This window comes from Cupriavidus sp. 05L411, assembly GCF_056398045.1.
The window spans coordinates 1-57671 of record NZ_JBFTOQ010000001.1; the positions used below are offsets into that span (position 1 = coordinate 1).

Genomic DNA, 57671 nt, shown 5'->3' on the forward strand with positions numbered 1-57671 from the left:
TGGAACACGCCAACACCCCGGAGCTGCAGCAGCGCTGCCTCAAGATCTGCGAGATCGGTGCCCAGATGCGCCTGCTCTACACCACCGCCCTCTATCACGACTATGTCGCGCAGGAAATCCCCCTGCCTGAACTGGACATGGCTGCCTGAGCCTGCCCTTGGGCGGAATCGCGGCATTGCATTGGTATTGACGGCCCCGCCAGGGGCCTGACCGGATGAAAGGCTTGGACATCATGGCAGTGGCAAAGACTGACGAATTCAACAACTACATCAACGGCGAATGGTCGAAGAGCACCAGCGGGCGCACCTTCGACAACGTCAACCCGGCCGATACCGGCGATATCGTCGGCCGTTTCCAGGCCTCGACCGCGGATGACGCGCAGGCCGCCGTGGCCGCTGCCGCAGCCGCGTTCGACGCCTGGAAGAAAACCCCCATCTCGAAGCGCGCCAAGATCCTCAACGGCGCCGCCGATTACCTGGAAGCCAACGCCGAACAGATCGCCGAGGAACTGACCCGCGAAGAAGGCAAGGCGCTCAACCTGAGCAAGGATGAAGTGCTGCGCTCGGCGCAGACCATCCGCTTCTATGCCGTGGAAGGGCAGTCCTTCTCCGGCGAGACCTATCCCCAGGACGATCCCGACATGATCGTCTACAGCCAGCGCGAGCCACTGGGCGTGGTGACCGTGATCTCGCCGTGGAATTTTCCGGTGTCGATCCCGGCGCGCAAGATTGCTCCGGCGCTGATCGCGGGCAACACCGTGGTGTTCAAGCCTTCGTCGGACGCGCCGCTGAGCGGCTACCGGCTGGCGCAGGCGTTTGTCGAAGCCGGCATCCCCAAGGGCGTGCTCAACTTCATCACCGGCCGTGCCGGCGACGTGGGCGCGGCCATTACCGAAGCACCGGCGGTGCGTGCGATTTCCTTTACCGGCTCCACGGCGGCCGGCCAGCATATCCATCGCTCGGTGTCGCTGAGCACGCGCACGCAGATGGAACTCGGCGGCAAGAACCCGCTGATCGTGATGGAAGACGCCGACCTGGACCGCGCGGTGGACCTCACCATCAAGGGTGGCTTGTCGCTCAGCGGCCAAGCCTGCACCGGCACCAGCCGCGTGCTGGTGATGGCTTCGGTCAAGGCCGCCTATACGGAGAAATTGCTGGCCAAGGTCAAGACCCTGAAGATCGGCAGCGGCATGACGCCCGGCATGGACGTGGGCCCGCTCGCCACCCGCAAGCAGCTCGAAACGGTGCTCGGCTATGTGGAAGCGGGCAAGGCCGAAGCCACACACCTGTGCGGTGGCGACCGCCTGGGCGGCGAGCCATATGACAAGGGCTTCTATGTCTCGCCGGCCGTCTTCACCGGCGTTACCCAGCAGATGCGCATTGCCCGCGAGGAGATCTTCGGGCCGGTGATCGCCATCATCGAGGTCAGCAGCTACGCCGACGCCATCGCCAAGGCCAATGACACCGAGTACGGCTTGTCGGCCGCCATCGTGACCAGCAACCCACGCTATGCGCATGACTTCGCGCATGACATCCAGTCGGGCACGGTCAAGATCAACCGCACCACCACGGGCAACCTGATCAACGCGCCGTTCGGCGGCCTCAAGCAATCGAGCACCTCCACCTTCCGCGAGTCGGGCCGGGCAGGGCTGGAGTTCTACACGCAGATCAAGACCGTCTACCGCGGCTGCTGAACCAGCGCGCTCGCAAACCAACCGGCATTCACGCAGCATTCACGTATCGAGCAGGAGCAGGACATGAGAAAAGCCATCAAGCTGGAACTGAAGGAAGCCCGTCACATGGTGGCGGCAGCCATCCGCAAGTCCGAGGAAATCGGCGTGCTGGAATCGATCTGCGTGGTCGACGACGGCGGCTATCCGCTGGCGCTGGAGCGCATGGACGGCGCGCGCATCACCGGCCCGCAGATCGCCTGGAACAAGGCCTTCACCGCCGCCGGCCACAAGCGCTCCACCCACCTGTTCAACCAGGCCCCCAACGGCCCCGCGCTACCCGGCAATGAAGCCTTTGGCATCCAGTGGAGCTTCGAAGGCAAGTTCGCCGTGTTCGTAGGCGGCTTCCCGATCGTGGTCAACGGCGAAGTCATCGGCGGCATCGGCCTGAGCGGCGGCAACGGCGAGCAGGACACCGCCGCAGGCGTGGCAGCGCTGCAGGCCCTGCAGGAACTGCTGGCCGGCGACGACCTGAAGGTGCTGGCAGAAGCCGATATCAAAAAGTAAAGATCAAGAAGTAAATCCAGACCCAGCAACAGCCGCAAACCGCAAATGTCACGCGATGCGAAGCGAGCCGTCAAGGTGTACCAGGCCGTATGGGGCGCCTGCCGACGAGGGGGTGTCGCCCCATCCGGCGCGCCTTCTTTGCCTACTTTCTTGGCAAGACAAGAAAGTAGGTCGCCGCCCCGCAGGGGTGGTGAAACTGCCTTTGACTTTAGATCTTTGACTTCAGGTTTTAGGTTTTAGGTTTCAAAGTCCGTCCCCCAACGCATTCCGAGTCAGCCATGTCCTACCGCATCCATCTCATCGAATCCCAGCAATCGTTCGACGTCGATGCCGACGAGTCGGTACTGGACGGCGCCCTGCGCGCCAATGTGCAGATGGCGCACGACTGCCGCTTCGGCGGCTGCGCCACGTGCCGCGTCAGGCTGGTCGAAGGCGCGGTGGCTTATGACGAGTACCCCATGGGCCTGACCCCGGAAGAAGAGGCCGAAGGCTTTGCGCTGGCGTGCCAGGCGCGGCCCACCAGCGACCTGGTGATCAGCACCGCGCGGCCAGGCGAGCCATGCGCCGAGCCCGCGCGCCACACCGCGGTGATCCGCAAGATCGCGCCGCTCAGCGCCGACGTGGTGCACCTGACGCTGGAGCTGCCGCAGGCGCAGGCGCTTGACTACCGTCCCGGCCAGTACCTCAAGATCTTTACCGGTGACGGCATCGCGCGCAGTTTCTCGATGGCGTCGGTTCCCAAGGACCGTACGGTGGACCTGCACGTGCGCCGTATTCCTGGCGGCTACTTCACCGAGCGCTTGCTGGCGGGACTGCGCTCCGATGACCAGCTCGACGTGGAGCTGCCGCTGGGCGGCTTCTATTTCCGCAAGGACGACTATCGCCCGCTGGTGATGGTGGCCACGGGCACCGGGCTGGCGCCGATCAAGAGCATCCTCGAATCGCTGATGGACGATCCCGATTGCCCGCCGGTCTCACTGTACTGGGGCATGCGCACCCAGGCGGACCTGTACCTGCACGAACAGATCCAGGCGTGGGGCGCGCGGCTCTACGATTTCCAGTACGTGCCGGTGCTCTCGCGTGCCGACGGCGCATGGAGCGGCCGGCGCGGCCACGTGCAGCACGCCGTTGCCGCTGACCTGCCGGACCTGTCGGAGCACGCCATCTACCTGTGCGGCTCGCCCGACATGATCCGCGACGCCCGCGAGACCTTTCTCGGGCTGGGCGCCAGCGGCGCGCATATCTACGCCGACAGCTTCACATTCCAGCGCAGCTGAACCATCGCGCGCGGGCCGGCCAATGCGCTGGCCAGCCCGCGCGCCCACAAGACGAACATGTCCGACGACCACGGCAGTGTTCCACCCGCCCACCCGGCGGGCCATCCCGGCGCCAGCCTCGGCTCGCGCCATTCGCCGCTGTTTTCGCAGGTGACCGATACCTTGCGCCAGCGCATTGTCGGTGGCGTGTACCGCCAGGGCGACCGCCTGGTGGAGCACACGCTGTCGGCCGAACTGGGCGTGTCGCGCGTGCCGGTGCGCGAGGCGCTGCGCGCGCTGGCGGCCGAGGGGCTGGTTCGCATCGAGCCGCGCCGGGGCGCGTCAGTGGCGTGCCTGTCGGAGCATGTGGCCCGGGAGATGGTGGAGGTGCGCGCCACGCTCGAAGGCCTGAACGCCAAGCTGGCCGCGCAACGGCGCGATCCCCGGCTGGTCGCCGAGTTGCAGGAGGTCCTGCGCCAGGGCAGCGCGGCGGCATGCGGCGGCGAGGATGCGCGCCTGCTCACGCTCAATTTCCGCTTTCACGAAGTGCTGGGCAATATCGCCGCCAACAGCGTGCTGCAGGAGATGATGCGCTCCTTGCGCGAACGCACCGGACTGGTGTTTGCGCCCGCGCACCGGCAGCGCGCGCAGCAGAACTGGGACGAGCACGCGCAGATCCTGCGGGCGGTGATTGCCGGCGACGCCGACCTTGCGTCACTGCTCGCCACGCGCCATGTGTACAGCGCGGCGGAAGCGGCCACGCCTGTTGGCCCGGAAGCCTAGGCTCCTAGCCCCTAGGCCCTAGCCCCTCAGTGACGCAGCGCCACGGCAATGGCATGGTCCAGGTGTTCGATGCCGAAGGTCACGTCCTGGATTGTCCCATTGACGAAGAATGCCGGCGTGCTGCGCACATGGCTGGCAATGCCGCCTTGCTGGTGCTCGCGCACGCGCTGCAGGTAGGTGTGGGCCTTCATGTCGTAGTCATAACGCTCCAGGTCCAGTTCCAGCGTAGCGGCGTACTCCCGCAGCATCGCCGGCTTGATGCCGTGATGTTGCTCGAAGAGCTGCTGGTGCATCGGCCAGAACTTGTGCTGGGCCGCCGCGGCCTCGGCAGCCTCCGCGGCGGCTAGCGCCAGCGGGTGCCAGGCCGTCAGCGGGAAATGGCGGTACACAAAGCGCACGCGGTCGTGGTAGCGGGCAAGCAGGATCTTCACGCCGCCATAGGCCAGGCGGCAATACTGGCATTCGAAGTCGCCGTACTCGACCACGGTGACGTGGGCCGCGGCAGGCCCCAGTACATGGTCGCTCTTTTCAACGGGTGTCGACAGCATGACATTCTCCTTGCAGGATTGGCGCATGGGGGATGGCTTGCGCACGCGCCGGGCGCCGGGCACCCGTCAAGGAATGAACAGCTTGTCGATATAGCACCAGCGCCAGGTTTCGCCCGGCTCGAACGACTGGATCACCGGATGCTCCGTGGCCAGGAAATGCCGGGTGGCGTGCTGGTTGGGCGAGTCGTCGCAGCAGCCGACATGGCCGCAGCACAGGCACAAGCGCAGGTGCACCCATTCGTCGCCGCTGCGCAGGCATTCCTCGCAGCCTTCTGCGCTGGGTGTGACGGGATGGCTCAATGCAAGGTGCGCACACGCCGTTGTCATTGCGGTACTCCAACGTTGGCCCCGGCAGGGCGGGCCCGTGCCGCGCGGATGAGCCTGGGTCCTTTATTGTAGGCGGCGAAGATGCGAAGGGAAGCGCGGCAGTCACCGCGCGGCGCGCTTGCGTCGCCTAGACTCAACGGATGGCCTGTTGCGGCCTGAAGTCCCGATTTCGTATTTCGTCATTTTTCATTTCGTATTTGGCATTGCACTCAGGAGGATGTCATGACTTGCAAGATCCAGGTGGTCTTCTACAGCATGTACGGGCACGTCTACAAAATGGCGGAGGCCGTGGCGGCGGGCGCGCGCGAAGTCGATGGCGCCGAGGTGACGTTGCTCCAGGTGCGGGAACTGGTGCCCGACGCCGTGCTGGAAAAGAGTGGCGCCAAGGCCGCCCGGGCGGCTTTCGCCCATGTGCCGGTGGCGGAGCCGGACAAGCTGGCCGACGCCGATGCCATCCTGTTCGGCACCCCCACGCGGTTCGGCAATATGTGCGCGCAGATGCGCAATTTTCTCGACCAGACCGGCGGGCTGTGGATGAGCGGCGGGCTGGTGGGCAAGGTCGGCAGTGTCTTTACCAGCACCGCCACCCAGCACGGCGGCCAGGAGACCACGATTACCAGCTTCCACACCACGCTGCTGCACCAGGGCATGGTGATTGTCGGCGTGCCCTACGCCGAAGCACGGCTGCTGGACATGAGCCAGATCACGGGGGGCACACCCTATGGCGCTTCCACCCTGACGGCCGCCGACGGCTCGCGCCAGCCCAGCGAGAACGAACTGGCGATCGCAAAGTATCAGGGCCGGCACGTGGCCGGCATAGCCGCCAGGCTCGCGGCGCGTTAGCCGGGCTGCTGGCCGTGGCCGGATGGCAGGCGGGCGGGTTCAGGTTCAGGCCGCTCGCTCGTTCTCCAGCTCGGCCAGCACTGCGTCCAGGGTGTCGGCCAGCAGGTCGGCGTGCGCTTCGGTGAACACCATCGGCGGGCGGATCTTCAGGATGTTGGCTGCTTCGCCGGTGGCACCCACCAGCACGTGGCGCCGCCGCAGACCGTTGACGATGCGCGCCGTCCGCGCGGTCGCGGGCCGCGCGGCATCGCCGTCTTCGACAAACTCCACCGCGACGAACAGCCCGGCCCCGCGGATATCGCCGATCAGCGGATGCCGCGCCGCCACGCCTGCCAGCCGCTCGCGCAGGTACTTGCCCACGCGCCGCACCTGCGCCATGAGCTGCGTCTGCTCGATGACGTCAAGCACCGCCATGCCGGCGGCGACAGACACCGGGTTGCCGCCGAAGGTATTGAAGTAACGGCACTCGCGTCCAAACGCCGCCAGCACTTCGGGGCGCACGGCCAGCCCGGCCAGCGGATGCCCGTTGCCCATTGGCTTGCCCATGGTGACGATGTCCGGCACCACGCCATGCCGCTGGAATCCCCAGAACGCCTCGCCCGTGCGCCCCAGGCCGGGCTGCACCTCGTCGGCGATGAACACGCCGCCGGCCGCGCGGATGGCGGCGACCGCATCTTTCAGGAAGCCGGGCGGATCGCAGAAGATGCCGTCGCTGGAGAACACGGTATCGACCAGCAGCGCGGCGGGGCGGATGCCATGCGCGCGCAGGTCCTCGATCGCGTGGCGCACACCGTCGGCAAGGACTGCACCGAGCTGCGCCGGCGCAACGCGGTAGCTGTCCGGCGCCGGTACGGTACGCACGTTGTCGCCAAGCTTCACGTAGCGCCCGAGCGAGGGCGATGCCTCGGCAATGGACGCGGTCACGCCGTGGTAGGCAAAGCGCGTGATGATCAGCCCTTGCGCGCCGGTGTGGGCGCGCGCGATGCGCATCGCCAGGTCGTTGGCCTCGCTGCCGGTACAGGTGAGCATGGCATGGCCCAGCGCGTCCGGCATGGTGGCCAGCAGGCGCTCCGCGTAGTCCAGGATGCCCTCGTGCAGGTAGCGTGTGTGCGTGTTGATCTGCGCCGCCTGGCGGGCAATGGCTTGCACCACCTGTGGATGGCAATGGCCGACCGATGCCACATTGTTATATGCATCGAGGTAGCGCTCGCCGCTGGCGTCGTAAAGCCAGACGCCATCGCCGCGCACGATGTGCAGCGGCTCCTCGTAGAACAGGCGGTACGCCGGCCCGAGCACGCGGGCGCGCCGCTCGGTCAGTGCTGCAACGCTAGGGGTGGCTGCTGCCGTGGTCATCGGATTCCTTGGTGTCGTGGTCACGCCATCCCGCAGGCGCGGCGCAGGACGGAGCGTGCTTGTTCGGTGGGGATCGCGTCGCAGGCTGCCAGCCGGTCCCAGGAGACGGCGTTGTTGCGCAACAGGTAAGGCGCGTTTTCCGGATGCCGCGCGGCGCGCCAGCCACTGATGGCGACCACCATCACCAGCCGGGCCTGCACAAGGTCGAACAGCACGTCTACCTCATCGGCTTGCAGCGGCAGTACCGCGTGATATGTGGCGGCAAAGTCCGCCAGCGTGGCCATCGTGTCGCCGGTGGGGTCAACCTGATAGGCGGCGGCAACGGCCAGGTCGTCGATCAGGGGCGCGTGGACCATGTCGCCAAAATCCAGCACGCCCGCAATGCGCGCATGGTCTTGCGGGTCGACCAGGACGTTATAGATATTGAAGTCGTTGTGGATCGGCTGGGCCCGCAGGTGCGCCAGCCGGGGCCGAACATTGGCGGCAAAGCGATCCAGCGCGCGGTTTGCCAGCGTGCGGCGCGCCGCGTCCGGGACGCTGTCGAGCAGGCCGCGCACGCGGTCGGCGCGCTGGATGTCCCACGGCAGCTCCAGTTCGCCGGCGGGATGGCGGAAGTCGCGCAGCGCCAGGTCGAGCCGGGCCAGCGTGCGCGCCAGCTCCCGTGCCTGCGCTTGCGAGCGCTGCGCCTTGGGCAGCGGCACGCCAGGCAGGTAGCTGAACAGGCGCACCACACGCGCTTCGCCACCGGGTGGCTGGGCGATCAGCGATGGCTGGCCCGCCAGGGTTGGCACGATGCGCTGCACGGGCAGGGCGGGGTCGGCCGCGGCGATGTGCAGCAGCGCCTGGGTCTGGAAGTCCGCCACCAGCGGCAGCTCGGCCGGGTGGGATACCTTGAGCATGTAGCTTGCCGCGGGCGTTTCCAGCAGGAAGTTCCGGTCGCGCTCGCCGCTCAGCGGGGAGAGCCGGCCCGCCAGCCCGTAGTGCTGCGTGAGCAGCGCCATCGCCCACGTCACAGGGACTTCGGGCGAGCCTTCGCTAAGCACATCGGCGGCCGCCAGTGCCGCGCTTGCCGGCCCGTTCATGCCGCGCTCGCGAAGCCGCGCAGCGCGCTGGACAGGTTGGGCCCGAGATCGTCGGAGAGATACCCGCCTTCCTGCACCAGCACCGTCGGCAGGCCCAGCCGCGCAATTTCCGCGGTGATCAGCGCGAAGCCGGGCGTGGTGACGGCCAGCGCCTGGTACGGGTCGCGCTCGTGCGCGTCCAGCCCCAGCGCTACCACCAGCGCCCCGGGCGCGAAGGCGCGGATGCTCTGGCACACGTCGCGCAGCGCTGCCAGGTAGGCCTCGTCGCCGGTGCCGCGCGCCAGCGGGCGGTTGATGTTGTAGCCAAGTCCCTCCGCCTCGCCGCGCTCGTGCGCGTGTCCGGTGAAGAAGGGCGTGAACAGCATCGGGTCGCCATGCAGCGACACGGTCAGCACATCGTTGCGCCGGTAGAAGATGCCCTGGGTGCCGTTGCCGTGGTGCATGTCGATGTCGAGGATGGCGACGCGGTCATGGTGGCGGCGCAGGTGCTGCGCGGCAATGGCGGTGTTGTTCAGGTAGCAAAAACCATTGGCGCGGTCCGCATAAGCGTGGTGGCCCGGCGGGCGGCACAGCGCATAGGCCGCGCGTTCGCCGTCGGCGACCAGTTGCGCGGCGTGGGTGGCCACGTCGGCCGAGCCGACCGCCGCGCGCCAGGTGTTGGGCCCGATGGAGCAGGCGGCGTCGCCCATGTGGAAGCCCGCCTGGCCGACCACGCTGTCGGGATAGGTGCAGGGCTGCCCGGGGAACGGATGGATGTTGGGCAAGACCTCTTCGGAGGCGTCGGGCAGCAGTTGCCAGCGGTCGTACGCGGTTTCCAGGAAGCGCAGGTATTCCGGCGTGTGGATCGCGGCGCGCGGGCCGGGGCCGTGATCGGCGGGGGCGATCACGTCGTGGCCATCGGCGCGCACCGCTGCCAAGAGGCGCAGGGCGCGCTCGGGCTGCTCGTTGCTGCGTTTCATCTTGCCGCGCACCATGAACGCGTGCGGGTCGTGGTCGAGATGCAGATCGCTGTAGACGACTTTCATAGGACGGACTCCATCGGGGGCGCCTCGGCGGCGCCTTGTTTTTGCATGAACACCGCCCGGACATGGACCCAGGCGTCATCGATATGGAAGCGCACCGCGGCTTGCGCGGCGGCTTCGTCGCGCCGTGCAATCGCCTCGGCAATGGGGCGATGGGTCTCGGCCACGGCCTTCGGGTCGTGGTACACGCTGTCGATCAGCGCCACGATCATGCGGATCTCCGTTTGCATCATGGAGAACATGCGATGCAGGTAAGCATTGCCGGACAGCTCGCAGATGGCCGTGTGGAACGCCAGGTCGCGCGCCACGCGCTCGATCTGCGGCAGCGATTCGGCCTCCTGCACCATGCGGTCGACCATGGCCACGAGCTGCTTCAGCCCGGCCTCCGGCGCCTGCTTGCAGGCGAGCGATGCGGCCATCAGCTCCAGGTTCAGCCGTACCTGGAACAGGTCGTCGATCTCGCGCACCGTCACCGTGCGCACCGCAAAGCCATGGCGCGGGCGCGAGACCAGCACGCCCTGGCGCTCCAGCCGCCGGGCCGCCTCGCGCACCGGCGCGCGGCTGACATTCATGCGGCGGGCGATGTCGGCCTCGACGATGCGGCTGCCGGGCGGGAGCCGGCCTTCGACGATGGCCTGGGTGAGTTGCGCCTCCACCGCCGCCACCAGGTCGGAGACTTCGATGGAGGCAAAGGGCGAGGATTCGTCGAATGCGGAATCAGACATGGGCTTAGTCCTTGGGTCGGGCTACGACCGGCTTTACCAGCGGTGCGGGCGGCGCCTGCCGCCCGCGCAATGCGAGGTAGCCGCCCGACAGCATGATCAGCACGATGCCCGCCAGCGCGATGCCATCGGGCGGGCGCTGGAAGACAAAGGTACTGATCAGCACGGCGAGCAGCAGTTGAAAGTAATTGAGCGGCGCGAGCGTGGAGGCGGCAACGCGCCGGAAGGCGGCCAGCAGCAGCAACTGGGCCAGGCCGCTGCAGGCGCCACCGGCCATCATCAGCAAGATGTCGGGCGCGGACGGCATGACCTCAGGCAGCGTCGCCAGCGCCGGCACGCCGGTCACCACCAGGCAGATCAGCGCGGTCCAGGCATAGAGCACCGGCCCGGCGACCACGCCGGCCAGCCGGCGCGTCAGCAGCTGGAAGGCGGCGTAGCACACGGCGGATACCATCATCAGCACCGTGCCCACGAGCGGCAGGTCGCCGCCGGGCCGCACGATCAACAGCATGCCGCCAAAGCCGGCCAGCACCGCCGCCCACTGCGCGCGTCCCACCCGTTCGCCCAGCACCGCCGGCGACAGCGCCACCATGATCAGGGGCGCGGTGAAGTAGATGGCGGTGGCCTCTGCCAGAGGCATGTGCACCAGCGCGGCCATGAAGCAGCTCGCCACGATGCCAAGCGCCAGCCCGCGCGCCAGCAGCAGCCACTTGCAGGGCGTGCGCCACAGCTTCAGGCCGCCTTCGCGCAGCAGCCACACCAGCGCGATGACGCTTACCGACACATAGCGGGTCAGGTTCATCATGGGCGCCGAGTGGTCGCGCAGCATCCATTTGCAGAAGGCGTCGTAGCTGGCAAACGCCACCAGCGCGCAGAAGAACAGCGCGATGCCATCGCGGCGCGCACTCGCCGTGGTGAGCCGTAGCGAAGGATTTGCCGGGCCGGTCATCAGGCTGCAGCCTTGTTGCCACCATGGCCGCCATTGCTTCCCTTGCTGCCGGCCGGGAGCTCACGCTCCAGCGCCACCATGGCGCGCTCGAACCGCGCGAACAGCTCGTCGATCTGCGCCTCGGTGATGATCAGCGGCGGGCAGAACGCGATGGTGTCGCCCATGGCGCGCACGATCAGGCCGTGCTCCTGCGCCAGCTGAGCCAGGCGCGGGCCAGCCTTCAGGGCCGGGTCGAAGGCGCGCCGCGCCGCCGGATCCGCCGCCAGTTCGACCGCGCCCAGCAGGCCGACCCCGCGCACCTCGCCCACCAGCGCTCGCCCGGCATAGGCCCGCAGCGCTTGCTGGAAGCGGGGCGCGATGGCGTTCACATGATCCAGGATGTGGTCATCCTCATAGACGCGCAGCGTCTCCAGCGCCACCGCCGTGGTGACCGGATGGCCCGAGTAGGTGAAGCCATGGCCGAAGGTGCCGATCTTGCCGCTGTTGGCGGCAATGGCCGCATGCACTTTCTCCGACAACATTACCGCCGAGATCGGCATGTAGCCGGAGGACAGCGCCTTGGCGCAGGTGAGGATGTCGGGCCGCATGCCGTAGGTGGTGGAGCCAAACATCGCGCCGGTCCGGCCAAAGCCGCAGATCACCTCGTCGGCGATCAGCAGGATGTCATGGCGGCGCAGCACGGCCTGGATCTCGGCAAAGTAGGTGGCCGGCGGCACGATCACGCCGCCCGCGCCCATCACTGGCTCGGCGATGAAGGCGCCGATGGTGTCCGGGCCCCCCGCCTGGATCAGTGCTTCGAGCTCCTGCGCCAGGCGGCTGGCGAACGCCGCCTCGCTCTCGCCCGGCGCGCCGTAGCGGTAGTGGTGCGGGCAGCCGGCGCGCAGGATGCGGTCGATGGGCAGGTCGAAATCGCGGTGATTGGCCTGCAGGCCGCTCAGGCTCGCCGCCGCCACGGTGACGCCGTGATAGGCGTTGGTGCGCGCGATGATCTTCTTCTTGTCCGGCTTGCCGATGGCGTTGTGGTAATACCAGACCAGCTTCACGGCGGTGTCATTGGCCTCCGAGCCGGAGTTGGCGAAGAACACCTTGGACATCGGCACCGGCGCCATCGCCACCAGCTTCTCGGCCAGCATGATGGCCGCCGGGTTGGAGCGATGGTTGAACGTGTGATAGTAGGGCAGCGTGCGCATGGCCTCCACGCCGGCCTCGATCACGCGCGCATGGCTGAATCCGAGCGAGCTGCACCACAGGCCGGACATCCCCTCCAGGTAGCGCTTGCCCTGGTCGTCCTCCACATAGATGCCGTCGCCTTTGGTGATGACGAGCGGGCCGACGCCGGGGTGGGCGGCCAGGTTGGTAAAGGGATGCAGATGGGCCGCGATATCGTCTGCGGCAAGGGCGGCGTGGGAGGGCAAGGCGACGGTCATGTCAGTGACGTCCTGTTGTTGGTATCGGGTGTGTCGGAGTGCTGGGGCAGCGGCATGCCAAGGTCAAACGCGTCAATATCAATATCCCTGTGCCGGGTCGACAGCCACGGCCGGTCGCTGCCCGCGGCGCAGCTGGGCCAGATTATCCAGCGTCTGGCGCGCGATCGTGGCCGGATCGGTGCGGGCCGCCACGTGCGGCGTGACGTTGATGCGCGGATGCTGCCAGAACGGATGCCCGGATGGCAGCGGCTCGTGCTGGAAGGCATCCAGCGTGGCCGCGCCCAGCGTGCCGTCGTCCAGCGCGCGCAGCAGGTCAGCCTCGACCAGGTGGCCGCCCCGGCCTACGTTGATCAGGTGCGCGCCGCGCGGCAGGCGGGCGAACAGGTCCGCGCACAGGAAACCCTGCGTCTGCGCGGTGAGCGGCAGCAGGCAAACCAGCGCGTCGCAGCCCGCCAGGAAGGCATCCAGGCTGTCCTGGCCGTGGAAGGCTTCCACGCCTTCAGGCAGGCCCGCCTTGGGGCTGCGGCTCCAGCCGCGCACCGCATAGCCCACGGCCTGCAGCGCGCGGGCGCTGGCAATGCCCAGCGTGCCCAGCCCCGCAATGCCCACCCGGTGCCGCGACGGCGCCACGATGGGCTGCTCCTGCCACTGCCCGGCCGCCGCGCTGGCCAGATAGGCGCCCATGCTGCGCTGGTGCTGGATCACGGCCCACGTCACGTAGGCCGTCATGGTGCCGGCCATGGCGGTATCCACGATGCGGCAGACGGTTGGCCCGGGCGGCAGGTCCGGATCGCTGCGCAGGTGGTCGATGCCCGCGCCCAGCGACTGCACCAGGCGCAGCTTGGGCATGGCCGCCAGCAAGCCGGGCGGGGGCGCCCAGCAGACCGCGGCATCGATGTCGCCAAGCGCGCCCAGGTCGGCGCCCACGCGCAGGTCCAGCCCGGGCGCCGCCGCGCGGAAGGCGGGTACCAGGTAGTGCATGTCGAGCACGCTGCTGAGCAGTGCCACGCAGGTGGGCTTGGTCGTCGTCATGTCCATCTCGTTGCGTGTTCCGGCCGGATTGTCGAGGTCGGTGCGGGTCATGCGTAGCCCCCGACCGCTTGCAGGCGGGCTGGCTCTGGTGCCTCTGGTGCCTCGGGTGCCTGCGCGGCCTCGTGCACCCGGGTCAGGCGCGGGATGGCTTCGATCAGCTTGCGCGTGTACGCATGCTCGGGTGCGCTCAGCACGCGGGCCGTCTCGCCGTACTCGACCACCTCGCCGCGCTGCATGACGGCGATCTTGTCGCACATCTGCGCGGCCACGCGCAGGTCGTGGGTGATGAAGACCATGGCCAGCTTGAACTGCTCGCGCACCTTGGCAAACAGCTCCAGCACCTGCGCCTGCACCGACACATCCAGCGCGGAGACGGGCTCGTCGGCCACCAGCAATTCCGGCTGCATCGCTAGCGCCCGGGCAATGCCGATGCGCTGGCGCTGCCCGCCGGAAAACTCATGCGGGTAGCGCTCGGCCGCCTCCGGCCCCAGCCCGACCAGCCCGAGCAGCTCCAGCGTGCGCGCCTGTGCCTCCTGGCGCGATACGCCTTGCGCGATGGGGCCGGCAGCGATGGCCGCACCGATCCGATGCCGGGGATTGAGCGAGGCATAAGGGTCCTGGAACACCATCTGCAGCTTGCCGCCCGCGCGCTGCAGCAGCCCGCCGCCTTGCGACAGGTTGCGCCCGTTGATCACGATGCGGCCGCTGTCGAACGGTGCCAGGCCCACGATGCAGCGGCCCACCGTCGATTTGCCGGAGCCCGATTCACCCACCAGCCCGAGCGTTTGCCCGCGCAGCAGCTCAAAGTTCACGTTGCGCGCGGCTTGCACCTCGCGCCCGCGCCGCAGCAGGCCGCCGCCGGTGCGGTAGGTCTTGCACAGGTCCTGTACCTGCAGCACGCGGTTGACCTCCACCTGCACGGGCGGCTGGCGCAGGTGCCCGCCGGGAATGGCGCTGATCAGCTTGCGGGTATAGGAATGCTGCGGATTGGTCAGCACGCTCGCGGCCGGCCCAGCCTCGACGATGGTGCCGGTCTGCATCACCACCACCTGGTCGGCGATCTCCGACACCACGCCGAAATCGTGCGTGATGAACAGCACGGCCATGCCGCGCCGCTTTTGCAGCTCGCGGATCAGTTGCAGGATCTGCGCCTGCGTGGTGACGTCGAGCGCGGTGGTGGGCTCGTCGGCGATCAGCAGGCGCGGCTCCAGCGCCATGGCGCACGCGATCATCACGCGCTGGCGTTGCCCGCCCGACAGGCGGAAGGGGTAGCTGTCGTACAGCAGCTCCGGATCGGGCAGGCCCACATCGGCCAGCGCCGCCACGATGCGCTTGCGCTTCTCGGCCGCGCCCAGCCGCTGGTGCGCGTCGAACACTTCGGCGATCTGGTCGCCGATGCGCATGACCGGGTTGAGCGCCGTCATGGGTTCCTGGAACACCATGCCGATCTTCTGCCCGCGCAGCTCGCGCATGGCGTCGTCATCCAGCTGCAGCAGGTCCTGGCCCTCGAACAGGATGCGCCCGGCCACCGGCTCCACATGGGGCCGCGGCAGCAGGCCCATCACCGCATTGGCGATCATGGACTTGCCGGAGCCGGACTCGCCCACCACGCACAGCGTCTGGCCCGCTTCCAGCGTCAGCGAGGCTCCCTGCACCGCCAGCGCGCGGTCGCCGCCAGCAGGCAGGCGGATGCTCAGGTCCTGGATATCTAGTGCCGGTGTGCTCATCGTCCACTCCCGCCAAGGCGCGCATTGAGCGCGTCGTTCAGGCCTTCGCCCACCATATTGAGCGCGAGCACCGTCAGCAGGATGGCCGTGCCGGGGAACACCGCCATCCACCAGGCCTGGCGCAGCACGGTGCGCGCCGAGCCCACCATATAGCCCCAGCTCATGTGGTTCGGGTCGCCGAGACCCAGGAAGCTCAGGCTGGATTCGAGCAGGATGGCGGTCGCCACCATCAGCGAAGCCATCACGACGATGGGCGAGCTGGCATTAGGCAGGATCTGCGACAGGATGATGCGCGGTGTCGATTGCCCGGCCAGCTTCGCGGCTTGCACAAAGTCGCGCTGGCGCAGCGTGAGGAACTCGCTGCGCACCAGGCGCGCCACCGGCGGCCAGGACACGATGGCGATCGCCGCTACGATGGAGCCGATGGACGGCTCGAAGATCGCCACCAGTACCAGCGCCAGCGCAAAGCTCGGCACCGCCTGGAACAGCTCGGTGAAGCGCATCAGCGCCGCATCGATCCACCCGCCGAAGTAGCCGGAAATGGCGCCCAGCGTCACGCCGATCAAGAGCGAGACCACCGTGGACACCACGCCGATCAGCAGCGAGATGCGCGCGCCGTGGATCACGCCCGCCAGGATGTCGCGCCCCATGGTGTCGGTGCCCATGGCAAAGCCGGGTTCCTGCATCGGCTGCAGGAACGGCTGCTGCACCATGTCCCAGGGATCATGCCCGGCCATCCACGGCCCGAACAGCGCGAGCACGGCAAAGCCCACCAGTACCACCATGCCGAGCACGGCTGCCTTGTTGCGGCAGAACCGCCGCCAGAAAGTGTTTTTCATTGCATCTCGATCCGCGGGTCGACCAGCGTGTAGACAAAGTCGGTCAACAGGTTGAACAACACGGCCATGGCCGCGGTGACCAGGAAGCAGCCCAGCAGCAGGTTGTAGTCACGCTGCAGCAGGGCGTCGAACATCAGGCGGCCAATGCCCGGCCAGGCGAACACCGTTTCGGTCAGCACCGCGCCGCCGATCATGCCGCCGGCCTGGATGCCGGCCAGCGTCACCACCGGCAGCAGGGCGTTGCGCAGGATGTGGGCGCGCTGGATGCGCCCGGGCCGCACACCCTTGGCGCGCGCGGTCTTGACGAAATCCATCTGCGCCACCTCCAGCATCGAGGCCCGCGTCATGCGCGCATACACCGCCATGTAGAACAGCGCCAGCGTGAGCGCGGGCAGCACCAGGTGCGTGGCGATGTCGAACACCAGCGCCAGGCCATGCAGGTCCGCCCCCACGGTGAAGTAGCCAAAGCCGGGCAGCCAGTCGAGCTTGACCGAGAACAGCAGCACCGCCATCATCGCCAGCCAGTACAAGGGCGTTGCGTAGAACACCAGGGCGAACAGGGTGATGGCGTTGTCCACCCAGCTCCCCGCGCGCCGGCTAGCCCACGCCCCCAGCACCACGCCGAACAGCACGGAGAGCAGGAAGGCGCTGCCGGTCAGGATCAGCGTGGCGGGCAGGCGCTGCAGGATCAGGTCCAGCACCGGCTGCTGCTGGCGGTAGGAGTAGCCCAGGTCCAGGTGCACCACATGGCCGAGGTAAGTGGCAAGCTGCTCCGGCACCGGCTTGTCCAGCCCGAACTGCGTGCGCAACTGCGCCACGAACTGCGGGTCGGAGGCCCCGGCCTCGCCAGCCATCACCGAGACAGGGTCTCCCGGCGCGGCCCGGATCAGCAGGAAGTTGACGGTCGCGATGACCAGGATCGCAATCACGCCCTGTACCACCCGGCCTAGCATGCGCTGCGTACGACTCATGACTTTGCCCCAGAGATAAAGATGACTGCCATCACGCCAGCCAGGCGCGGCCGATGCCGTCGTTCAGGCCAATGCCGGAACTGATGGGATTGTTGATGCGGCTGCGGTACAGCGTGGGGAAGTTGAGCTCGTGCAGCCACACCACCGGCATCTCGTCCACCAGGATCTTCTGCACTTCGTGGTAGATCGCTGCGCGCTTGACGGGGTCCATCTCGCGCGCGCCAGCCTGGAACAATTCGTCGACCTTGGCGTTGCGGTAGCCCTCCACATTGTTGAAGGGCGAGCCCTGCGCGATGTTGTCCGAGGTGTAGTTGCGCGCCACGCCCAGCGCCGGGTCGCCATACTGGTAGACGTAGGTGAAGGCCAGGTCGTAGTCCCACTTGTTCAGCCGCTCGCCCCAGCCCGCCACGTCGGTAGGGGTCATTTCGATCTTCACGCCGGCCTGCTGCAGGTTCTGCCGCACGATCTCGGCCGAGCGGGTCCAGGTTTCGCCGTAGGGCAGGGGCAGCAGGCGCAGGGTTTCGCCCTTGTAGCCGGATTCGGTCAGCAGCTGCTTGGCGCGGGCCAGGTCGCGCGGATACTTGGCCACGTCGGTGCTGGCGTATTTGATATGGCTGTTGAAGGGGCCGGTGGCGCTCTTGGCGTAGCCTTGCCATGCCACCTTGGCGATCGCGTCGCGGTCGATGGCAAAGGCCAGCGCCTGGCGGAACTTGATGTTGTCCATCGGCGCCTTGCGGTTGTTGACCCACAGCCACGAGTGCGGCGCGAAGAACTCCCAGCCCTTGGTGGTGACCTGCACGCCGGGCAGCTTGCTCAGGCGCGCCACGTCGAAGTACTCCACCGCGCCGCCGGGCACCAGGTCGACCTTGCCGGACTCGAACGCCGCGGCGCGCGCCGAGGCATCGGGGATCACGTGGAAGTACACGCTGTCCACCAGCGGCACGTCGGGCTGGTGATACGCATCGTTGCGCACCAGCTGGATGTACGAGCCGCGCACCCATTCCTTGAACTTCAGCGGGCCGGTGCCGATGGGCTTGGCGTTGGCCGGGTTGGTCAGGAAATCCGTGCCCTCGTAGATATGCTTGGGCACCATGGGCATGGTGCCCACTTCGAAGATGCCGAGGAACGGGCTGAACGGGTACTTCAGCTTGAACTCCACCGTGAGCGGGTCCACCGCGCGGATGCTCTCCACCGCCGCCAGGTTGGCGCGCAGCCGGGCGTGGGTCTTGCGCAGGAACACGTCGGCGGAGAACACCACGTCGGCCGCGGTGAACGGCTTACCGTCATGCCAGGTGACCTTGGGCTTGAGCTTGAACGTGTACACGGTGCCGGCCGGGTTCACTGTCCAGGAGGTCGCCAGCGCTGGCTGCGGTTCCAGCTTTTCGTCGTAGCGCAGCAAGCCCTCGTAGATGTTGCCGGAGATCAGCTGGGTGGGGCCGTTCTGGGTAATGCCGATCATCAGGCCGGAAGGCTCAGGCTGGACGAGCGCGTTGATCACGCCGCCCTTCTTGCCGGCCGCGAGGACGTGGAAAGGCACACCGGCGAGCGACAGCCCGGTGGTGGCAACACCCATTTTGATCAGTTGGCGACGATTCATTGCGGAACTCTCCTGGGGGCTAGGGATGGGTAACTGGCAAGACGGAACTGGCAACACAAAATGGCGAAAGCGCGCAGGGCGGGCAGGGCAGGCAGGGCGCTAGTCGCGGAACGACGTGGCAGCGGCCGGCTCCAGCCGCTCCCGCAAGGCGCGCCATTCCCGCGCGTACGGATCGGCCGCGCCGGGCAGGCGGTTGGTGTCGCCGCTCTCGTACTGGCGCGCGGTCTTCTCGCAAATGGCTGGCGGCACCGGATTGACGCGCTGGCCGCTGGACTGGATCGCCACCTGCACGCGGCAGGCGCGCTCCAGGTTGTGCATCAGGATGAAGGCCTCCGCCACGCTGCGGCCCAGCGTGACCAAGCCGTGATTGCGCAGGATCAGGGCGCGCTTGTCCGGGCCGAGATCGGCCACCAGGCGCACGCGCTCCTCATGGTCCAGCGCAATGCCTTCGAAGTCGTGGTACGACACGCGGTCATGGAATTGCAGCGCCCACTGGTTGGAGGGCTGCAGGCCGCATGCCAGCGACGATACGGCCACGCCCGCGACGGTATGCGTATGCAGCACGCAGACCGCGTCATGCCGGGCGGCATGCACGGCGCTGTGGATGGTGAAGCCGGCCGGGTTCACGTCTTGCCCCGGCGGCCCGCTGATGATGTTCCCGTCCAGGTCGATGCACACCAGCGAAGACGCGGTGATATCCCGGAACAGCATCCCGAACGGGTTGATCAGGAAGCGGTCCTCGGTGCCCGGCACCCGGGCCGAGATATGGGTGTAGATGCTGTCGTCCATGCCGTACAGGGCGACCAGGCGGTATGCGGCGGCGAGATCCTCACGCACTCGTTGCTCGGCCTCGGAGATGGCGGGAACCAGGCGGGAAGAGACGTTGTTGCCCATGTTTGTGTTTCCTTGGATTGGCGATTAGGTCACTGTAGGTCGATGGTCAGCTGTCGACAGTTGGCACTTATACCGATTACGCAAAGTTCAGGCCACGTGTTCAATTTGCAGCCGGATATGTTGCGGTGCGATGTGCAAAGCGTTGATTTTCAAAGGAATACGGGCTTGCCCTGGCTTGGATGGCGGGCTGCCGGGCGGCTTCGGCGGCTTGCCGGGGAATGGTGCCATGCGCAAAAAATGGGCGCCGGCAGCCGGGTTTCGGGATTGGCGAGCGGGAATGGGGCGCGGCGCACGGTTTGGTGGCGTGCAGAAAAACCAGCGTCGGGATAGGCGGCCAGGGTGTCCATGTGTCTCTTTTGGCACATGGCGAGCGAGCAAGCGCGGCCTGGCGTGCTCGCGGGGCGCAGAAACGCCGCCGCCGGAAATATAAGAAGGGTTCCGGGCTGGAGTATGCGAAGATGCGCGCACAGCGGCGCTGCGAATACGCGCGGCCGGCTGTCTGGACCTGACCCCAGTCGCACCCCACGACTTTCCGCCTGCGGCCTTGCCCCTGGTTCAGTTCTTTCCCGAAGCATGCTGCCTGGCTGCTGGCCTCAAGGCCACCATGGCTGTCGTGCCCGTCGCGTTTTCCGCTCGCTCTCTCCCCTGCGCCGCTCAACGGCCAAGCCTTAACCGTCAAGCCCGGTAGCGGGCGCCAATTGTCCGTCATCGTACCGACACCGCACGCCATCCATGGCAACGTGCCGGTAGCGGTCAGGTCCATGCCAAACGGCGCGGCTACATTCGCATCGGGCTCGAAGATTCCGGTCCCCTGGCGAGGTATCGGCGGCGGCCTGGCCCATCACGCGGAGTCGGGAAAGGAGCGTTCCATGTTAGGAACCGTATTACTGGTCGTGCTGGTGCTTGTCTTGCTCGGTGCCATGCCGACCTGGCCACATAGCCGTTCCTGGGGCTATATGCCCAGCGGCGTGCTGGGCCTGCTGCTGATTGTGGTGCTTGTGCTGGTGCTGATGGGCCGCTTATAGGCGAGAAAGAGGCGAGAAAGAGGCGAGAAAGCTCGCCTTGGCGCACCAGTCCGCGCAGCGATCGCGTGATGGCCGGCGGGCCCCGGGCTTGCCGGCCAGCCGTTTTTAAGGAGGCGAACCCGTCTCCCGATCCCCGTTGGCAACCAAGGCGCCCATGTATTCAGTGCTAGGCCGTACGTTCGAGTACACATCCACCCCTTCGCCGTGGGACAGCAAGGCGCCAGTGCGGGAGGAACTGTTCGGCATCGAGCGGCTGGAGCAGCATGCGCAGAGCCTTGCCGCCGCCCAGCCCGTTACCCCGACGCCCCCGCGCGTGCGCACGCTGCGCAGCCGCCTCAACGACAATGCCGAGGTATTGCTCGCGGCCTACCGGGCCAGCGCGGCGGAGCTGGAGAGCGGCAGGGCCGTGGTGCCCGCGGCCGAATGGCTGCTGGACAACTACCACCTGGTGGAAGCGCAGATCCGCGAGATCCGCGATGACCTGCCGCCTGGCTACTATCGCCAGCTGCCCAAGCTCAGCGAGGGTCCCTTCGCCGGCTATCCCCGCGTATTTGGGCTTGCCTGGGCCTTTGTCGCGCATACCGACAGCCATATCGACCCGGACACCCTGCGGCGCTTCATTGCCGCCTACCAGCGCGTGCAGCCGCTGACCATCGGCGAGCTGTGGGCCGTGGCCATCACGCTGCGCATCGTGCTGATCGAGAACCTGCGCCGCCTGGCCGAGCAGATGACCGCCGGGCGCATCGCCCGCGCCGACGCGGACGATCTGTCCAGGCAACTGCTCAAGTCGGGCTGCGCCCGCTCGGCGCTCGACACGGATATCGCCTCGCGCGCCGCCGCGCCATTGTCGGAACTGTTCGCCGCGCAACTGGCCAAGCGCCTGCGGGACCAGGACCCACGGACCACGCCAACCCTGGGCTGGCTGGAAGAGCGGCTCGGCCGGCAGGGCGCGTCCATCGAGGACGTGGTGCGCCACGCCCAGCAGCGCCAGGGCGCATCCAACGTGACCGTGCGCAATGTCATCACCAGCATGCGGCTGATTTCGGATATCGACTGGGCCGAACTGTTCGAGAGCGTGAGCCTGGTCGACGCGCGTTTGCGCGATGGCAGCGGCTACGCCGACATGGACTTCCCCACGCGCAATCTTTACCGCAGCGCCATCGAGCAGCTCGCGCGTGGCTCGCCCGCCTCGGAGCTGGAGATTGCCGATCTAGCGCTGGCCACGGCCCGCGCCGCGGCGGCAGGCACCACCGATGCGGCGCAGGCGGAGCGCATCGGGGACCCGGGATATCACCTGATCGCGGAGGGCCGGCGCGCCTTCGAGCGCGCAATCGGCTTTCGTCCCCCGGCGCGGCTGCGGTTTTCCCGCCTCAATATCGCGCTGGGCATTGGTGGCTATGTGGGCGCCATCCTGCTGGTCACCCTTGCGCTGCTCGGTGGATCGCTCTGGGTGCTTGCGGCGGCGGCCATGCCGGCGCTCTCCGGCGGCTGGCTTGCGCTGATCGGCTGCCTGGGCTTCGTCCCCGCCAGCGAGGTGGCAACGGCGGTGGTCAACCGCGGCATCGCCTGGCTCTTTGGCGCATCCATCCTGCCGGGGCTTGAGCTCACGGCAGGCGTGCCGCCCGCGCTGCGCACGCTGGTGGCGGTGCCTACGCTGCTATCGGGCGAAGCCAGCCTGCGCGAGCAGATCGAGCGCCTGGAGGTGCACCATCTCGCCGGCGCCGGTGGTGACCTGACCTTCGCGCTGCTCACCGACGGCACCGACGCCGACCAGGCCGTCATGCCCGGCGACGCGGCCTTGCTGGCGGTGGCGGCCGATGCCATCGGCGCGCTGAATCGCCGCTACGGGCCGGGCCCCGCCGGCAACCGCTTCCTGCTGCTGCACCGGCACCGTGTGTTCAACACCGGAGAAGGCAAGTGGATGGGCTGGGAGCGCAAGCGCGGCAAGCTCCATGAACTCAACCGCCTGCTGCGCGGCGCCGCGGACACCAGCTTTGTTGCTGTCGATGGCGCGCCGCCCCAGGTTCCGCCCGACGTGCGTTACGTGATCACGCTCGATGCCGACACGCGCTTGCCGCGCGACGCGGCGCTCCGGCTGATCGGCAAGATGGCCCACCCGCTGAACCGGCCAAGGTTCGACGCGACGCTGCAACGTGTCATTGGCGGCTACGCCATCCTGCAGCCACGCGTCACGCCATCTCTGCCGGTGGGGAGCGAGGGCTCGTTCTATCAGCGCATATTCTCCGCGCCCGGCGGCATCGATCCCTATGCGGCGGCTGCGTCGGACGTGTACCAGGACCTCTTCGGTGAGGGTTCCTATACCGGCAAGGGCATCTATGACGTGGATGCCTTCGAGGCCGCGCTGCGCGGCCGCGTGCCGGCGAACGCGGTGCTCAGCCACGACCTGTTCGAGGGCATGTTCGCCCGTGCCGGGCTGGCCTCGGATATCGAGGTAGTCGAGGATTTTCCCGCGCGCTATGACGTGGCGGCCAAGCGCCAGCATCGCTGGACGCGTGGCGACTGGCAGCTCCTTGGCTGGATCGTGCGCGGCCGCAAGGGCAGCCAGGCGGTGCCGATGCTCGGCCGCTGGAAGATGCTGGACAACCTGCGGCGCTCCGTGCTCGCACCGTCGCTGCTGCTGTGCTTTGGCGCGTGCTGGCTGCTGCCGCCGGGGGCGGCTTTGCGCGGCACGCTGCTGTTGCTGGCGGCCATGGCGATTCCCGCCCTGTTGCCCGGTGTGTTTTCCGTCATTCCCCATCGTGCCGGCATCCAGCTGCGCACTCATGTGAGGATACTGTGGGACGACCTGCGCGCCGCCGTGGCGCAAGTGCTGCTGACGCTGGCGTTCCTGCCCGACGTGGCCTGGCGCATGAGCGACGCCATCGCGCGCACGCTGGCGCGGCTGCGCTTGACCCGCCGCCACCTGCTGGAGTGGACCACGGCCGCCCAGTCCATGACCAGCCCCCGGCTTGACCTGGCCGGCTCCTACCGCCAGATGGCGGGCGGCGTCTTGCTGACGCTGGCGCTGCTGGCGGGCACGCTGGCCTTCGCGCCCGCGTCCTGGCCGCTCGCGTTGCCGCTTGGATGGCTCTGGCTGGCCGCGCCCGTGCTGGCGCTGTGGGCCAGCCGGGCACCGAAGGTGGCAAGGCGGCTGGTGGTGTCGGACGCTGACACGCGCGAGCTGCGCCTGACCGCGCGCCGCACCTGGCGCTTTTTCGAGACCATGGTCACGCCAGCGGACAACATGCTGCCGCCCGACAATTTCCAGGAGCGCCCGAAGCCGGTCCTGGCGCACCGGACCTCGCCCACCAACATCGGCCTGTACCTGCTATCGGCCATCGCCGCGCGCGACTTCGGCTGGAGCGGCACGGCGGCCACGGCCGCACGGCTGGAAGCAGCCTTCGCCGCCATGCAAAAGCTGCAGCGCTGCCATGGCCACTTCTACAACTGGTATGGCACGCAGGATCTGCGCGCACTGACGCCAGCCTATGTTTCATCGGTCGACAGCGGCAACCTGGCCGGCCACCTGATTGCGCTGGCCAATGCCTGTGAAGAATGGACCCATGCCGAGGTGACGCCGGATTTCCGGCTCGGCATGATGGATACCGTCACGCTGGCGCGCGAGGCCATTGCCGGGCTGGCACTGGCGGGCGGCGAGCGCGCCGGCAAGCTCGGCGAGCTGCTGGAACAGGTCGAAACCCAGCTCAACGGTACGCAGGCGATGGCCATGCTGATGCCCGCGCTCAAGCGGCTGACGGAAAAAGCCGCCGCGATCGCCAGCGACATCCTGCCCGCCACCGGCGACGACAGCCTTGGCGACCTGGCCTTCTGGGTGCAGGCGCTGCGCAAGGCCGTGACCGAGCACGAGCAAGACCGGGTAGAGCGGATCGAAGCGCCGGACCTGCTCGGCGCGCGCCTGCAAGCGCTGGCCGCCGTTGCGCGCGACATGGCACTGTCGATGGATTTCGCGTTCCTGTTTGACGAAGAGCGCAAGCTGCTTTCGATCGGCTACTCGCAGGACGACAACCGGCTCGATGTCAGCTGCTATGACCTGCTTGCGTCGGAGGCCCGTCTTGCCAGCCTGTTTGCCATCGCCAAGGGCGACGTGTCGACACGCCACTGGTTCCGCCTTGGGCGCACGGCCACGCCGCTGGGCAATGGGTCGGCGCTGATCTCGTGGTCCGGGTCGATGTTCGAGTACCTGATGCCGTCGCTGATCCTGCGCGCGCCGGCGGGCAGCCTGCTCGAGCAGACCAACCGGCTGGTGGTGGAGCGCCAGCAAGGCTACGGCCGCGCGCTGGGCGTGCCATGGGGCGTGTCCGAATCCGCCTACAACGCGCGCGACATGGAGTTCACCTACCAGTACTCCAACTTCGGCGTGCCAGGCCTGGGCCTGAAACGCGGGCTTTCCGACAATGTGGTGATCGCACCTTATGCGAGCGGGCTGGCCACCATGGTGGATCCGCAAGGCGCGCAGCAGAACTTCGCGCGTCTCGCGCGGATGGGGGCAAAGGGGCGCTTCGGCTTCTACGAGGCCATTGATTTCACCCGCTCCCGGCTGCCCGAGGATGAGGCGTTCGCCATCGTGCGCAGCTACATGGCCCACCACCAGGGCATGACCATCGTGGCGATCGCCAATACGCTGCACGGCGGCCAGATGCGGGAGCGCTTTCACCGCGAGCCGATGATCCAGGCCACCGAGCTGCTGCTGCAGGAGCGCATGCCGCGCAACGTCGCCATTGCGCATCCGCGCGCCGAAGAGGTGAAAGCGTCCACGATGGAGTCCGGCAGCGAGGATTCCACGGTGCGCAGGCTTGCGGGCTATGCGCCCGGTGCGCCCGTCACGCATCTGCTGTCCAACGGGCGCTACGCGGTGATGCTGACCGCGGCCGGCGCGGGCTACAGCCGCTGGCGCGACCTGGCGGTGACGCGCTGGCGCGAGGATGCCACCCGCGACGACGCCGGCAGCTTTATCTTCCTGCGCGATACGCAAAGCCGTGCCGTCTGGCCGGCCGGCGCGCAATTTGCCGGCGGCGATACGGACGATGGCGAGCAGGGCAGCGAAGTGGTCTTCGCCGAAGACCACGCGGAGTTCATCCGCCGCGATGGGAGCCTGGTCACCACGCTCTCCATCCTGGTCTCCGGTGAGGATGACGGGGAAGTGCGGCGGGTCTCGCTGGCCAACAGCGGGCGGCGCGCGCGCGAGATCGAGCTGACCTCGTATGCGGAACTGGTGCTGACCGTGCCGGCGGCCGACGCCGCGCATCCGGCCTTCTCCAAGCTGTTTGTGGAAACCGAATACCTGCCCGAGTTCGGCGCGCTGGTTGCCACGCGCCGCCCGCGCTCGCCCACGGAACCCACGATATGGGCGGCTCATTTCGCCATCGTCGAAGGCGAGGTGGTAGCGGATCCGCAGTACGAGACCGACCGGGCGCGCTTCCTGGAAGCGGGGCAAACGGGCCGGATAGCGCACGGCGTGCGGCATGGCCGTGCGCTGTCCAACACCACGGGCACGGTGCTCGACGCCATCTTTTCGCTCAGGCAGCGCGTGCGGGTCGCACCGGGCGGCGTGGCGCGCATCGCATTCTGGACGCTGGTGGCACCCTCGCGCGCCGCGCTGCTGGATCTGATCGACAAGCATCATGACCGCAGCGCCTTCGAGCGCGCCAAGACCCTGGCCTGGACGCAGGCCCAGGTCCAGTTGCGCCATCTCGACGTCAAGGCCGACGAAGCGGCCGATTTCCAGCGCCTGGCCGCGCCGATCCTCTACGCCGATCCCCGCTTCCGGGGTTCCTCCGAGGCCATAGCCCGCGGCGCGGGCCCGCAGTCCGGGCTTTGGCCGCACGCCATCTCCGGCGATCTGCCGATCGTGCTGCTGCGCATCGACGAGATCGAGGATATGGCGCAGGTGCGCCAGTTGCTGCGCGCGCACGAGTACTGGCGCATGAAGCGGCTTGGCGTGGACCTGGTCATCATCAACGAGCGCGCGTCGTCTTATACGCAGGACCTGCAGAACGCCATCGAGACCGCGGTGCGCAGCAGCCAGTCGCGGCCACGCTTTGGCGATGAGCTCGCCCAGGGCTCGGTCTACACGCTGCGCGCCGACCTGATGCACTACGATGCCCGCGCGCTGCTCTTGTCGGTGGCCCGCGTCGTGCTGTCCGCGCGCAGGGGGGCCATTGCCGAACAACTTGGGCGGCTGCCCCAGGCGCCGCAGCGCGCCGCGCCAGCACGCCGCCGCACGCCACCACGGCCCGCGCCAATGCCAGCGCCAGTGCCAGCCACGCCGGCGCTCGAGTTCTTCAACGGCCTCGGCGGCTTCGACAAGGACGGGCGGGAGTACGTGATCGTGCTTGACGGCGCCGCCACCACACCCGCGCCCTGGATCAATGTGATCGCCAACCCCGGCTTTGGTTTCCATGCCTCGGCGCAGGGCAGCGGCTATACCTGGGCCGAGAGCAGCCGCGAGAACCAGCTCACGCCCTGGTCCAACGACCCGGTGCTGGATCCGGCCGGCGAAGCGTTCTACATCCGCGACGAAGACAGCCTTGAAGTCTGGAGCCCGACCGCGCAGCCCATGCGCGACGCAGGCACCTACACGGCCCGCCACGGCCATGGCTACAGCCGCTTTGCGCACCACGCCAACGGCATCGCGGCTGAGCTGCTGCAGTTCGTCCCGCTGGAAGACCCGGTCAAGATTTCACGGCTGACGCTGAGCAACCTGTCCGCCGGGCGCCGCCGGCTTTCCGTCACCGCTTACGTGGAGTGGGTACTCGGCACGTCGCGCGGCGCATCGGCACCGTTCATCGTGACCGAGCGCGACGAGGCCACCGGCGCGATGCTGGCGCGCAATCCCTGGAGCTCCGCCTTCCCCGGCCGGGTCGCCTTTGCCGATCTCGGCGGCAGGCAAACGGCCTGGACCGCCGACCGCACGGAATTCCTCGGCTACAACGGCGGCGCCGAGGCGCCGGCGGCCTTGCTTGGCACCACGCCGTTGTCCGGCGCGGTGGGCGCGGGGCTGGATCCGTGCGCCGCGGTGCAGTGCATCGTGGAGCTTGCCGCGGGCGAGACGCTCGATATCGTCGCGTTTCTCGGCGAGTGCGGCTCGGCCGAGGCGGCGAGGGCGCTGATTGCCCGCTATCGCGCTGCCGATCTCGACGCCGTGCTCGATGCCGTGACCGGGCACTGGGATAGCCTGCTTGGCGCCGTGCAGGTCAGGACGCCGGACCGGGCAATGGACATCATGCTCAACGGCTGGCTGCTGTACCAGACCCTGGCCTGCCGCATCTGGGCCCGCTCGGCTTTCTACCAGGCGAGCGGTGCCTATGGCTTTCGCGATCAGCTGCAAGACACCATGGCGCTTACCTTCGCCAAGCCGGCGGCTACGCGCCAGCACCTGCTGCGTGCCGCGGCCAGGCAATTTGCCGAAGGCGACGTCCAGCATTGGTGGCTGCCGCACACCGGGCAGGGCGTGCGCACGCGCATCTCCGACGATTGCGTCTGGCTGGCCTTCGCCACGGCGACCTACATTGCCGGCTCGGGCGATGCGGCGGTGCTGGATGAGAAGGTGTCTTTTCTCGAGGGGCCGGTGCTCGGCGCGGATGAGCATGACGCCTTCTTCCAGCCGATGACCGGGGAGGCGTCGGCCTCGCTGTTCGAGCATTGCGCGCGCGGCATCGAGCGATGCCTTGCCTTGACCGGCGAGCACGGCCTGCCGCTGATCGGCGGCGGCGACTGGAACGACGGCATGAACCGGGTCGGGGCCGGCAGCAAGGGCGAGAGCGTGTGGCTTGGCTGGCTGCTGATGCGCACGATCGCGCTCTTTGCGCCGCTTGCCGAGGTGCGCGATGCCGGCCGCGCAGCGCATTGGCGTGCCCACGGGGCAATGCTGGGCGCGGCATTGGAGCGCGACGGCTGGGACGGCGAATGGTATCGCCGTGCCACTTTCGATGACGGCAGCTGGCTGGGTTCAAAGACCAGCCCGGCCTGCCGGATCGACGCCATTGCCCAGTCGTGGGCCGTGCTGTCGGGCGCCGGGGATCCCGTGCGCGCTGCTACCGCCATGGCATCCATGGCCGAGCACCTGGTGCGGCGCAACGACGGCCTGGCGCTGCTGTTCGCGCCGCCCTTCGATGGCGCCTCGCTGGATCCTGGCTACATCGAGGGCTATCCCCCCGGCGTGCGCGAGAACGGCGGGCAATACAGCCACGCCGCGATGTGGTCGGTGCTTGCCTTTGCGCGGCTCGGCGCGGGCGCAAAGGCCGTGGACCTGTTCTCGATGCTCAACCCCATCCACCACGCCAGCACGCCCGCAGGCGTGCAGCGCTACAAGGTCGAGCCGTACGTGATCGCGGCCGATGTGTATTCAGTGGCGCCCCACATCGGGCGTGGCGGGTGGACCTGGTACACCGGCGCGGCCGGCTGGATGTATCGCGCTGGCGTGGAGGGCATTCTGGGAATCCGCCGCGAAGCGGGCTGGCTGATCGTGGCGCCGAGCATTCCGGCGGCGTGGCCTGGGTTTGAGGCGACGGTGTGCCTGGGGGCGTGCCACTACGACATCCGGGTGCAGACGCTGGCGCCAGGCGCGGGCGGCGCGCATGCCGTCCTCGATGGGCTGGCGGTGGCATGCGGCGACGGTGCCGTGCGCGTGCCGCTGGACGATGGCAGGCACAGGCTGCTGGTATGCATCCCGGCGGCGGCGGAATAGGGCGGCATATGGCGGAATGGGACGCATGGGATGCAACTGGCGATGCCCGGAGAAGTCTTTCCGGGAATCGCTTGACTCCTCGGGTAATAAGCTTATGATGTGTCCAATTGCTGCATTGCAGCAAAACGATGATGCCGCTCACGGAACCTTCTTCGACAGCGTTGGATCATCCCCAGGAGACTACTTCATGGCACATCCCACCCAAGCTCAATTCTTCGGCGTCCAGCAAGCTAACCTGGACCTCTTTCTCGCCTTGGTCGGTCCCCTGGCCCGTGGCGCGGAAAAGCTCAGCGAGCTGAACATGCAGGCCGTCAAGACCAGCCTGGCGGATACCACGAACTACGTCCGCGAATCCAGCCAGCAGCCGGTTGGCGCCGGCATGTCCGGCCTCAAGCCGGAACTGGCGAATGGGTTTGCCCAGAAGATGAATGCCTATGCCGGCCACATGAACGAGATCTTCGCCAGCACTGGCGCCGAGTTCGCGCAGGAAGCCCAGCGCCAGATGAGCACCTACGCCGCGCAGACCCAGGAAGCCATGGCGTCGTTTGGCCAGAACTTCATGTCGAACGCCGGCGGCGCGTTCCCGGCTGCCGGCGCGAGCGCGCCGAGCTGGGTGGCAGCCTACGAAACGGCCATGAAGCCGATGCGCGACGCCTTCGAGAAGGTCATGCCCGCCACGGCTGCCAAGTAAGGCCAAGCCAGGCGGCACCGCTGGCCGCTGTGAAGCAAACGCCAGTAGCAAGGAAAAACTGCGCCCATGTGGCGCATTTTTTTTTGCGGCAATCAGCCAGCGGGTCGTGCCAGGAGAACGGCCTCCACGCGCTGGCGCAGGACCGGCAGCAAGTCCCGCGCAAACCAGTCGTTTTGCTTGAACCAACCCTGGTTGCGCGGCGATGGGTGCGGCAGCGGAATAAAGCGCGGCCCATGCGCGCCAAAGCCCGCCACGGTAGGCGTCACGCCACCGCGCGCCGCCGCTCCCAGGAAACGCCGCTGCGCATATTGCCCGACCAGCAACGTCAGCTCGATCTCCGGCAGGCACGCCAGCAGCGCATCCATCCACAGCGGCGCGCACTCCTTGCGCGGCGGCAGGTCGCCGCTGGCGCCACGGCCCGGATAGCACAGGCCCATCGGGACGATGGCAATGCGCGCGGCATCGTAGAACACCGTCTTATCCACGCCCATCCACTCGCGCAGCCGGTCACCGCTGGGGTCGTCCCAGGGAATGCCGCTGGCATGCACGCGCGTGCCCGGCGCCTGGCCGACAATCAGGATGCGGGCGCTGGCGGCAGCTTGTACCACCGGGCGGGGACCAAGCGGGAGGTGCGCTTCGCACAGGCGGCAGGCGCGTACCTCGGTCAGCAGGGTGTCGAGGTCGGTCTTGCCCTCATCGCTTGCGGCGCAAGCAGCGACGGACGCTACGGGAGTGAGGGGAGTGACGGGAGTTTCGGGAAGGACGCGCTTCATGTCCGGCAAACGTGAATGGGATAGTCGTGCCGATGGCGCCCAGTGTATGCAGTTCGGCGAGGTTTGCCAAACAAGGCGGGTGCGCAAGGGGGGCGCAATGACGACAAAAGGTGGCCGGGCGGCCACGAAGCCTTCCCAGGTTGCGCAAGCGGGCCGCGCCGAAGCACGGCCCGCCTGCCTACCGCTTAATTACCGCTTCCAATCAGAAGCGGTGACGCATGCCCACGCCAAAGCTGTCGCCGTGCGACTGGTCGCTCAGCTTGTCGTAGAAGTACGCGGCATACACGTCGGTGCGCTTGGACAGGTTGTAGTCGTAAGCGAGGCCGGCCGTGTTGCGCGTGAAGTCCGCGACACTGTTCTTGGTCTTGTCGTACGCATAGGAGACCAGCACGTTGCCGTTGCCCACCGGGATCGAAGCGCCAACCTGGCCGTTGGTGTGCTTGATGTCGCCCGTGGCGTTGTTGACGTCGCTCTTGATGTACTGGCCCTGCGCGAACAGCTTGACCACCTTGAAGTCGTAGCTCACGCCGACCTGCACGGCGTTTTGCTTGTCGAAGCCGGCCAGCGCCGTGGGCGCGGTCACATCGCCCGGGGTGCTGTTGAACTTGACCTGCTGGAACGCTACGGTGGCGCCGAAGTTGCCGTTGAAGTAGAGCACGTTGCCGCCCCACTTGTTCTTGCCGACGCTGCCTGCCTGCTCGCCGAACGAGTAGATCGCGTTGGCGCTCAGGCCGGCAAAGTTCGGCGTGGAGTACACCAGCGAGTTGCTCCAGCCCGAGTCGCCGATGATGCCCGGGTCATAGACGCGGCCATTGCTGGCCGAGAAGTAGGTGTGGAAGATCGCCGGCGAGAACACATAGGAGTCCACCAGCGGGTTGAAAAGGATGGTCGAGATGAAGTAGGGCGTGGTGTTGCGCCCGAGCTTCACCGTGCCAAGCGTTGCGCTCTGCAGGCCGACAAAGGCGTTGCGGGTAAACAGCGCATCGCCGTCGAAGCGGCCTTGCTTGCCGGTGTCCGGGCGCAGGAAGCCGTTCAGGTCGAAGATCGCCTTCAGGCCGGTGCCAAGATCCTCGGTGCCCTTGATGCCGAAGTACGAGGTTTGCATGCCGCCGCTGTTGACGCCGTAGGCGCGGTCCGCACCGCCGGCCTTGGTGGCGCCGACATAGGCGTCAACCATCCCGTAAAGCGTGACACTGGATTGCGCCATGGCGTTGCCGCAGATCAAGGCTGCTGCCATGACCGCCAGTTTCACGACCGGCTTGAAATTGTGTTGCATAAAGACCTCCGTGGTTGACCCGTTTTCTCTCGTTGCTGGCTCTGTCGCATTCACTGGGCACGACAACACCCCTCCGGGGGCAAGCCCCGGCTATCCAAAAAAGCGTGCTCTTGAAATGGCTGGCGCGGGATGGCGCCGGTACGCTAGCGCCGCGGGCTCATGCTTGCTGCCAGCTCACGTGCGCGGCCACCACCTGCCAGCCTTCGGGCAGCCGCACCCAGCTCTGGCTCTGGCGGCCCAGGCGCGGCTCGCCGGCGCGGCGAAAGGCGATATTCGCGACGGCGAAATCGTTGCCGAAGGTGGTGACGCTGCGCTCGGTGATCTCGCGGGCAAGGCCTTTTGCCGGGCGCGCCGCGCGGAACGCGCGGATGGCCTCGATGCCGTAGAGGTTTTCGCCCGCGCCGTAGCGCAGCGTGTGCGGGCTTTCCCAGAACAGCCGGTCGAGCTCGGCGACGTCGTTGCCCACCAGCGCCCGTTCATAGGCATCGAAGGCGGCTTCCACCTCGGCGAGGATGGCGGGATCGTTGATTCTCATCTTGCTTTCGTGGGTATCCGGACCAGCCCGGTAATGCTGCCTGGCATGACTGCGATGGATGCAGTTTGCGGCAATTCGATTGCATACAACCAGCACTTATTTCTTCTCATGGCGCACGCAATTTGTGTGCACTTGCTGTTGCATGTGCCGGCTCGCCATGCAAGCCCCGGCCACGCATCAGGCGGCCTCGGCCAACGGCTGGTGCAGGCCGGTCAGCGCGGCCTTCAGGTGCTCGGCAAACGCCGCCGCCGCGGGTGGCAGGCTGCGGCCCTTGCGGGCCCCCAGCACCAGCCGCCCGCCGCACAGCTCGGGGTCGGACAGCGGCACGGCAATCAGCGTGCCCTGGCGCGTCTCGCGCAGCGTGCCGGCCTGGAACTGGAAGCAGATCGCGCCGGTCTGGCGCGCAAAGCTCTTCAGCATCTCCACCGTGGTGGCTTCCAGCATCACCCGCAGCGACAAGCGGTTGCGCGCGCAGATTGCCTCGATCAGCCGCCGGCTGCCAAAGCTCTCTGGCCCGAGGGCCACGGGATAGGGCTGGCAATCGGATAAACGCAACGTGCGCCGGCTCGCCAGCGGATGGTCCGGGCGCATCATCGCGCAGAAGGGCTGCGCGGACACCGCCAGCTCGTGCAGGAAGGTTGTCGGGGGTGGGTCATGCGCCAGCAGCAGGTCGGCCTCGTCCTCCTTGAGCGCGGCCAGCAGGTCGCCGGAGTTGCCTACCGCCACGCGAAACTGCACGCCGCGGTGAGTGGACTGGTAGCGGCCGATGACTTCAGGCAGGAAATCGGTGGCGACGGACTCGACCGTCGCCATGCGCACGGTGCCCCGCACCAGCCCGCGCAACTGCTCCATCTGCGCGGCGGCCGAATCCAGATCCGCGAGGCTGCGGCGCACGGTGGCGATCAAGACCTCGCCGGCGGCGGTCAGCCGCACGCCGCGGGGCAGGCGCTCGAACAGCGCCGTGCCGATATCCTGCTCCACCTCCAGGATCTTCCGGTTGAGCGCGGTGGAGGCAACGTGGAGTTGCTCGGCGGCCTTGCGGATCGACCCAACGCGGGCCACGGCGTCAAGATAGAGATAAAGGCGGGGCGGGTGGAGCATGGCGGCGTGCGCTCGGGCGCTAGTGAGAACGATCCGCTCTCACTAGCAAGGATCGTGCGCGCGCCGACGCTACGCGGGCAGCCCGGTCCCCGTGACAGGGCCAAAGCCAGGACCAAAGCCAGGACCAACGACGGAGCCGCCGCCATGGCGGGGTAACGCGACCTGGCAGTAGAGCTGGCGCAGCGCGCCCAGCGCCGACGCCCGGTCCTGCTCCGTGGCATCGCCCAGCAAGAGGCCAGCGGCGTGCGGGGCCACTGACATCACAAAGCGCAGGCGTTCAAGCCGGGCCGCTTCAAACGTGGTCAGCCAGGCGCGCGGGCTGGTCTCGCCCCCGGCCAGCGAAGTGGCGATCAGCTCGGCGGCGCTGCAGGCATCCTCGATGGCCTGCGCCACGCCCTGGCCAAGCGGTGGCGCCATGGCGTGGGCGCTGTCGCCCAGGTACATCACCTGCGCATGCGGCTCGGCAAAGCGGATGCCGCACGCCTGCATGCGGTACCAGCAGATGGCATCCACATTGGCGCAGAGCGTATCGATCAGCCAGCCAGCCTGCGGCCCCGGCGTGGCGTGCGCTGGCGTGTAGGCGGCGCGCAGCGCCTGCGGGCCGATGCCCGCGTGAGGCGTCTTTTGCGTCGTTTCGCCGGGGGCCAGCGGCAGGCTGCCGGCGATATTGATCCGCCCGTCCGGCAAGCGAAAGGTCAGCAGGCGGTTAGGGCCGTTGCACCATTGTTCGTAGTCGTCGATCCGGCCGGCGCCGGCGTCCGGCACCAGGAGGCGGAACAGCAGGGCACCAAGCTGGTGCATCCGGGGCTGGTTGCCAAACGCGCTTCGGGTGGGCGAGTCACGGCCATCGGCCGCGATCAGCAGGTCGATGTCGTCAAGCCGGTGTTGTTGGCCATGCTGTTCCCAGACGACGTAGCTGCGTGCCGGATCCTGCGGGCTGGCGCCGCACGCCAGCAGCTTGCAACGGTAACGCACGGTGTTGCCGGCGGCCTGGCGCAGCACGCGGTACAGCGTGGCGCGCAGGATGCGCACGCCGCCATGGTCCGCCACGCGTGTGAGCGGCAGGTCCAGCAGCACCTCGCCGCTGCACAGCGACACGCGCCAGTGATCCCAGGGCAGGCCGGCCTCGCCAATGGCGCTGGCCAGCAGCGGGTCGCGCATGTGCAAGGCCTTGATGGCGTTGGGGCCGATCACCAGCCCGGCACTTGCGTGGTCATCCGGTGCAACCTGCTCCAGGCAGGTGACTTCCAGCCCGGCTTGCATGGCCAGCGCGCGGGCCATGATGCTGCCAGCCACGCCGGCGCCGACGATGACAATGCGTTTGGTGGGGATCCTGGGCGTCATGAGCGTCATGGGCGCCAGTTTGCGCAAAAGGACTGCACGCAACCAGCACCGATTTGGTCTCATGGCGAGCGCGCATTGTGTGCGCTCGGCGGGGAGAAGCCATCAGCCAGAAGCCGCCCCGCCGAGACTCTTCCCGGCTTAAGGCACGACCGACAAGAACAAGTACGCCGCCAGGATGACCAGGTGCACCACGCCTTGCAGCATGGTGGTGCGGCCCGAGTGCAGCGTGAGCGTGCTGACCAGCAAGGTCAGCGCAAGCAGCACGGTTTCCGTCGCGCCCAGGCCCAGCGTCAGTGGCTTGCCAACCGCGATAAAGACCGCGGCCACGGTGGGAATGGTTAGCCCGATGCTGGCCAGCGCTGATCCCAGCGCCAGGTTCATGCTGGTCTGCAGGCGGTCGGCGCGCGCGGCGCGCAGTGCGGCCAGCCCCTCGGGCAGCAGCACCAGCGCGGCAATCACGATGCCAACCACGGCCGGCGGGGCGCCGGCACTTGCTACCGCCGCTTCCACCGTGGGTGAGAGCAGCTTGGCCAGGCCGACCACCGCCACCAGGCACACCAGCAGCATGCCGCCGCTGGCGAGCGCGATCTTCGTGGGCGGGGGCGGGGCGTGCACGCTTTCGTCGGAGGTGCCTTCCACCAGGAAGTAGTCCCGATGGCGCACGGTCTGCACAAAGACAAAGCTGCCATAGAGCACCAGCGAGGCAACGCCCGCAAAGGCCAGCTGCGACTGCGACAGCATCGGCCCGGGGATTGCGCTGGTGTAGTTGGGCAACACCATGGTGAGCACGGCAAGCGCGGCCAGCACGGCCAGCGCGGCGGTGGCGCCCGGCGCCTGGAAAGCCTGCTCGCGATGGCGCAGGCCACCCACCAACAGGCAGATCCCCACGATGCCGTTGCACACCAGCATGGCCGCGGCAAACACGGTATCGCGCGCCAGCCCGGCCTTCTCGGGGCCCGCGGACAGCATCACCGAGACGATCAGCGCTACCTCGATCACGGTCACGGCAATCGCCAGCACCAGCGTGCCAAAGGGCTCGCCCACTTTGTGCGCGACCACCTCGGCATGGTGCACCGCTGCAAACACCGAGCCCGCGAGCGCCAGGCCGGCCAACACCAGCAGCAGCGCCTGACCGGGCGCGGCCATACCCGCCCCGAGGATGCCCCAGGCTGCCAGCGGCAGCCACAAGGTCCAGGCAGGCAATTTATTCGACGTCAATGGCATCCGATCTCCCTTTCTTGTTGATGAAATGTGTGGATTCAGCTTTTTTGTGATTAATGAGGCGCGTCCGGGCTGACGAGAAAGTGCCGTCCTCAGTGGGCTTGCTGGCCGTTTTCCCCTTGGCGTCCTATTGTGGTTCAGCTTGGGCGGCAGCCAACCGCTCGGGCGGCAGCGCGCATGTAAGGCAGTCGCATCAGGGATTCAGTTCCCTGAAATTCGCTTAAATTAAAAGGAATTGAAGGTTTATTTGCTGGAGTTGGCGGGGATTTCGCGGTTTTGTCCTGTGGTCCGGAACCCCTGGGTGCCATAAGTCGTGAACCCGGCCGGCCATTCTAGCGTCGCACCATGGCAGCACAAGCGTTTCCGGACGCGCCGCAAGCGTCCCATTACCGGTGCGGCGAACGCCGCGCCTTTCCCCCTCGACGATGGAGAGTGCTCATGAAAAAGTACGGATCGGCTAAATGGCAAGGCGGCATCAAGGACGGCCAGGGCAGCATCTCGGCAGAGAGCGGCGTGCTCAAGGATGCGCCCTACGGTTTCAAGGCCCGCTTCGAAGGCGGCCCCGGCACCAACCCCGAGGAACTCATCGGGGCGGCCCATGCGGGATGCTTCTCCATGGCCCTGTCCCTGATCCTGGGCGAGGCCAAGATGGTCGCCGAGAGCATTGCCACCAAGGCCACGGTCACGCTCGACAAGGACGGCGCCGGCTTCACCATCACCGCCGTGCACCTGGACGTGACGGTGCGCGTCCCGGGGGCCGACAAGGCGGCGGTGGAGCAATGCCTGCAAGGGGCCAAAGCCGGCTGCCCGGTGTCCAAGCTCTTAAAGGCGGAGATCACCATGGACGCCAAGGTGGAAACCTGATCCGGCCGCGGCGGGCCCCAGGCCCGGCGTCCGGTCGATAGGCCAGCAGGCCAACAGGTCAATAGGTCAATCGGTCGGGCGTGGCCATCCTGGCTACCTATAATGAAGATTCGCCGTCCCGCGCCGCACCTGGCGCGGGACCGCGCGGGCGTTCAATGGACTGAACGCGTCTCCTATATCCAGACCTTCCAAGATAAGGCAGACATCATGCATAGCAGTGAAGCAGTCCTGACTCAGGCTAGGGCGGCCATCGCCCACGTGCCTTTCCACAGCCATCCCATCCATCCCACCATCCACCTGCGCCTGAGCGACGGCGCGCTGATTCTCGAAGGCGAAGTCCCCGATATTGTCGACAAGAGCCGCGTTGCCGCGTCGGTACGCCGTGTCGACGGTGTGTCCGCCGTGATCGATCACCTGCGCGTTGCCGATGGCGGCGCGGCGGTTGGCGACGGCGAACTGCGCAATGCCATCTGCGTACGGTTGCTGCAGGCGATCGATTTTCGCAATTGCCGCATCTGCGCGCATGCCAAGGGGAGGATCGAACCCGTGCGCGAAGCCGTTGGCGAGTCCAGCGGAGAGATCGCCATCGAAGTCGTCGACGGCGTGGTGACCCTGCGCGGCCACGTGATCAGCCTGTCGCATATGCGCCTGGCCGGTGTGCTGGCGTGGTGGTCGCGAGGTTGCCGCTGCGTGGTCAACGAGCTGGTGGTGGCCCCGGCCGAGGCCGACCGCGACGACGAAGTCACGGAAGCGCTGAAGCTGGTGCTGGAGACCGACCAGTTCGTCGATGCCGACCGCATCCGCGTGCAGACCAAGGACCGCGTTGTCACGCTCGAAGGCTACGCCACTACCGAAGCCGGCAAACGCCAGGCGGAGCGCGATGCCTGGTACGTGCATGGTGTCGAGGACGTGGTCAACCGCATCGTGCTGAGCAACTAAGCGCCACTGCCAACATCACGTCGCGGGTTTGCAGGTTCGAAAGTTCGAAAGTTCGAAAGTTCGAAAGCTCGAAAGCTCGAAAGTTCGCAGATTCACAGATTCAGTAGCCGGATCGGATCATGCCGTGCCCGCGGGGCGCGGCATGTCCTCCACGCGCCAGTAGCGCCGCTGCGAGCGCAGCGCAAAGCGCGCCCGGTAACTCGACATCGACATCCCCGTTGCCCGCTGGAACAGCCGCCTGAACGCCGCCGCGTCACTGTAGCCGCAGGCTTCGGCCACCGCCTGCGAGCCATGCAGGGTCACCTCCAGCAGGGTCTTGGCGCGCTCCACGCGCAGCCCGTGCAGGTATTCCAGCGGCGTCATGCCGCTGACCTGCCGGAAATGCCGCAGCAAGGTCCGCTCGCTCACGGCCGCCGCCTGGGCCACCAGCGCCAGCCGGTACGGCGTATCCACGTTGGCCTGCAGCCAGCGCATGGCGCGGTAGACGGGGCTGTCGGCGGTCTTGCTGAGCCAGCGTTGCGACACCAGCTCTGGTGTGAGTTGCTGGCGCTCGGCCTGGTACAGCAGCATGCGCGAGCAGGTCTGCGCCAGGTCCGGGTCATGCAGGTGCCCCAGCACGCGCAGCATGAACTCCGTCTGCAGCGCCGGCGCCACGCAGCCAAACACGCGCTGGTGCAAGCCCATCGGCTCGCTCGCGGAAAAATCGCAGCGCGGATAGCGCTGGCTCATCCAGCTCTGGAAGGTCCACGGCGCGCCCATGCGCGCGCCATCCAGCAGGCCCAGCTCCGCGGGAAAAGCGATGCCGCTCGCACCCGCCGCGATCCATCCGCCCGCCTGCGCGTGCCGCTCCAGCAAGCGCAGCGCCTGGCCGGCGCCGCCCAGGATCTCACCCAGGTGCGGCGCATTGCGCGCAAGCACGCCCGGTACCACCACCAGCGCATTGCCGTCTTCCGTGGCGCGCCGCCGCCGCGCGGGCTCCAGCCCCAGGGCGGGCAGGGCCAGCGCGCGGCCTGACGGGCCAATCACGGTCCAGCTCAGGTCGCGGTCCGCATCCGGGCGTTGCAGCCGGGCCACCCCGGCCGCGGCGCGCAGTACATCCAGCGCGCCGAACAGCATGCCGGGCATGGCCTCGGGCAACCACAGCAAACGCACGTGCAGCGGCACGGGGCGCCTGGTGGAGGACGGCTCGGGCAGGGCGGTAGTGGCAGAAGAGGGAGGCATGGCGGGATCGGCATTCCAATTGGCGGGATTGATCCTACCTTGCCGCGCCCGCAAGGGCTAGCATCGTCGCTCGGCGAACCACCGCCCCAAACCACAATAACGATGCAAGCAACAGGAGACTTCATGCAGCCATCCCTGCGCCGACTTACCCATACCGCTGTGGCAGCGCTCGCGCTGGCCCTCGGGGCAGCCGGCAGCGCACGCGCCGCGGACACGAAATTGCTGGACGCCGCCCGCGCGGCCGAGCCCGCGTTAATTCAGTCGCTCAAGGACATGGTGTCGATCGAGTCCGGCAGCACCAATGCGGCCGGCCTGGCGCAAATGGCCAGCTTCACGGAAGCACGCCTCAAGGCGCTGGGCGCGACCACCGAGCGCATCGCCGTGACGCAAGGCCCCGGCACCATGGTCAAGGGCACACTCACCGGCACCGGCAAGCGCCGCATCATGCTGATCGCGCATATGGACACGGTCTACGGCCCCAACACGCTGGCCACCCAGCCGATCAAGCTGGACGGCAACCGCCTGTACGGGCCCGGCATTGCCGATGACAAGGGCGGCATCGCGGTCATCCTGCATACGCTGGCCATCCTCCAGGCAGCCGGGTGGAAGAACTATGCGCAGATCACCGTGCTGTTCAACCCGGATGAGGAAGTGGGCTCGCTGGGTTCCGGCGACACCATTGCAAAGCTCGCGGAGCAGCATGACGTGGTGCTGTCCTGCGAGCCGTCCGCGGGCTCGGTGGTCATGAAGGGCCAGCCGCTGCTGCTGGCCGCGGCCGGCGTCGCCACGGCCACGCTGGACGTGAAGGGCCGCGCCGCGCATGCGGGCGCCGCGCCGGAGCTGGGCCGCAACGCGCTCTATGAACTCTCGTACCAGATGCTGCAAACGCGTGAAGTGGCGAAGGACGTGCCGGGCGCCGCGCTGATCTGGACCCAGGCCAACACCAACGGCCCGCTGAACCAGATCACCGAAAAGGCCAGCGCCGTGGGCGACGTGCGCCTGACCCAGCCTGACGCGCAGGACAAGCTGCAGGTCGCGCTGCAAGCCAAGGTCAGCGCAAGCAAGCTGGTTCCCGACACCGAAACCACGGTCAAAGTCATCTCCGGGCGTCCGCCCTACGTGAGCGATGCGCGCAGCCGCGCGCTGGCGGCAAAAGCCCAGGCGATCTACAAGGAGATCGACCGCGAGCTGACGCTGGTGCCGCAGACCGGGGGCGGCACCGACGCCGGCTTCGCCGTGCGCTCGGGCAAGGCCACGGTGCTGGAGAGCTTCGGCCTGGCGGGCTTCGGATACCACGCCCGCGACGAATACATCGAGATCGACTCGATCGTGCCGCGGCTCTACCTGATGTCGCGCATCCTGCAGGAAATCGGGCGCAACTAAGGCGCTCCGGCGCGGGCGGCAGCGCCCTTGTGCAGCCGCCCGCGCCCGCGCTAGCATCGCCCGGCAGGCATCCCGGCCTGCCTTCACAACGACCCAATCCTCCACAGGAGACACCATGCATTCCTCCCTGCGCCGGCTGACCCAGGCGGCCATCGCCACCCTGATCCTTGCTACCGGCGGTGCCCACGCCGCCGACGCCCAATTGCTGGCCGCAGCCCGCACCGCGGAGCCCGCGGTGATCCAGTCGCTCAAGGAGATGGTGTCGATCGAGTCCGGCAGCGCCAACGCGGCGGGCCTGGCGCAGATGGCCAGCTACACCGAAGGCCGGCTGGCGGCGCTGGGCGCCCGCACCGAGCGCATCGCGGTCACCAAGGGCCCGGGCATCATGGTCAAAGGCACGCTGACCGGCACGGGCAAGCGCCGCATCATGCTGATCGCGCATATGGATACGGTCTATCCGGCCAACATACTGGCAACGCAGCCCATCAAGCAGGACGGCAACCGCCTGTACGGCCCCGGCATCGCCGACGACAAAGGCGGCATCGCGGTGATCCTGCATGCACTGGCCATCCTCAAGGCGGCCGGCTGGAACGACTATGCCGAGCTGACCGTGCTCTTCAACCCCGACGAGGAAGTCGGCTCCATCGGCTCCGGCGAGACCATCGCCAAACTGGCCGACCAGCACGACGTCGTGCTGTCGTTCGAGCCGACCGCCGCCAAGGCCGTGGTCAAGACCGAGGCCCTGCTGATGGGCGCCAGCGGCACGGCAACCGCCGTCATGGCAGTGCAGGGGCGCGCCTCGCACGCCGGCGCCGCGCCGGAGCTGGGCCGCAATGCGCTGATCGAGCTGGCCTACCAGTTGCAGCAAACGCGCGACGTGGCCAAATCCGTGCCGGGCACCCAGCTCAACTGGACCACCGCGCAGGCCGGCGAGGTCCGCAACCAGATCCCCGAGCACGCCACCGCCATCGGCGACGTGCGCACCACGGTCAAGGACGGCGCCGGCAAGCTGCAGGCCGCGCTGCAAAAGAAGGTGGACGAAGGCAAGCTCGTCCCCGACACGCAAACCACCGTGACCATGGAAACCGGCCGGCCGCCGTTTGTCGCCAACGCGCGCGGCCGCGAACTGGCGCAGCGCGCGCAAGCCATCTACGCCGAGCTCGACGGCCGCCAGCTGGCACTGGCCGAAGGCACCGGCGGCGCCACCGATGCGGGCTTCGCCGGGCGCTCCGGCAAAGCGGTGGTCGTGGAGAGCTTCGGCCTGGCGGGCTTCGGATACCACGCGCGCGATGAGTACATCGAGATCGATTCCATCGTGCCGCGCCTCTACCTGCTCACGCGCATCCTGCAGGAAATCGGGCGTAGCTGAAGCCGCGCCCGGCTTGCGCGCTAAAGGATCGCGGACATCTGCCGTTAATGGAGGTAGTCGGAGATAGTCTGAATTCCGTTCTTAGTGAAATATATCTGTTCTGATAATTCCTATTGATTAAGGCGCCTAGGACTAGGATTAGGAATGTCTTAATCCTAGTCCTAATCCTAGTCCTAATCCTAGTCCTAATCCTAGTCCTAATCCTGGGCGTTGCCTTTTATCCCGGCGCTAATAACACGCCGCGCGTCTGCTTTTCAATCCCCCTTCAGTAGGTCAAAGCACGCCCTGCGCTGCAAAATCTCCCGCAATGCCGCTTGCAGCCGCCGATTGGCGGTGAGCAGAGGTGTGCAATGCCCGCTCTTGCGCGCTCGCAATACCCCTCTATTCGTACGTGTCCGATTGACCGCATTGCCGTCATCATTAAATATTGTCCACACATTCAAAGAGGGTGACGGTTGTCGCCAGTCATTCCGGTAAGGGTGCCAGTTATCAGAAAAGCACCGCTAATCCAGGGTCTATCCAATTATGAACAAGGGCAGTTTCCGCCTGGTCCACAGCAGGCATCGCGGGATGCTGGTCGCCGTTGAAGAATCGGCCGCCAGCATCGGAAAAGGACAGCAAGGCGGCGCACGCGCGCAACGGCGCAGCCGCCGCGCAGGGCAAGGCCCGGCGCCTGGCGCATCGATGGCATCGACGGCGGCCGCGCTGCCAGCCATGCCGCGCGCGCGCTTTGCCTCGCTTGCCTCAACTGCCTCGTTGGCCTCGGCTGCCCTGCTTGGGCTGGCTGCCCCGGCCACTGCCCAGATCGTGGCGGACCCCAATGCCGGCGCCAATCGTCCCGGCGTGATCCAGACCAGCAACGGCCTGGCGCAAGTCAACATCACGCGCCCCTCGGGCGCGGGCGTGTCCACCAACGCCTACACCCAGTTCGACGTGGCCAAGGGCGGCGCGATCCTCAACAACTCGCCCACCATCGTCTCGACCCAGCAAGCCGGTTTCGTCAACGGCAACCCCAATCTGCTGCCGGGCCAGAACGCGCGCATCATCGTCAACCAGGTCACCAGCGCGCTGCCCAGCCAGTTGCGCGGCTACCTGGAAGTGGCCGGCGCCCGGGCCGAAGTGGTGGTGGCCAACCCCAACGGCATCATGGTGGACGGTGGTGGCTTCATCAACACCAGCCGCGCCACGCTGACCACCGGCGTGCCGGTGTACGGCGGCACCGGCAGCCTCGACGCCTTCCGCGTCACCGGCGGCCAGATCTCGGTGCAGGGCGCCGGGCTGAACGCTGGCAACGTTGACCAGGTAGACCTGATTGCCCGCAGCGTCACCGCCAATGCGGCCATCTATGCCAACAACCTCAACGTCATCGCCGGCGCCAGCCAGGTAGACCGCGCCACGCTGGCCGCCACGCCCATTGCCGGGACCGGTCCCGCGCCGGGCATCGGCATCGATGTGAGCCAGCTAGGCGGCATGTACGCCAACAAGATCCTGCTGGTCGGCACCGAGGCTGGCGTGGGCGCGAGCCACCGCGGCGTGCTGGCCGCGCAGGCCGGCGACCTGACGCTCAGCGCGCAGGGCCGGCTGGAACTCGCCGGCAAGACCAGCGCCAGCGGCAACCTCGCCATCGCCGCGCGCGGTGGCGTGGAGAACAGCGGCACCACCTACGGTGCACAGGCGGTCTCGCTCGATACCGCGGGCGCGCTCGGCAACAGCGGCACGCTGGCGGCGCAGCAGGGCTTGCGCGTCAACGCGGGCAGCGTGGCCTCCAGCGGCACGTTGGGCGCGGGCGTCAATGGCGACGGTGCGATCGGCCAGCAGGCGGACCTGAATGTGGTGGCGGCCGGCACGCTGTCGGCCAGCGGCAAGCACCTCGCGGGCGGCAATGCCAGCCTGCAGGGCACGGCGCTGCAGCTCGCCGGCAGCCAGAACGCGGCGCTGGGCAACCTCAGCCTCGCCGCCAGCGCGGGCGACATCAACCTCAGCGGCGCCAGCAGCCAGGCGGGCGGGGCGCTAAGCGCCAATGCCAGCGGGGCGCTCGTCAACGACCGGGGGCAGTTGACCAGCCAGGGCACCACCACCATCACGGCCGGCAGCGTCTCCAACCAGGGCGGACAGATGCTGGCCCAAGGCGCAGCCACGCTGCAGTCGGCCGGCGCCGTCAACAATCAGCAAGGTGAGTTGCAGGCGGGCGGCGCGCTCGCCGTCAACGCCGGCTCGCTGGACAACAGCGCGGGCCGCCTGGCCTCGCTGGGCGCCGACGGCCTGGCAGTCACCACCACGGGCACGCTGGCCAATGCCGCCGGCACCACGGCCAGCGGCGCCAAGGGCGGCGTGATCGGCGGCAACGGCGATGTGCGGCTGAAGGCCGGCGCGCTGGCCAATGCCGGCGAGATCAACGCGCAGGCCAACGCCAGCCTGGACGCCAAGTCGCTGGACAACAACCGGGGCAGTGTGACGGCCGGCGATGCGCTCACGGCCACCGTGGCGGGCGCGGCCAGCAATCGCCAGGGCACGATGTCAGGCGCCACGCTCAATCTGACGGCCGGCTCGCTCGACAACGCCACGGGCCGCATCGAAGGCGACCTGGTTGGCGTGCGCACGGCGGGCGACCTGGCCAACCGGGGCGGCGCCATCAACCAGTTCGGCAAGGCAGACACCCGCATCAGCGCGGGTGGCGTCCTGGACAACACCGCGGGCACGCTGGCCACCAACGGCAAGAACCTGACCGTGGACGCGCAGTCGCTGTCCAGCGACAGCGGCCACGTTGCGCACGCGGGCGACGGCACGCTGGCCGTGACCAGCCGTGGCGCGCTGGGCAATGCCGCGGGCACCATCCAGACCAACGGCGCGCTGGACCTGCGGGCCGCCGGCGCGGTGACCAACACGGCCGGCCGGATCGAAACCGCCGGCACGCACGGCGCACTCTCGCTTGCCGCTGCCAGCGTGGACAACACCGCCGGGCGCATCGTCAATGCGGGCGACGGCTTGACCCGGGTCCAGGCGCAGCAAGCCTTGGTCAACGCCAATGCGGGCCGGATCGGCGGCAATGGCAAGGTGGAGCTGGCAGCCGCCACGCTGGCCAATCATGCACAGATCACCGCCAAGGGCGATGCCAGCCTGGATGCACAGTCGCTGGACAACGGCCAGGGCAGCATCACGGCGGGCGAAGCGCTCACGGCCACCGTGTCGGGCGCGGCCAGCAATCGCCAGGGCACCCTGTCCGGTGGTGTCGTCGATCTGTCGGCGGCGTCGCTGGACAACGCCGCCGGCCGCATCGAAGGCGATCAGGCCGGCATCCGCACCACGGGCAATTTGTCCAACAACGGCGGCGCCATCAACCAGTTCGGCAAGGCCAATACGGTCATCAACGCGGGTGGCGCCTTCGACAACACCGCGGGCACGCTGGCCACCAACGGCAAGAACCTGACGGTGGACGCGCAGTCGCTGGCCAATGACGGCGGGCGCATCGCGCACGCTGGAGACGGCGCCCTGGCGCTGACGACCCGGGGCGCGCTGGGCAATACAGCCGGCGCTATCCAGAGCAACGGCACACTCGCCGTGCAGGCGGCCTCGCTGGACAACACCCGGGGCAACCTGTCCGCGCAAGGCGCCGCCAGTGTCACCACGGGCGCAGACCTGGTCAACCGCCAGGGCACGCTCTACGGCCAGTCCGGCCTGTCGCTCACTAGCCAGGGCCAGGTGGACAACACCGGCGGCACGGCGCAGACCAGCGGCGATTTGTCGGTCGCTGCCGCTGGCACGCTGAGCAACGCCGGCGGCACGCTCACCGCCAACGGCGCGCACGGCAAGGCCACCGTCTCCGCATCCGGCATCGACAACCGCGGCGGGCGGCTTGCCAACGCGGGCGACGGCGCCACCACCATCACCGCCGCCGGCGCGCTGGACAACACCAGCGGCACGCTCGGCGGCAACGGCGACGTGACCCTCGCCGCCACCGATCTCGCCAACGCAAGCGGCGCGCAGATCGCCGCGGCCGGCGCGCTTACGCTGGGCGTGACCCGCAGTGTGGACAATCGCAGCGGCAGGATCTACGGCGCCAAGGGCCTGACCCTCAACCAGGCCAGCACCACGCTTGCCAATGCAGGCGGCAACGTGCTTGGCGGCACCGACGTGCAGCTCACCGTCGCATCCATGACAAACCAGGGCGGCGCGGTACGCGCCAACCAGGACGTGGGCGTATCCAGCCGCGCCGGCACCGTCAGCGGCAGCGGCGAGATGACGGCGGGGCGCAACCTGACGCTCAACGTAGCGGGCGACTATCTCAACGACGCCGCCAACAAGCTGCGCGCCGACGGCGACCTGCAACTGCGTGCCAGCGGCGCGGTCACCAACACCGGCACGCTGGCGGCCGGCGGCAGCCTGGCAGTGCGTGGCGCCAATGTGAACAATGCCGCCGGCGCCGGCATCAACTCGCAGGCCACCACCGTCCAGGCCGATGGCACCATCACCAACGCCGGACGCATCGAAGGCAATGCCGTCAACACCATCAGCGGCGCACTGGCCAACACCGGCGCCGTGATCGGCAACACCGTGCAGGTGCAGGCAGCGGACGTGAGCAATACCGGCCCGGCCGCCGTCATCGCCGCCGCGCAGGACCTCAAGATCCATGCGTCAAACGCCGTCTCCAACCTGGACGGCGCGCTGATCTACAGCGCCGGCAACCTGCAGATCGCCCGCAACGGCACGCGCGACCCGGGCACCGGCATGCTGGCCAACCAGGTTGGCGTGCTCAACAACCGCTCGGCAACGATCGAGGCAGACGGCGATATCGACATCGCCGCGCGCACGGTCAACAACACGCGTACCAGCATCGTGACGGAGGCGGGCACGCCGCAGACCACGACGACGCAGACGCTCTCGCTCTGGCTCGCCGGGCTGGGTGACGGAGAAACCAATGGTCACATGAGTGCCACGTTCCCCGGATGGACCTGGCGCGCCACGGCGGCAAGCATCAGCGGGGACATGGTCAACGCGCTGCGCGCCCCGGTCACGCTCGAAGTGCCAAAGTCCAACGTGGTCAATCTCAATACCACGGCCAAGACGCTTTCCTTCACGGAGCCGCCCTTCGAGACCTACGGCGGCTACAGTGGCCCGATCTGCAACGACAACGGCTGCACCGGCGGAGACGGTCCGGGCGGGCGCCCGTTTGCCACCAACCCTACCCAGTACTACCAGGACATCCAGGACACCGGGTCCACCTACAGGATCACCTTCTGGCCTGACTGGGATCCCGCCAAGCACCTCCGCCCGGACCAGGTGCGCGTGCGCTATGACCTCGGCCCGGACGTTCACGACTACAGCGAGACTTCCCGCACCACCGTCACCACCGTCGCCACCGACCGCCTGGTCAGCGCCACAGCAGCCGCCCGGGTCCAGGCCCAGGGCTCGATCCGCATCAACAGCGACGGTGGCAGCATCCTGAACCAGTCGTCCATCATGGCCGCCGGCGGCAACCTGTCCCGGCGCGCTGCCGGTGGCGGGGTACAAGACGTCGGCACGGTGCTCCAGCAGACGGTCAGCACCACCGACACCGCCACGTTCTACTGGCACCAGAAATCCGGCGGCAACAGCGATGAGCAAACGGTGCCGTATCCGACCACGCCGCAGGCGCCCACCACGGTAGCCGCGCTGCCGGCCCTTGCCACCGCCAACCAGGCCGTGCAGACTACCGCGCAGGACATCACCGTCGGCTCCGTCAACCGCGTCGGCCAGACTGTCACTGGCAGCGGCGTGGCCGGCGGCAGCGCCTCCGGCACGCAGCTTGGCAGTGTCGCGGGCACGGCCGGCGCCGCGCCAACCCTCGGCGCCGGCCCCGTCGCGGCCGCCACCGGCACCACCAGCCGCCCGCAGACGCTTGGCACCGCCGCCGGCGGCATTCCCAACCTGACGCTGCCCGTCAACGGCCTGTTCACGCTGCGCCCGGCCCCGGCCACGCCCTACCTGATCGAGACCGATTCACGCTTCACCCAGTACAAGACCTTCCTCTCCAGCGACTACATGCTGGGCGCCCTCGGCCTGGACCCGCAGCAGGTGCAAAAGCGCCTCGGCGACGGCTTCTATGAAGAAAAACTCGTCCGCGACCAGGTCACGGCACTAACCGGCCGTACCTTCCTGGCCGGCTACACCGACCAGCTGAAGGAATACCAGGCCCTGATGAACAGCGGCGTGACCTATGCCAAAGCCTTTGGCCTGTCCCCCGGCGTAGGCCTGTCCGATGAGCAGATGCGCCAGCTCACCACCGACATGGTCTGGCTGGTAGCGCAAGACGTGACGCTGCCCGACGGCACGCATCAATCGGTGCTGGTGCCCAAGGTCTACCTGGCGCAGTCCAACGCCGTCGACCTCAACAGCACTGGCGCGCTCGTCACCGGCAACAGCGTCGCGCTCAATGCCACCGGCAACGTCAACAACAGCGGGCGCATCGTTGGCGACGTCGCCACGCAGGTGCTCGGCAACAACATCGTCAACCGCGGCGCCATTGGCGACACCACCGGCACCACCGTGGTCCAGGCCCTGCAGGACGTACGCAACCTGGGCGGGCGCATCGGCGGCCAGGACGTCCTGGTGCAAGCCGGGCGCGATGTGGTCAACGAAACGCAGACCGTCACGGAAGTCCGCACGATCGGGCCCAACGGCTACAGCGCGGGCGCCACGGGCGTGGCCGTGGTGGCGGCGATTTCGGCAACCGGCAACGCCGTGGTGCTGGCCGGGCGCGACGTCACCCTCAGCGGCGCCGTGCTCGAAGCCGGCAAGGGCGCGCTGATCGGCGCCGGGCGCGACCTCACCATTGGCGCGGTCACCCTCGGCACCACGCAGGACGCCGTCTCGCGCGGCGGCCAGAGCTATGCCCACGACAAGACCAGCACGGTGGCCGGCAGCACGGTGCAGGCAGGCGGCAATGTGGTGGCGGTGGCCGGGCGCGACGCCGCGCTGGCGGGGTCCAAGGTGGGGGCGGGCGGCGATGTCTCCCTGATCGCCGGGCGGGATCTCACCGTCACGGCGCTCAAAGACACCACCGCCCACGGCGAAGGCTCGCTGGGCGGCAAGGGCGCGTCCTACACGCAGTCCGCCTATGACGAAACCGTGCGCGGCAGCACCGTGCAAGGCGGCACCAGCGCCACCCTGGCAGCCGGGCAAACAACGCTGGCGGCCGGCCTGCTGGAAGCCAACAGCATCACCGCCGCGCCGGTCACAGGCACGGGCAAGGGCAGCGTCACGCTGACCGGCTCGGAAGTCAGCGCCGGCAAGCCCGGCGTGAGCGGCACCGGCGTCAGCATCGTCGCCACCCAGGACATCACCATCGGCGAAGCCCGGGAAGTGCACGACGCCAGCTACGACGGCCGCAGCAGAAGCAGCGGCCTGCTCTCGCGCAGCTCCAGCCACGACCAGACCAGCAGCCATGCCGACCTTGGCGTAGGTAGCCTGGTCAGCGGCGACACCGTGCGCGTGACCGCCGGCAACGACCTCACCGTGCGCCAGAGCGGCATCGCCGCCACCGACGGCGTAGCCCTGGCCGCCACCAAAGGCAACGTGCTGATCACCGCCGGCCAGAACACCCGCGAAGAAAGCTACGCGCACGAGCAGAAATCCTCCGGCCTCTCCGCCTTTGCCGGCAAGGGCGGCATCGGCGTCTCGGCAGGCAGCAACCAGGCCAACAGCGCCGGCCACGCCGTTGCCGTCACCCAGAGCGATGCGCGCAGCACCGTGGGCGCCACCAACGGCAATGTCACCATCAGCGCCGGGCGCGATGCCACTATCCTCGGCAGCGACCTGATCGCCGGGCGCAAGGAAGGCAACACCACTGCCGGCCATATCGACATCCAGGCGCAGAACATCGCCGTGCTGGCCGGCGTGGACCACATCACCCAGGAAAGCAGCCAGAGCAGCCGCTCCAGCGGCCTGTCCATGGCGCTCACCGGCACGCCGCTCGACACGGCGCGCAACCTCCAGGACATCCAGCGCAACCCCAGCACAGTCACCCGCGCCAAGCAAACGCTCAATGAACTCGGCGCTGCCGCCTTCACCGCGCCGCAGGTGGGCATCACCTTTGGCAGCAACCGCAGCAGCAGCCAGGTGGAGACCGAATCGATCTCTCAGCGCGGCAGCCAGCTCACCGGCGCCGGCGATATCCGCCTGCGCGCCACCGGCAACGGCGACAAGGACGCCAACGGCAAAGCCACCGACGGCAATATCCTGATCGCCGGCAGCACCGTCAGCGCCGGCGCCGCCGCCATCCTCGACGCCCAGCGCGACGTCCTGCTGCAAGCCTCCACCGACAGCTACCGCGAAGCCACCAGCTCCAGCAGCAGCGGCTGGAGCCTGAGCACCGCCGCGCCTTCGCTTGGCGACGTCGGCCGCTTTGTCGGCGGCGGCCCCAACAACGGCGGCGTCTCCATGCTGCCGTACGGCAACCAGAAAGCCAGCGCCAGCGGCGACGCCAGCGCCGCCCGGCAAAACGCCACGGTGGTCACCGGCAACACCGTCGCCGTCAAGGCCCGCAGCGGCGACATCACCATCGCCGGCAGCGGCCTGTCGGCTGAAGGCGACCTCACGCTAGCCGCGCTGCAAGGCAAGGTCGACATCCTCTCCGGCCAGGACAGCAAGACCAAGCGCACCGACAGCAGCAGCCGCCAGATCGGCGACCTGGGCGGCACCGGCTACACCGGCACCGTCGGCATCCGCACCGAGTCCCACCACCTGGACACGGCGCAGACCACCGAAAACACCATCCGCAGTCAGGTGGTCAGCCAGAACGGCAGCGTCACCATCAGCGCCAAGGACGACCTCACCGCACGCGGCGCCGACATCGCCGCCGGGAAAGACGTCACGCTGATCGGCAAGAACGTGGTGCTTGACCCCGGCAAGGACACCGCAAACAGCCACCAGGTCGACAAAACCAGCCAGTACGGCGTCACGCTCGCCCTGTCCGGCTACGCGGTGACCGCCGCGCAAACCATCGAGAATGCCGCCCGCGGCATGGAAGACAGCAAGAACGACCGTCTGCGCGGGCTCTACGCGGCGCAGGCCGCGCTCGCGGTCGCCAACGGCGTCAGCACCGTCCGGGACCTCGCCAGCGGCGGCACCGGCGGCACCGCGCTGATCAAAGCCACCGTCAGCATCGGCGGCGGCAGCTCCGAGTCCGAGTCCCGCAGCCAGGCCAGCGCCAACCAAGGCACCACCGTCAAGGCCGGCAACGCCGTCACCATCGTCGCCGCCGGCTCCGGCGGCAAGGACGCCAACGGCTACGCCACCGACGGCGACATCACCGGGCGCGGCGTACAGATCGACGGCAAAACCGTCACCCTCAGCGCCGCCCGCGACGTCAACCTGGAAAGCGCGCAAGACACCGCCAGCCAAAGCAGCAAGAGCGGCGGCAGCAACGCCAGCATCGGCGTGGGCCTCGCACTCGGCGGACAGCAAAACGGCTTCACGCTCGAACTCGCCGCCAGCCAGAACAAGGCCAAGGGCGACGGCGACTCCGTCACCAACCACAACAGCCATGTCAGCGCCAGCGACCAGCTCACCATCACCAGCGGGCGCGACACCAACCTCAAGGGCGCGCAAGTCACCGGCGACACCGTGCGGGCAGACGTGGGGCGCAACCTCAATGTAGAAAGCCGGCAAGACACCGACAACTACCACAGCCGCGAATCGTCATCCGGCTTCCAGGCCAGCCTGTGCGTGCCCCCGATCTGCTACGGCACCACGGTCAGCGGCGGCGTCAGTGTGTCGAGCGGCAACACCGACAGCACCTACAACTCGGTCAGGGAGCAAAGCGGCATCTACGCGGGCAATGGCGGCTTCCAGGTCAACGTCAAGCAGAACACGGACCTGAAGGGCGCGGTGCTGGCCAGTACGGCCGACGCTGGCAAGAACAGCCTCACCACCGGCACGCTGACTACCAGCGATATTGAGAACAAGGCGGAGTACAGCAGTAGTTCGTCGACTATTGCAGCTAGCTTCGACAGTGGTCAGAGCCTGCTGAAGAACGGCGTGAACACCCTTGCGGCCACGGCGGCAGGGAGTGCGCAAAAGGCAATCGAAGGCGATGCCGCCGGCACTACCAGGAGCGCCATTGCCAATGGCACGGTCACTATCACCAATGCCGAGGCGCAGAAGGAGAAGACTGGCAAGACTGTGGACGAAACGCTTGCCAGCTTGAATCGGGATACGGATGGCGCTAATCAGGCGATCGATAAGATCTTTGATGCGAAGAAAGTAAAGGAGCAGCAGGAGGAGAACAAGGTCCGGGCCGAACTGGTGCAGCAGTTGGCGCCGATGGTTTATAGCAAGGTCGGCGACATGCTGGTGGGCTCCTCTCCTGACACCAAGGCCGCTGTCCATGCTCTGGTGGGCGGTCTGCTTGCCCAGGCGGCCGGCGGCAGCTTCGCCGCGGGTGCTGCAGGTGGGGCGGCGGCCTCGCTGGCAATGGAGGCTTTTGGTAAGGCGCTTCTCGATCAGCCTGGTTTGAGTGATAGCGATCGTAAGGCGTTGGTGCAGTTGGCTGGGTTGGTGGTTGGTGGGGTGGCCGGTGGCGCGGCAGGTGGGTCGGTTGCAGATGTTGCTGCGGGTGCGAATATTGGGAAGGTTGCGACGGAGAATAACTACCTGAACCATGAGCAGAAGGATGCCCTGGCTAAGGACCTCCTGAAATGCCGAGGAGATCGCGCATGTGTGATCTCAACGACTGCGAAGTATCAACAGATTGATGAGCAGCAACACGCCGACGCAAAAACGTGCGCAGACGGACCAAGCTGTCGCACCATTGCGAATGATGCGCGAACCGGTAGTGGCTTCTCTTATGCTGATGCAGTCGCTCTCTGTGCAGGGGTGAAGTCATGTATTGATTTTGCAGCGGGACTGGGACCTCGTGATGTAACGGATACCATGATTGCAAATGCCCGGCGTGATCGGGTAGAGCTACTTGCCGAGGCTGCAAGAACGAAAGACACTTTGGTTGAAGACCTTGACACCGTCCAATTGTCGGGCGGTTCATTTGGTTCCGGCGGAGGAGCAGTTGCAGGTGTGACAGGTGGGGGGAAGCCGTCGGCTCCTTCGAGCGGCAGAAACCCCAATTCAACTCGGACATCTGAAATATCAGAACTATTTGATTCAAACAATTCGCGAGCAGGAATACAAATAGGGAATAGATCTCTTGTTGAGGTGAAAAATAATGGAAAGGCAAAAATATTTAACGGAGCCAGCGATGTAGAGGTCAAGCAGTATTTCGTTGATTTGACGGGGGCACTTCAGTTGCCCGCCCCGCGAATAGTTCCCGGGAAAGGGATGATGTATGTGGTTGATACCGCGAAAGGGAATTTTACGCTTCGTGATTTTGCTGGCTCTAGTGGTCAAACGGGAGCTGTTTGGACGATTGATGTTCCAAAGGCAGCTGTGGGGATGACGTATAATCCTGAGATTAAATTCATAAGGTGAGATGTTCTATGAAAACTCTGGAAAATTCAGATGAAATAGTCGGTGATGCGTTTGGGCTTTGGATTTCATCCTTATTCAGTGCTATTGGGGGTAGAAATCCTGGGTTTTCATTTGATGAGCAAAGGGACGCCTTCTTTTGGCTGATTGAAGATCTTTTGGTTAAGGGGAGGATAAAATTCATTTCCCCTGGCGCCGATTGTTATGTATCTCAAGGTAATCCAGAGCCAAAGTTGACAATAGATGATCCCGCTTCGCACTGGAAGGCGAGCCCAAAAGAAATTGTAGATTTTTTACGAGAGAAGTGGCCTGTGAATGTGTCAAGTGAGAATGATGTGGATCTGACAATGTATTTTTACGAAGTTCCGGGATTAATATGGGTGGCTTCAGATGGAAGCTTGGTTGCTTCATAAAAGGAAGGCGCTAACCAGGCTCTCGATAAGATCTTCGATGCGAAGAAGGTGAAGGAGCAGCAGGAGGCAAACAGGCTGCAGGCGCAGATCGTGCAGCAGGTGATGCCGATGGTGTAAAAAAACGGATATGTGCTCGAGGGGTGGCCGGAGCCCGTTAAGGTATCTTAAGGAGGTTCGGTGATGGTTAGCGCAGATTGAGGGGCGATATCCTGTTCTGGTTTTTTGAGCGTGTCTGTTCGAACGTTGTGTTTAGGTACGAGTTGCAGAGTCGGATCCAAGGGCTGGATCCTAGACGAATATATTTCGCTAAGAAGCAAGGCTTATCGCAAGTGATCGACGAAAATTTGGGAAAGATAGCGGCTGTAGAAATAGCCAAGATCTTAGCGACACACCCATTCGTTGATGCCTGACTCTATTTGGAGTCGGTAAAGAAAAATATTGGATAGATTCAAGTTAAAACAAATCGCAATGAGAGGAAATTTTATTATAAATTACTGGTATCGAATTTCAGTTGAAACATAGATAAGATCAAGCAATTGCAAGAGAGCGCGCGGGTACTGCATGCTCTGTTGAGCCGCTATGCAAAGTTTGATGAGGATGTAGAGATGGTTTTGGGCTTTATGACTTACGTGTTTGCTGATATTGAGCGCGGGGAAGCAGTCCCGCCGGTTCATGACAACTATCGATGGTACTTTGCGAATACCGAGGGGCCCCTGTTCAAATATGATGACCTGGGCGAGGCCCACGCTCAGTATTCGCATGCGTTAGAGGGCTGGGCGGCATGACCGCTTTTAGCAGATAGGGGTGTTTGGATACAACACGTCTGGTGCGCTGCATGGAAGTCAGCCCGGAGGAGCGGCGTGGTGGTGGTTTTGACCGGAATGACGCAGTCTTCTTGTGCGGTGGCGTGCCGTCTTGCGAGAGTTATCTGACAAATCTAGGTTCGCAGAACAAAACGGATGAGTTCTCAGCGTTGAGACGTGCAGAGCAAGTACAGATTGCTCTAGAGAACGCCGTTACTAAGGGTACTCTAGTCGACGCACTAGACACTACGATGGTGTCCGGCGCCTCCTTCGGTACCGGAGGAGGTGCGATTGCCGGTGTGACCGGGGGCCGTAAGCCGGCTAATTCTGTTGGTACGTCAGCCGGCGGCGGGCAACAAGGCCACATGAGCGGCGTCGCAGATCTTTTTGACAAGACCAGCCCAGTGAACGAGATTTCGCTGAATGGCTAAAGATACACTGCAACTGCGGATAGCAACAAGGCTGGTACTACGAAGGTGTTTGACACTAGCCGTTTGCCGAATACGCAGCTTGAGTCTCAAGCGCGCGCATTCGTTGATCACCTGACTGGGGGGGGCATTGAGCCCGAAGGGCAACCCGCCTCAGGTTTGGACGACGACGCTGGCTGACGGCACGACGATCAACTTAAGATCTGTTTCAAGTTCAACGGTGGGTACAAGTGGAAATCAGGCTAGGCGGACTGTGGACGTCATCAATAATCCATTGATCCAGGCGGTTGTTCCTCGGCCACGTATCGAAATCAAATTCAAGTAGGAGGATTCATGCTGTCGGATGCGGAGTACGACTTTATTGCTAATGGATGCGAGGACATGGAGCTCGACGCCATATGGGACTATTTCTCGAAGCCATTTGGTAGCCCATTCTTGCCTCTTGATCTGAGCACATTTGAGAATCGACGGGACGCATTTCTGTGGGTATTGGAGCGCCTATTGAGGGAAGGGCGCATTGTCTTGATAAGGTTGGGGACTCAATCTTCAATCGACGGGGACATAAGCGATCAAATCCGGAGATTCCTTGAGGCATTTCCTAAGACCGATGCCGAGATGGATGGGGGGCTTTGGTTCTTTTCCCCTAGCTGTCCAGGTGGGGCCGCTTGGCAACGAAGATCATAGGTGCAGTGGATGAGTCTATGTCCAGATAACGTACATCCCGGAGTCCGGTCCGTTGTCAAGATTACTTCTCGGGGAACAATGTGCGTTCCGAAGTTGCCAAAATGACAGCCATGATTAATGGGAATCCGACGGAAATCGAGTTGCGCGAAAGGATAGAACGTCAACTTGGATGGCGTGGGGCAACTGAGATAGTTGGAGGCCGATGGGGGATCGGTATTTCCCGTATCAAACGCGCCGTTTCGTCGAAACCGGTGATATTGATCATTCTGTTGTTGGAAACTGGCCCATATTCGTAAGCAAGGATGGTAGTTGTCACGGAGGAAGGCGCCCAGAATAGTCTTACGCGTGCATCAGCTCGTGCATGCGCCTTCATGTTAGAACATGACCGGCGCTTCTATAGAAGTTAGAAGACATGGATACTAGAAATTATGCATCCAAAAACGCTAGCCAAGTTGTTTCAAGAGTCAAAGGCACAGCCAGTAATTCTGGGTGATATGGTTGTGGTGCCAATTTATCGGCTACCTCTCGCGGCGGGGAAATGGCATGTCCGTGTGGAGCGAATATCAGCAAAAAACATTCCAGTGCAAGGGCTCAGATTAAAGGTTGATCGTGGTCACATCGCTGTCGCCGGCCAGAAGCAGAAGGACATCGTTCTATGGGAAGACACCAGTCCAGATGTTGTTGATCTGGAGATTTCAAGTGCCTCGGACACAGTCTTGAAGGCTTGGAATGTGTGGCGAGTTGACGGGGTGACTCAGGCTTGGATCGGTAACGCTGGCATGATCGTCGAGGGCAATGCAGAAAAGATTAAATTTCGTTGCAGCGATGGAACGTCGGAACCAGAATTTAATGATTTTATCGCATTGCTCATGGTCGAGCCGAAATTGAACTAGTTTGAGTAACTGCACGTGAGGTGGTCAAGAATAACAGGTGTGAAAGGTGGCTGGTATGGCAAATAGTATCTTTATCCCCCTTCATGCGGTTCCGTCGGGGCTCAACGAGATTATTGATTTGATTGCCTTCGGGTTCTCCGATGTTGGGAGGTCTGTGCCAAATGTATACAGTGCTAAATCGTCTGATGCCGATGAAAACTGGAAAGACAATTTTGTCTTCGTAGAGGACGTCGGTTCCGGTGAGAGGTGCTGGGTTTCATTTTTTGAGACCACTCCCGATGTCACGGGAAATAAGGAATGGACGTGGTTGGCTGGAGTAACAGCAAGGTGGTCGTGGGATTTTGCGGGCGTTGTTGCATACGCACTATGTAGTTACGCCGATTCTATTGTCTACAATGATTCAGGTGTCCTAACTGGTCAGGAGGAATACTCAGCCAAGGATCTAAAGGGTATTTTATCCCGTGATTGAGTTGGAAATATTCAGAAGCCTCGATTGAGGTGAGTGAAGGGTATTTTAATGATATGCCTGGGAATCGTGAATTAATTTTAAGAGTAATCGGGTAAATCCTGTGCTGTGATTATCGTATTTCAAAAAATATATTCCATTTGGGTGAGTGCAAAATTTGCAGAGTATTGATCACGGCGGGATAACCATTTCTAACAATTTAATAAGGCTGCGGCAATGGGACCCGACGATACAAAGCAAGGACGGGAGTTACTTGACTTTATTGAAGAGCTCGGTCCGCTGGCTTGGCAAAGATTTGAGTCAAGATATCCGATTTTCAAATTCAAAGATCAAGATCCAATAAGTGAGGATCGATCTAAAGTTCCGCCTTTCACTAGTTTTAGATTTGTGGATGAAAATCCTGAAATAATATCAAAAATTAAGTCAGCTGTAGAAGAATTTGAGGGGAATGTCAAGTGGGTAATGGTGGGCCA

41 protein-coding genes and 1 pseudogene (1 of these 42 running past the window's edge) are annotated in these 57671 nt (G+C 66.2%); 21 read left to right on the forward strand and 21 right to left on the reverse strand.

The features are described from left to right. The 5 genes and pseudogenes from AC1DQR_RS00005 to AC1DQR_RS00025 all read left to right on the forward strand — a co-directional run. Positions 1 to 149 (forward strand): annotated as a pseudogene (locus tag AC1DQR_RS00005) (TenA family transcriptional regulator); the annotation flags it as partial. Between the two features lie 83 nt (positions 150 to 232). After that, the gene (locus AC1DQR_RS00010) at positions 233 to 1693 is read left to right on the forward strand and encodes an aldehyde dehydrogenase family protein (RefSeq protein WP_477132437.1); all 1461 of its coding nucleotides are present in this window, start codon (positions 233 to 235) and stop codon (positions 1691 to 1693) included. Between the two features lie 63 nt (positions 1694 to 1756). Further along, the gene (locus AC1DQR_RS00015; RefSeq protein WP_416052227.1) at positions 1757 to 2236 is read left to right on the forward strand and encodes a GlcG/HbpS family heme-binding protein; all 480 of its coding nucleotides are present in this window, start codon (positions 1757 to 1759) and stop codon (positions 2234 to 2236) included. Positions 2237 to 2514: 278 nt separating this feature from the next. Next, positions 2515 to 3513 carry a 2Fe-2S iron-sulfur cluster-binding protein gene (locus AC1DQR_RS00020; RefSeq protein ID WP_477132289.1) on the forward strand — a complete coding sequence of 333 codons (999 nt, stop codon included), beginning with the start codon at positions 2515 to 2517 and terminating at the stop codon, positions 3511 to 3513. Positions 3514 to 3570: 57 nt separating this feature from the next. Continuing rightward, positions 3571 to 4275 carry a GntR family transcriptional regulator gene (locus AC1DQR_RS00025; protein ID WP_416052229.1) on the forward strand — a complete coding sequence of 235 codons (705 nt, stop codon included), beginning with the start codon at positions 3571 to 3573 and terminating at the stop codon, positions 4273 to 4275. A gap of 26 nt (positions 4276 to 4301) precedes the next feature. Here the strand turns inward: AC1DQR_RS00025 and AC1DQR_RS00030 are convergent, their stop codons facing one another. Beyond that, entirely contained in the window at positions 4302 to 4823 is a 522-nt protein-coding gene (locus AC1DQR_RS00030) for a DsbA family protein (protein WP_416052230.1), read from the reverse strand. A 66-nt stretch (positions 4824 to 4889) separates the two neighbouring features. Next, positions 4890 to 5150, reverse strand: a complete 261-nt coding sequence (locus AC1DQR_RS00035) for a UBP-type zinc finger domain-containing protein (protein ID WP_043354618.1) — start codon at positions 5148 to 5150, stop codon at positions 4890 to 4892. 222 nt (positions 5151 to 5372) lie between these two features. On the opposite strand from AC1DQR_RS00035, the gene wrbA reads away from it, so the two are divergent. Further along, positions 5373 to 5993, forward strand: a complete 621-nt coding sequence (gene wrbA, locus AC1DQR_RS00040) for an NAD(P)H:quinone oxidoreductase (protein ID WP_416052231.1) — start codon at positions 5373 to 5375, stop codon at positions 5991 to 5993. A 45-nt stretch (positions 5994 to 6038) separates the two neighbouring features. On the opposite strand, the gene AC1DQR_RS00045 is transcribed toward wrbA, so the two are convergent. The 12 genes from AC1DQR_RS00045 to AC1DQR_RS00100 all read right to left on the reverse strand — a co-directional run bounded on the left by AC1DQR_RS00045 (position 6039) and on the right by AC1DQR_RS00100 (position 19608). Further along, complete coding sequence (locus AC1DQR_RS00045) at positions 6039 to 7346, reverse strand: aspartate aminotransferase family protein (RefSeq protein ID WP_416052232.1); 1308 nt, start codon at positions 7344 to 7346, stop codon at positions 6039 to 6041. 20 nt (positions 7347 to 7366) lie between these two features. Beyond that, positions 7367 to 8428: a phosphotransferase gene (locus tag AC1DQR_RS00050; RefSeq protein WP_416052233.1), complete on the reverse strand. Its 1062-nt coding sequence runs from the start codon at positions 8426 to 8428 to the stop codon at positions 7367 to 7369. After that, positions 8425 to 9453, reverse strand: a complete 1029-nt coding sequence (locus tag AC1DQR_RS00055; RefSeq protein WP_183032683.1) for a histone deacetylase family protein — start codon at positions 9451 to 9453, stop codon at positions 8425 to 8427. Before AC1DQR_RS00055 ends, AC1DQR_RS00050 begins: the two co-directional genes overlap by 4 nt. Continuing rightward, positions 9450 to 10175: a GntR family transcriptional regulator gene (locus tag AC1DQR_RS00060; RefSeq protein WP_416052235.1), complete on the reverse strand. Its 726-nt coding sequence runs from the start codon at positions 10173 to 10175 to the stop codon at positions 9450 to 9452. Before AC1DQR_RS00060 ends, AC1DQR_RS00055 begins: the two co-directional genes overlap by 4 nt. Before the next feature lie 4 nt (positions 10176 to 10179). Further along, positions 10180 to 11121, reverse strand: a complete 942-nt coding sequence (locus AC1DQR_RS00065; RefSeq protein WP_416052236.1) for a DMT family transporter — start codon at positions 11119 to 11121, stop codon at positions 10180 to 10182. Continuing rightward, a complete protein-coding gene (locus AC1DQR_RS00070; RefSeq protein WP_477132290.1) occupies positions 11121 to 12548 on the reverse strand; it encodes an aspartate aminotransferase family protein in 1428 nt (475 codons plus the stop codon). The genes AC1DQR_RS00065 and AC1DQR_RS00070 overlap by 1 nt, the downstream gene beginning before the upstream one ends. 78 nt (positions 12549 to 12626) lie before the next feature. Then, positions 12627 to 13631, reverse strand: a complete 1005-nt coding sequence (locus AC1DQR_RS00075; protein WP_477132291.1) for a 2-hydroxyacid dehydrogenase — start codon at positions 13629 to 13631, stop codon at positions 12627 to 12629. Further along, positions 13628 to 15307, reverse strand: coding sequence for a dipeptide ABC transporter ATP-binding protein (locus AC1DQR_RS00080; protein WP_477132292.1), 1680 nt, complete (start codon positions 15305 to 15307; stop codon positions 13628 to 13630). Before AC1DQR_RS00080 ends, AC1DQR_RS00075 begins: the two co-directional genes overlap by 4 nt. After that, positions 15304 to 16146, reverse strand: coding sequence for an ABC transporter permease (locus AC1DQR_RS00085; protein ID WP_174428021.1), 843 nt, complete (start codon positions 16144 to 16146; stop codon positions 15304 to 15306). Before AC1DQR_RS00085 ends, AC1DQR_RS00080 begins: the two co-directional genes overlap by 4 nt. Then, entirely contained in the window at positions 16143 to 17117 is a 975-nt protein-coding gene (locus AC1DQR_RS00090) for an ABC transporter permease (RefSeq protein ID WP_043354633.1), read from the reverse strand. The genes AC1DQR_RS00085 and AC1DQR_RS00090 overlap by 4 nt, the downstream gene beginning before the upstream one ends. 31 nt (positions 17118 to 17148) lie before the next feature. After that, entirely contained in the window at positions 17149 to 18714 is a 1566-nt protein-coding gene (locus tag AC1DQR_RS00095) for an ABC transporter substrate-binding protein (protein WP_416052240.1), read from the reverse strand. A 99-nt stretch (positions 18715 to 18813) separates the two neighbouring features. Continuing rightward, positions 18814 to 19608: a class II aldolase/adducin family protein gene (locus tag AC1DQR_RS00100; protein WP_174428019.1), complete on the reverse strand. Its 795-nt coding sequence runs from the start codon at positions 19606 to 19608 to the stop codon at positions 18814 to 18816. A gap of 869 nt (positions 19609 to 20477) precedes the next feature. Here AC1DQR_RS00100 and AC1DQR_RS00105 point away from each other — a divergent pair. The 3 genes from AC1DQR_RS00105 to phaP all read left to right on the forward strand — a co-directional run bounded on the left by AC1DQR_RS00105 (position 20478) and on the right by phaP (position 30031). Further along, positions 20478 to 20633: a DUF3309 family protein gene (locus AC1DQR_RS00105; protein WP_183032690.1), complete on the forward strand. Its 156-nt coding sequence runs from the start codon at positions 20478 to 20480 to the stop codon at positions 20631 to 20633. A 154-nt stretch (positions 20634 to 20787) separates the two neighbouring features. Beyond that, complete coding sequence (locus AC1DQR_RS00110; RefSeq protein ID WP_477132293.1) at positions 20788 to 29340, forward strand: GH36-type glycosyl hydrolase domain-containing protein; 8553 nt, start codon at positions 20788 to 20790, stop codon at positions 29338 to 29340. Positions 29341 to 29527: 187 nt separating this feature from the next. Beyond that, the gene (gene phaP / locus AC1DQR_RS00115) at positions 29528 to 30031 is read left to right on the forward strand and encodes a TIGR01841 family phasin (protein WP_416052242.1); all 504 of its coding nucleotides are present in this window, start codon (positions 29528 to 29530) and stop codon (positions 30029 to 30031) included. A 92-nt stretch (positions 30032 to 30123) separates the two neighbouring features. Here phaP and AC1DQR_RS00120 read toward each other — a convergent pair whose 3' ends face one another. The 6 genes from AC1DQR_RS00120 to AC1DQR_RS00145 all read right to left on the reverse strand — a co-directional run bounded on the left by AC1DQR_RS00120 (position 30124) and on the right by AC1DQR_RS00145 (position 36284). Continuing rightward, the gene (locus AC1DQR_RS00120) at positions 30124 to 30804 is read right to left on the reverse strand and encodes a uracil-DNA glycosylase family protein (protein ID WP_416052243.1); all 681 of its coding nucleotides are present in this window, start codon (positions 30802 to 30804) and stop codon (positions 30124 to 30126) included. Between the two features lie 202 nt (positions 30805 to 31006). Next, entirely contained in the window at positions 31007 to 32080 is a 1074-nt protein-coding gene (locus tag AC1DQR_RS00125; RefSeq protein WP_477132294.1) for a porin, read from the reverse strand. A 157-nt stretch (positions 32081 to 32237) separates the two neighbouring features. Continuing rightward, a complete protein-coding gene (gene hpxZ / locus AC1DQR_RS00130; RefSeq protein WP_183032697.1) occupies positions 32238 to 32615 on the reverse strand; it encodes an oxalurate catabolism protein HpxZ in 378 nt (125 codons plus the stop codon). Positions 32616 to 32792: 177 nt separating this feature from the next. Next, positions 32793 to 33716: a LysR family transcriptional regulator gene (locus AC1DQR_RS00135; protein WP_174428014.1), complete on the reverse strand. Its 924-nt coding sequence runs from the start codon at positions 33714 to 33716 to the stop codon at positions 32793 to 32795. A gap of 69 nt (positions 33717 to 33785) precedes the next feature. Then, positions 33786 to 35069, reverse strand: a complete 1284-nt coding sequence (locus AC1DQR_RS00140) for an FAD-dependent oxidoreductase (protein ID WP_477132295.1) — start codon at positions 35067 to 35069, stop codon at positions 33786 to 33788. A gap of 129 nt (positions 35070 to 35198) precedes the next feature. Next, the gene (locus AC1DQR_RS00145) at positions 35199 to 36284 is read right to left on the reverse strand and encodes a calcium:cation antiporter (RefSeq protein ID WP_477132296.1); all 1086 of its coding nucleotides are present in this window, start codon (positions 36282 to 36284) and stop codon (positions 35199 to 35201) included. 435 nt (positions 36285 to 36719) lie between these two features. On the opposite strand from AC1DQR_RS00145, the gene AC1DQR_RS00150 reads away from it, so the two are divergent. Together AC1DQR_RS00150 and AC1DQR_RS00155 are read left to right on the forward strand one after the other, a co-directional pair. Then, positions 36720 to 37145 carry an OsmC family protein gene (locus AC1DQR_RS00150; protein ID WP_150988105.1) on the forward strand — a complete coding sequence of 142 codons (426 nt, stop codon included), beginning with the start codon at positions 36720 to 36722 and terminating at the stop codon, positions 37143 to 37145. A gap of 207 nt (positions 37146 to 37352) precedes the next feature. Then, positions 37353 to 38084 (forward strand): BON domain-containing protein, encoded by a 732-nt coding sequence (locus AC1DQR_RS00155; RefSeq protein ID WP_183032701.1) that lies wholly within the window; start codon positions 37353 to 37355, stop codon positions 38082 to 38084. Positions 38085 to 38201: 117 nt separating this feature from the next. Here the strand turns inward: AC1DQR_RS00155 and AC1DQR_RS00160 are convergent, their stop codons facing one another. After that, positions 38202 to 39305: a GlxA family transcriptional regulator gene (locus tag AC1DQR_RS00160; protein ID WP_477132297.1), complete on the reverse strand. Its 1104-nt coding sequence runs from the start codon at positions 39303 to 39305 to the stop codon at positions 38202 to 38204. Between the two features lie 123 nt (positions 39306 to 39428). Here AC1DQR_RS00160 and AC1DQR_RS00165 point away from each other — a divergent pair, with 123 nt between their 5' ends. The 10 genes from AC1DQR_RS00165 to AC1DQR_RS00210 form a co-directional block, all read left to right on the forward strand. Further along, positions 39429 to 40688 carry a glutamate carboxypeptidase gene (locus AC1DQR_RS00165; RefSeq protein WP_477132298.1) on the forward strand — a complete coding sequence of 420 codons (1260 nt, stop codon included), beginning with the start codon at positions 39429 to 39431 and terminating at the stop codon, positions 40686 to 40688. A gap of 115 nt (positions 40689 to 40803) precedes the next feature. Continuing rightward, positions 40804 to 42057 carry a M20/M25/M40 family metallo-hydrolase gene (locus AC1DQR_RS00170; RefSeq protein WP_477132299.1) on the forward strand — a complete coding sequence of 418 codons (1254 nt, stop codon included), beginning with the start codon at positions 40804 to 40806 and terminating at the stop codon, positions 42055 to 42057. 570 nt (positions 42058 to 42627) lie between these two features. Continuing rightward, entirely contained in the window at positions 42628 to 53514 is a 10887-nt protein-coding gene (locus AC1DQR_RS00175; RefSeq protein ID WP_477132300.1) for a hemagglutinin repeat-containing protein, read from the forward strand. Positions 53515 to 53522: 8 nt separating this feature from the next. Then, positions 53523 to 53924 carry a hypothetical protein gene (locus AC1DQR_RS00180; RefSeq protein WP_150990732.1) on the forward strand — a complete coding sequence of 134 codons (402 nt, stop codon included), beginning with the start codon at positions 53523 to 53525 and terminating at the stop codon, positions 53922 to 53924. Between the two features lie 194 nt (positions 53925 to 54118). Then, positions 54119 to 54334 carry an Imm63 family immunity protein gene (locus tag AC1DQR_RS00185; protein WP_416052251.1) on the forward strand — a complete coding sequence of 72 codons (216 nt, stop codon included), beginning with the start codon at positions 54119 to 54121 and terminating at the stop codon, positions 54332 to 54334. Between the two features lie 159 nt (positions 54335 to 54493). Then, the gene (locus AC1DQR_RS00190; RefSeq protein ID WP_416052252.1) at positions 54494 to 54709 is read left to right on the forward strand and encodes a hypothetical protein; all 216 of its coding nucleotides are present in this window, start codon (positions 54494 to 54496) and stop codon (positions 54707 to 54709) included. Between the two features lie 50 nt (positions 54710 to 54759). After that, positions 54760 to 55158 (forward strand): hypothetical protein, encoded by a 399-nt coding sequence (locus AC1DQR_RS00195; protein WP_416052253.1) that lies wholly within the window; start codon positions 54760 to 54762, stop codon positions 55156 to 55158. 1109 nt (positions 55159 to 56267) lie between these two features. Continuing rightward, entirely contained in the window at positions 56268 to 56732 is a 465-nt protein-coding gene (locus AC1DQR_RS00200) for a hypothetical protein (RefSeq protein WP_416052254.1), read from the forward strand. 55 nt (positions 56733 to 56787) lie between these two features. Then, positions 56788 to 57201 (forward strand): hypothetical protein, encoded by a 414-nt coding sequence (locus AC1DQR_RS00205; RefSeq protein WP_416052255.1) that lies wholly within the window; start codon positions 56788 to 56790, stop codon positions 57199 to 57201. Positions 57202 to 57414: 213 nt separating this feature from the next. After that, positions 57415 to 57671: the 5' portion of a hypothetical protein gene (locus AC1DQR_RS00210; protein WP_416052256.1), read on the forward strand. Its footprint extends 199 nt past the window's final position; the window shows 257 of its 456 coding nt (coding positions 1-257); its start codon is at positions 57415 to 57417; the stop codon falls past the right edge of the window.

Excerpts from the sequence above, each read along its gene's own strand:
- AC1DQR_RS00175 (WP_477132300.1), top strand. The coding sequence starts at position 42,628 with ATGCTGGTCGCCGTTGAAGAATCGGCCGCCAGCATCGGAAAAGGACAG.
- AC1DQR_RS00155 (WP_183032701.1), top strand. The coding sequence starts at position 37,353 with ATGCATAGCAGTGAAGCAGTCCTGACTCAGGCTAGGGCGGCCATCGCC.
- AC1DQR_RS00045 (WP_416052232.1), bottom strand. The coding sequence starts at position 7,346 with ATGACCACGGCAGCAGCCACCCCTAGCGTTGCAGCACTGACCGAGCGG.
- AC1DQR_RS00055 (WP_183032683.1), bottom strand. The coding sequence starts at position 9,453 with ATGAAAGTCGTCTACAGCGATCTGCATCTCGACCACGACCCGCACGCG.
- AC1DQR_RS00110 (WP_477132293.1), top strand. The coding sequence starts at position 20,788 with ATGTATTCAGTGCTAGGCCGTACGTTCGAGTACACATCCACCCCTTCG.
- AC1DQR_RS00030 (WP_416052230.1), bottom strand. The coding sequence starts at position 4,823 with ATGCTGTCGACACCCGTTGAAAAGAGCGACCATGTACTGGGGCCTGCC.
- AC1DQR_RS00120 (WP_416052243.1), bottom strand. The coding sequence starts at position 30,804 with ATGAAGCGCGTCCTTCCCGAAACTCCCGTCACTCCCCTCACTCCCGTA.
- AC1DQR_RS00025 (WP_416052229.1), top strand. The coding sequence starts at position 3,571 with ATGTCCGACGACCACGGCAGTGTTCCACCCGCCCACCCGGCGGGCCAT.
- AC1DQR_RS00015 (WP_416052227.1), top strand. The coding sequence starts at position 1,757 with ATGAGAAAAGCCATCAAGCTGGAACTGAAGGAAGCCCGTCACATGGTG.
- AC1DQR_RS00135 (WP_174428014.1), bottom strand. The coding sequence starts at position 33,716 with ATGCTCCACCCGCCCCGCCTTTATCTCTATCTTGACGCCGTGGCCCGC.
- wrbA (WP_416052231.1), top strand. The coding sequence starts at position 5,373 with ATGACTTGCAAGATCCAGGTGGTCTTCTACAGCATGTACGGGCACGTC.
- AC1DQR_RS00020 (WP_477132289.1), top strand. The coding sequence starts at position 2,515 with ATGTCCTACCGCATCCATCTCATCGAATCCCAGCAATCGTTCGACGTC.
- AC1DQR_RS00070 (WP_477132290.1), bottom strand. The coding sequence starts at position 12,548 with ATGACCGTCGCCTTGCCCTCCCACGCCGCCCTTGCCGCAGACGATATC.
- AC1DQR_RS00035 (WP_043354618.1), bottom strand. The coding sequence starts at position 5,150 with ATGACAACGGCGTGTGCGCACCTTGCATTGAGCCATCCCGTCACACCC.
- AC1DQR_RS00200 (WP_416052254.1), top strand. The coding sequence starts at position 56,268 with ATGCATCCAAAAACGCTAGCCAAGTTGTTTCAAGAGTCAAAGGCACAG.
- AC1DQR_RS00090 (WP_043354633.1), bottom strand. The coding sequence starts at position 17,117 with ATGAGTCGTACGCAGCGCATGCTAGGCCGGGTGGTACAGGGCGTGATT.
- AC1DQR_RS00080 (WP_477132292.1), bottom strand. The coding sequence starts at position 15,307 with ATGAGCACACCGGCACTAGATATCCAGGACCTGAGCATCCGCCTGCCT.
- AC1DQR_RS00160 (WP_477132297.1), bottom strand. The coding sequence starts at position 39,305 with ATGCCTCCCTCTTCTGCCACTACCGCCCTGCCCGAGCCGTCCTCCACC.
- AC1DQR_RS00125 (WP_477132294.1), bottom strand. The coding sequence starts at position 32,080 with ATGCAACACAATTTCAAGCCGGTCGTGAAACTGGCGGTCATGGCAGCA.
- AC1DQR_RS00165 (WP_477132298.1), top strand. The coding sequence starts at position 39,429 with ATGCAGCCATCCCTGCGCCGACTTACCCATACCGCTGTGGCAGCGCTC.
- AC1DQR_RS00145 (WP_477132296.1), bottom strand. The coding sequence starts at position 36,284 with ATGCCATTGACGTCGAATAAATTGCCTGCCTGGACCTTGTGGCTGCCG.
- AC1DQR_RS00095 (WP_416052240.1), bottom strand. The coding sequence starts at position 18,714 with ATGAATCGTCGCCAACTGATCAAAATGGGTGTTGCCACCACCGGGCTG.
- AC1DQR_RS00100 (WP_174428019.1), bottom strand. The coding sequence starts at position 19,608 with ATGGGCAACAACGTCTCTTCCCGCCTGGTTCCCGCCATCTCCGAGGCC.
- hpxZ (WP_183032697.1), bottom strand. The coding sequence starts at position 32,615 with ATGAGAATCAACGATCCCGCCATCCTCGCCGAGGTGGAAGCCGCCTTC.
- AC1DQR_RS00195 (WP_416052253.1), top strand. The coding sequence starts at position 54,760 with ATGGAAGTCAGCCCGGAGGAGCGGCGTGGTGGTGGTTTTGACCGGAAT.
- AC1DQR_RS00150 (WP_150988105.1), top strand. The coding sequence starts at position 36,720 with ATGAAAAAGTACGGATCGGCTAAATGGCAAGGCGGCATCAAGGACGGC.
- AC1DQR_RS00105 (WP_183032690.1), top strand. The coding sequence starts at position 20,478 with ATGTTAGGAACCGTATTACTGGTCGTGCTGGTGCTTGTCTTGCTCGGT.
- AC1DQR_RS00060 (WP_416052235.1), bottom strand. The coding sequence starts at position 10,175 with ATGTCTGATTCCGCATTCGACGAATCCTCGCCCTTTGCCTCCATCGAA.
- AC1DQR_RS00170 (WP_477132299.1), top strand. The coding sequence starts at position 40,804 with ATGCATTCCTCCCTGCGCCGGCTGACCCAGGCGGCCATCGCCACCCTG.
- AC1DQR_RS00205 (WP_416052255.1), top strand. The coding sequence starts at position 56,788 with ATGGCAAATAGTATCTTTATCCCCCTTCATGCGGTTCCGTCGGGGCTC.
- AC1DQR_RS00010 (WP_477132437.1), top strand. The coding sequence starts at position 233 with ATGGCAGTGGCAAAGACTGACGAATTCAACAACTACATCAACGGCGAA.
- AC1DQR_RS00065 (WP_416052236.1), bottom strand. The coding sequence starts at position 11,121 with ATGACCGGCCCGGCAAATCCTTCGCTACGGCTCACCACGGCGAGTGCG.
- AC1DQR_RS00140 (WP_477132295.1), bottom strand. The coding sequence starts at position 35,069 with ATGACGCTCATGACGCCCAGGATCCCCACCAAACGCATTGTCATCGTC.
- AC1DQR_RS00075 (WP_477132291.1), bottom strand. The coding sequence starts at position 13,631 with ATGACCCGCACCGACCTCGACAATCCGGCCGGAACACGCAACGAGATG.
- AC1DQR_RS00085 (WP_174428021.1), bottom strand. The coding sequence starts at position 16,146 with ATGAAAAACACTTTCTGGCGGCGGTTCTGCCGCAACAAGGCAGCCGTG.
- AC1DQR_RS00050 (WP_416052233.1), bottom strand. The coding sequence starts at position 8,428 with ATGAACGGGCCGGCAAGCGCGGCACTGGCGGCCGCCGATGTGCTTAGC.
- AC1DQR_RS00180 (WP_150990732.1), top strand. The coding sequence starts at position 53,523 with ATGAAAACTCTGGAAAATTCAGATGAAATAGTCGGTGATGCGTTTGGG.
- phaP (WP_416052242.1), top strand. The coding sequence starts at position 29,528 with ATGGCACATCCCACCCAAGCTCAATTCTTCGGCGTCCAGCAAGCTAAC.